Annotated in this window: 49 protein-coding genes, 1 tRNA gene and 1 rRNA gene (1 of these 51 running past the window's edge); 31 read left to right on the top strand and 20 right to left on the bottom strand. The window is 71.1% G+C overall.

Features of this window, described 5'->3' with window-relative positions; all coding sequences use genetic code 11:
- Window positions 1–479: the beginning of a CRISPR-associated helicase/endonuclease Cas3 gene (locus G448_RS0108855; protein WP_026407690.1), read on the bottom strand. The gene continues 2,473 nt to the left of window position 1, outside the view; 479 of the gene's 2,952 nt are visible here — the first part of the coding sequence; it begins with the start codon at window positions 477–479; its stop codon lies off the left edge, out of view.
- A 684-nt stretch (window positions 480–1,163) separates the two neighbouring features.
- Complete coding sequence (locus tag G448_RS0108850; RefSeq protein WP_026407689.1) at window positions 1,164–2,390, bottom strand: cysteine desulfurase family protein; 1,227 nt, start codon at window positions 2,388–2,390, stop codon at window positions 1,164–1,166.
- A gap of 143 nt (window positions 2,391–2,533) precedes the next feature.
- Here G448_RS0108850 and nudC point away from each other — a divergent pair, with 143 nt between their 5' ends.
- Together nudC and G448_RS15935 are read left to right on the top strand one after the other, a co-directional pair.
- Window positions 2,534–3,772 (top strand): NAD(+) diphosphatase, encoded by a 1,239-nt coding sequence (nudC, locus tag G448_RS0108845; RefSeq protein WP_084436575.1) that lies wholly within the window; start codon window positions 2,534–2,536, stop codon window positions 3,770–3,772.
- 140 nt (window positions 3,773–3,912) lie between these two features.
- A complete protein-coding gene (locus tag G448_RS15935; RefSeq protein ID WP_051268825.1) occupies window positions 3,913–6,087 on the top strand; it encodes an ATP-dependent helicase in 2,175 nt (724 codons plus the stop codon).
- 75 nt (window positions 6,088–6,162) lie between these two features.
- On the opposite strand, the gene G448_RS15930 is transcribed toward G448_RS15935, so the two are convergent.
- Complete coding sequence (locus tag G448_RS15930; RefSeq protein ID WP_051268823.1) at window positions 6,163–7,149, bottom strand: hypothetical protein; 987 nt, start codon at window positions 7,147–7,149, stop codon at window positions 6,163–6,165.
- Between the two features lie 294 nt (window positions 7,150–7,443).
- On the bottom strand, window positions 7,444–8,694 hold the full coding sequence (locus G448_RS0108830) for a YlbL family protein (RefSeq protein ID WP_026407687.1): 1,251 nt from the start codon (window positions 8,692–8,694) through the stop codon (window positions 7,444–7,446).
- A gap of 241 nt (window positions 8,695–8,935) precedes the next feature.
- On the opposite strand from G448_RS0108830, the gene G448_RS0108825 reads away from it, so the two are divergent.
- On the top strand, window positions 8,936–10,384 hold the full coding sequence (locus G448_RS0108825) for a zinc-dependent metalloprotease (RefSeq protein ID WP_026407686.1): 1,449 nt from the start codon (window positions 8,936–8,938) through the stop codon (window positions 10,382–10,384).
- 48 nt (window positions 10,385–10,432) lie between these two features.
- On the opposite strand, the gene G448_RS0108820 is transcribed toward G448_RS0108825, so the two are convergent.
- On the bottom strand, window positions 10,433–11,035 hold the full coding sequence (locus G448_RS0108820; RefSeq protein ID WP_026407685.1) for a PPA1309 family protein: 603 nt from the start codon (window positions 11,033–11,035) through the stop codon (window positions 10,433–10,435).
- Window positions 11,036–11,263: 228 nt separating this feature from the next.
- On the opposite strand from G448_RS0108820, the gene G448_RS0108810 reads away from it, so the two are divergent.
- Entirely contained in the window at window positions 11,264–14,683 is a 3,420-nt protein-coding gene (locus G448_RS0108810) for a UPF0182 family membrane protein (RefSeq protein WP_026407684.1), read from the top strand.
- Between the two features lie 79 nt (window positions 14,684–14,762).
- Window positions 14,763–14,839 (top strand) — tRNA-Met (locus G448_RS0108805).
- On the opposite strand, the gene G448_RS19000 is transcribed toward G448_RS0108805, so the two are convergent.
- A complete protein-coding gene (locus G448_RS19000; RefSeq protein WP_281170947.1) occupies window positions 14,796–15,089 on the bottom strand; it encodes a helix-turn-helix domain-containing protein in 294 nt (97 codons plus the stop codon). The genes G448_RS0108805 and G448_RS19000 overlap by 44 nt on opposite strands.
- A gap of 50 nt (window positions 15,090–15,139) precedes the next feature.
- Between G448_RS19000 and G448_RS19235 the strand changes: the two genes are divergently transcribed.
- A complete protein-coding gene (locus G448_RS19235) occupies window positions 15,140–15,514 on the top strand; it encodes a helix-turn-helix domain-containing protein (RefSeq protein WP_084436571.1) in 375 nt (124 codons plus the stop codon).
- Window positions 15,515–15,551: 37 nt separating this feature from the next.
- On the top strand, window positions 15,552–15,986 hold the full coding sequence (locus G448_RS15920; protein WP_169720843.1) for a helix-turn-helix domain-containing protein: 435 nt from the start codon (window positions 15,552–15,554) through the stop codon (window positions 15,984–15,986).
- Between the two features lie 323 nt (window positions 15,987–16,309).
- Here the strand turns inward: G448_RS15920 and G448_RS0108790 are convergent, their stop codons facing one another.
- The gene (locus tag G448_RS0108790) at window positions 16,310–16,891 is read right to left on the bottom strand and encodes a GNAT family N-acetyltransferase (RefSeq protein WP_026407682.1); all 582 of its coding nucleotides are present in this window, start codon (window positions 16,889–16,891) and stop codon (window positions 16,310–16,312) included.
- A gap of 81 nt (window positions 16,892–16,972) precedes the next feature.
- Here G448_RS0108790 and G448_RS15915 point away from each other — a divergent pair, with 81 nt between their 5' ends.
- The 3 genes from G448_RS15915 to G448_RS19230 all read left to right on the top strand — a co-directional run bounded on the left by G448_RS15915 (window position 16,973) and on the right by G448_RS19230 (window position 19,812).
- Window positions 16,973–18,487: an MFS transporter gene (locus tag G448_RS15915; protein WP_034494890.1), complete on the top strand. Its 1,515-nt coding sequence runs from the start codon at window positions 16,973–16,975 to the stop codon at window positions 18,485–18,487.
- Between the two features lie 10 nt (window positions 18,488–18,497).
- Window positions 18,498–19,103, top strand: a complete 606-nt coding sequence (locus G448_RS18130; protein ID WP_051268819.1) for a TetR/AcrR family transcriptional regulator — start codon at window positions 18,498–18,500, stop codon at window positions 19,101–19,103.
- Window positions 19,104–19,656: 553 nt separating this feature from the next.
- Window positions 19,657–19,812 carry an IS3 family transposase gene (locus tag G448_RS19230; RefSeq protein WP_084436567.1) on the top strand — a complete coding sequence of 52 codons (156 nt, stop codon included), beginning with the start codon at window positions 19,657–19,659 and terminating at the stop codon, window positions 19,810–19,812.
- Here G448_RS19230 and G448_RS15910 read toward each other — a convergent pair.
- On the bottom strand, window positions 19,757–20,413 hold the full coding sequence (locus tag G448_RS15910) for a ParA family protein (RefSeq protein WP_051268818.1): 657 nt from the start codon (window positions 20,411–20,413) through the stop codon (window positions 19,757–19,759). The genes G448_RS19230 and G448_RS15910 overlap by 56 nt on opposite strands.
- A 422-nt stretch (window positions 20,414–20,835) precedes the next feature.
- On the opposite strand from G448_RS15910, the gene G448_RS0108765 reads away from it, so the two are divergent.
- On the top strand, window positions 20,836–22,563 hold the full coding sequence (locus G448_RS0108765) for an alpha/beta hydrolase (protein ID WP_245572263.1): 1,728 nt from the start codon (window positions 20,836–20,838) through the stop codon (window positions 22,561–22,563).
- Between the two features lie 131 nt (window positions 22,564–22,694).
- Here the strand turns inward: G448_RS0108765 and G448_RS15905 are convergent, their stop codons facing one another.
- Window positions 22,695–23,705, bottom strand: a complete 1,011-nt coding sequence (locus tag G448_RS15905; protein ID WP_084436564.1) for a CPBP family intramembrane glutamic endopeptidase — start codon at window positions 23,703–23,705, stop codon at window positions 22,695–22,697.
- 118 nt (window positions 23,706–23,823) lie between these two features.
- Between G448_RS15905 and G448_RS0108755 the strand changes: the two genes are divergently transcribed.
- From G448_RS0108755 to G448_RS0108745, 3 genes are all read left to right on the top strand, one after another.
- Window positions 23,824–25,089: a sensor histidine kinase gene (locus G448_RS0108755; protein ID WP_026407678.1), complete on the top strand. Its 1,266-nt coding sequence runs from the start codon at window positions 23,824–23,826 to the stop codon at window positions 25,087–25,089.
- Entirely contained in the window at window positions 25,086–25,748 is a 663-nt protein-coding gene (locus G448_RS0108750; RefSeq protein ID WP_026407677.1) for a response regulator, read from the top strand. Before G448_RS0108755 ends, G448_RS0108750 begins: the two co-directional genes overlap by 4 nt.
- 194 nt (window positions 25,749–25,942) lie before the next feature.
- Window positions 25,943–27,412, top strand: a complete 1,470-nt coding sequence (locus tag G448_RS0108745; protein ID WP_026407676.1) for a purine-cytosine permease family protein — start codon at window positions 25,943–25,945, stop codon at window positions 27,410–27,412.
- Between the two features lie 45 nt (window positions 27,413–27,457).
- Here the strand turns inward: G448_RS0108745 and G448_RS15900 are convergent, their stop codons facing one another.
- The gene (locus G448_RS15900; protein WP_034494885.1) at window positions 27,458–27,682 is read right to left on the bottom strand and encodes a CsbD family protein; all 225 of its coding nucleotides are present in this window, start codon (window positions 27,680–27,682) and stop codon (window positions 27,458–27,460) included.
- A gap of 217 nt (window positions 27,683–27,899) precedes the next feature.
- On the opposite strand from G448_RS15900, the gene G448_RS18540 reads away from it, so the two are divergent.
- From G448_RS18540 to G448_RS15890, 5 genes are all read left to right on the top strand, one after another.
- A complete protein-coding gene (locus G448_RS18540; protein WP_026407675.1) occupies window positions 27,900–28,295 on the top strand; it encodes an MmcQ/YjbR family DNA-binding protein in 396 nt (131 codons plus the stop codon).
- Between the two features lie 41 nt (window positions 28,296–28,336).
- Window positions 28,337–29,761, top strand: coding sequence for a class II fumarate hydratase (gene fumC / locus G448_RS0108730; protein WP_026407674.1), 1,425 nt, complete (start codon window positions 28,337–28,339; stop codon window positions 29,759–29,761).
- Window positions 29,762–30,032: 271 nt separating this feature from the next.
- Window positions 30,033–30,473, top strand: coding sequence for a VOC family protein (locus G448_RS0108725; protein ID WP_026407673.1), 441 nt, complete (start codon window positions 30,033–30,035; stop codon window positions 30,471–30,473).
- A gap of 110 nt (window positions 30,474–30,583) precedes the next feature.
- Complete coding sequence (locus tag G448_RS15895) at window positions 30,584–31,429, top strand: GDSL-type esterase/lipase family protein (protein ID WP_051268816.1); 846 nt, start codon at window positions 30,584–30,586, stop codon at window positions 31,427–31,429.
- Between the two features lie 70 nt (window positions 31,430–31,499).
- Entirely contained in the window at window positions 31,500–31,796 is a 297-nt protein-coding gene (locus tag G448_RS15890; protein WP_245572262.1) for a DUF1304 domain-containing protein, read from the top strand.
- 30 nt (window positions 31,797–31,826) lie between these two features.
- Here G448_RS15890 and G448_RS0108710 read toward each other — a convergent pair whose 3' ends face one another.
- Together G448_RS0108710 and G448_RS0108705 are read right to left on the bottom strand one after the other, a co-directional pair.
- Window positions 31,827–32,810: a zinc-binding dehydrogenase gene (locus tag G448_RS0108710; protein ID WP_156910985.1), complete on the bottom strand. Its 984-nt coding sequence runs from the start codon at window positions 32,808–32,810 to the stop codon at window positions 31,827–31,829.
- Between the two features lie 86 nt (window positions 32,811–32,896).
- Window positions 32,897–33,421, bottom strand: coding sequence for a PadR family transcriptional regulator (locus G448_RS0108705; protein WP_026407671.1), 525 nt, complete (start codon window positions 33,419–33,421; stop codon window positions 32,897–32,899).
- A gap of 100 nt (window positions 33,422–33,521) precedes the next feature.
- Between G448_RS0108705 and G448_RS0108700 the strand changes: the two genes are divergently transcribed.
- From G448_RS0108700 to G448_RS0108685, 4 genes are read left to right on the top strand one after another with little or no spacing between them, the layout of a single operon-like run.
- Complete coding sequence (locus G448_RS0108700; RefSeq protein WP_245572261.1) at window positions 33,522–34,445, top strand: ABC transporter ATP-binding protein; 924 nt, start codon at window positions 33,522–33,524, stop codon at window positions 34,443–34,445.
- Entirely contained in the window at window positions 34,442–35,110 is a 669-nt protein-coding gene (locus G448_RS0108695) for an ABC transporter permease (protein ID WP_026407669.1), read from the top strand. Before G448_RS0108700 ends, G448_RS0108695 begins: the two co-directional genes overlap by 4 nt.
- The gene (locus G448_RS0108690) at window positions 35,107–35,781 is read left to right on the top strand and encodes an ABC transporter permease (RefSeq protein WP_026407668.1); all 675 of its coding nucleotides are present in this window, start codon (window positions 35,107–35,109) and stop codon (window positions 35,779–35,781) included. Before G448_RS0108695 ends, G448_RS0108690 begins: the two co-directional genes overlap by 4 nt.
- Window positions 35,781–36,692 carry an ABC transporter substrate-binding protein gene (locus tag G448_RS0108685; RefSeq protein WP_026407667.1) on the top strand — a complete coding sequence of 304 codons (912 nt, stop codon included), beginning with the start codon at window positions 35,781–35,783 and terminating at the stop codon, window positions 36,690–36,692. Before G448_RS0108690 ends, G448_RS0108685 begins: the two co-directional genes overlap by 1 nt.
- 114 nt (window positions 36,693–36,806) lie before the next feature.
- On the opposite strand, the gene G448_RS0108680 is transcribed toward G448_RS0108685, so the two are convergent.
- The 5 genes from G448_RS0108680 to G448_RS0108660 all read right to left on the bottom strand — a co-directional run bounded on the left by G448_RS0108680 (window position 36,807) and on the right by G448_RS0108660 (window position 40,285).
- Entirely contained in the window at window positions 36,807–37,382 is a 576-nt protein-coding gene (locus G448_RS0108680) for a dihydrofolate reductase (protein WP_026407666.1), read from the bottom strand.
- 97 nt (window positions 37,383–37,479) lie between these two features.
- The gene (locus G448_RS0108675; RefSeq protein ID WP_034494900.1) at window positions 37,480–38,340 is read right to left on the bottom strand and encodes a thymidylate synthase; all 861 of its coding nucleotides are present in this window, start codon (window positions 38,338–38,340) and stop codon (window positions 37,480–37,482) included.
- 29 nt (window positions 38,341–38,369) lie between these two features.
- Window positions 38,370–39,059, bottom strand: a complete 690-nt coding sequence (locus G448_RS0108670; protein ID WP_026407664.1) for a hypothetical protein — start codon at window positions 39,057–39,059, stop codon at window positions 38,370–38,372.
- 79 nt (window positions 39,060–39,138) lie between these two features.
- Window positions 39,139–39,582 (bottom strand): OsmC family protein, encoded by a 444-nt coding sequence (locus tag G448_RS0108665; RefSeq protein ID WP_026407663.1) that lies wholly within the window; start codon window positions 39,580–39,582, stop codon window positions 39,139–39,141.
- 205 nt (window positions 39,583–39,787) lie between these two features.
- Window positions 39,788–40,285, bottom strand: a complete 498-nt coding sequence (locus G448_RS0108660) for a DUF2505 domain-containing protein (RefSeq protein ID WP_026407662.1) — start codon at window positions 40,283–40,285, stop codon at window positions 39,788–39,790.
- Between the two features lie 52 nt (window positions 40,286–40,337).
- Here G448_RS0108660 and G448_RS0108655 point away from each other — a divergent pair, with 52 nt between their 5' ends.
- Complete coding sequence (locus G448_RS0108655) at window positions 40,338–41,810, top strand: sensor histidine kinase (protein ID WP_026407661.1); 1,473 nt, start codon at window positions 40,338–40,340, stop codon at window positions 41,808–41,810.
- Between the two features lie 213 nt (window positions 41,811–42,023).
- Here G448_RS0108655 and G448_RS0108650 read toward each other — a convergent pair whose 3' ends face one another.
- On the bottom strand, window positions 42,024–42,272 hold the full coding sequence (locus G448_RS0108650) for a WhiB family transcriptional regulator (RefSeq protein WP_026407660.1): 249 nt from the start codon (window positions 42,270–42,272) through the stop codon (window positions 42,024–42,026).
- Between the two features lie 165 nt (window positions 42,273–42,437).
- The gene (locus G448_RS15885) at window positions 42,438–45,698 is read right to left on the bottom strand and encodes an FtsK/SpoIIIE domain-containing protein (protein ID WP_084436557.1); all 3,261 of its coding nucleotides are present in this window, start codon (window positions 45,696–45,698) and stop codon (window positions 42,438–42,440) included.
- A 307-nt stretch (window positions 45,699–46,005) separates the two neighbouring features.
- On the opposite strand from G448_RS15885, the gene G448_RS15880 reads away from it, so the two are divergent.
- A complete protein-coding gene (locus G448_RS15880; RefSeq protein ID WP_051268814.1) occupies window positions 46,006–46,836 on the top strand; it encodes an SOS response-associated peptidase in 831 nt (276 codons plus the stop codon).
- On the top strand, window positions 46,833–49,271 hold the full coding sequence (ligA, locus tag G448_RS0108635) for an NAD-dependent DNA ligase LigA (RefSeq protein WP_026407659.1): 2,439 nt from the start codon (window positions 46,833–46,835) through the stop codon (window positions 49,269–49,271). The genes G448_RS15880 and ligA overlap by 4 nt, the downstream gene beginning before the upstream one ends.
- A gap of 140 nt (window positions 49,272–49,411) precedes the next feature.
- Here ligA and G448_RS15875 read toward each other — a convergent pair whose 3' ends face one another.
- Window positions 49,412–51,016 (bottom strand): L,D-transpeptidase, encoded by a 1,605-nt coding sequence (locus G448_RS15875; protein WP_245572260.1) that lies wholly within the window; start codon window positions 51,014–51,016, stop codon window positions 49,412–49,414.
- Window positions 51,017–51,756: 740 nt separating this feature from the next.
- Here G448_RS15875 and gatC point away from each other — a divergent pair.
- From gatC to G448_RS0108605, 5 genes are all read left to right on the top strand, one after another.
- Window positions 51,757–52,062: an Asp-tRNA(Asn)/Glu-tRNA(Gln) amidotransferase subunit GatC gene (gene gatC, locus G448_RS0108625; RefSeq protein WP_026407657.1), complete on the top strand. Its 306-nt coding sequence runs from the start codon at window positions 51,757–51,759 to the stop codon at window positions 52,060–52,062.
- Window positions 52,059–53,579, top strand: coding sequence for an Asp-tRNA(Asn)/Glu-tRNA(Gln) amidotransferase subunit GatA (gene gatA / locus G448_RS0108620; RefSeq protein ID WP_026407656.1), 1,521 nt, complete (start codon window positions 52,059–52,061; stop codon window positions 53,577–53,579). The genes gatC and gatA overlap by 4 nt, the downstream gene beginning before the upstream one ends.
- A 16-nt stretch (window positions 53,580–53,595) precedes the next feature.
- The gene (gene gatB / locus G448_RS0108615; RefSeq protein WP_026407655.1) at window positions 53,596–55,089 is read left to right on the top strand and encodes an Asp-tRNA(Asn)/Glu-tRNA(Gln) amidotransferase subunit GatB; all 1,494 of its coding nucleotides are present in this window, start codon (window positions 53,596–53,598) and stop codon (window positions 55,087–55,089) included.
- A gap of 268 nt (window positions 55,090–55,357) precedes the next feature.
- On the top strand, window positions 55,358–56,743 hold the full coding sequence (locus G448_RS0108610; RefSeq protein ID WP_026407654.1) for an NAD-dependent malic enzyme: 1,386 nt from the start codon (window positions 55,358–55,360) through the stop codon (window positions 56,741–56,743).
- Window positions 56,744–57,421: 678 nt separating this feature from the next.
- Window positions 57,422–57,671: ribosomal RNA gene (locus G448_RS0108605) — 16S ribosomal RNA — on the top strand; the annotation flags it as partial.

Genomic DNA, 57,671 nt, shown 5'->3' with positions numbered 1-57,671 from the left:
GTGGGTGGGATGCCGTGATGGGCGCCGACGACGGAGGCGAGGGCCTCGGCGGGTTCGAAGTCCCAGTCGTGCTCGTCCATGAGCCAGTTCTCCAGGATCAGGTGCCCAGCCAGGGCGTGCGGTACTTTGCGTCGCTCGAGAAGATCGATCGGCCCATGGGCCAGTCCCGCCTCCTTCATGCGATCGTCGAGGCCCTTGGCCTGGACGGAGAAGGCCGGGGTGCACTTGCCGATGTCGTGAACGCCGGCGATCCAGGAGGCGAGCAGGCAGAGCTCCTCCACCGGGGTCAGTTCTGAGGCGGAGTCCGCGAACTCGCGCTCAATGAGATCGCGGGTGGTGGGGGCCAGCCAATGTCGGGCAAGGTGCTCGGCCACCGCGGCGGCGTCGAGCAGGTGCAGCCAGAGCGGCAGCCAGTGATCGCTCTCCGGGTCGTAGCCGAACTTCGCCCACACGGAGCGTGCGCGGGTTGAGAGCTCCATCGGGACTTCTTCCTTGGAGATTCCTGGAGACCGGGATAGATTATTGCCTCCGTCACACCGGCATGCTCGCTGTGTCCGAATCGTTACGCTAAAGATTTGGAGAGACCGGCTGATTGGCGGGATGTTCAAGTCGACTCGGCGAGCCGGAGACTCGGGCCGGGTCGCCGACTTGACTTGGAGGTGGACTGTCGTGCTGGGTAGTCTGGCTGTGGCCGCAGTTGCCGCTGCGGCCACAGCCAGACGCCAGCGGCCTCATCGCTGCAATAGGAGGATGAGAATGGAGCAAACGAGGTTCACGTAGGCAGTCATGTACTGCACCCGTGCGGCGCGGAAGCGGAGTTCTTCTGGGCTCGGTGGCCTTCGGTCCGCGTTTGAACCGTGTTGAATCGTGGTCATAGGGTTCACCTCCTTTCTGTTTCCATGAGCTAAGGTGTGCTAGTTTGCTGTTCGCACCTCAGCTCGGAAAGCAGAGTAGCACACCGCGCCAGATGTCGTAGACCTCGCGCCTCAGCGGGGATGACCCTGTGTGGTAGTCGGCTGTCGCGTGCACCCCGCGCAAGCGGGGATGGGTTGAGTGTGCTGGTAGGCGCATGCGGGGTCTTCCACCATCGCATGGTGGAAGACCCCGCGTTTCGCGTATACCTTTCAGAGCTCTCGTCTCAACTCGATTCACCCCCGCCCGCATCACCCGCCCACCCCGGCGGCGCGGCGCGCCGTTTCGAGTGCCGCGGGCAGGGCGGCGAGCAGCCGGTCGACGTCCTCGGCGGTGGTGCCCGGCCCCATGGAGCACCTCAGCGTCGAGCGCGCGGCGTCGTCGTCCAGGCCCATGGCCAGCAGGACGTGGCTGGGTCCGGTGACCCCGGCATGGCAGGCCGATCCGGCCGAGACGTCGATGCCGGCGAGGTCCAGGCCCATGAGCAGCGCCTCGGCGTCCACGCCCTCGAACCGCAGGTGCGCCGTGCTCGGCACGTGGGCCGTGCCGGGCGGCAGGGTGGCGCGCACCCCCGTCAGCGCGCAGGCGCCCTCCAGTACGCGCGACCTGAGGCCCTCGAGCCGCCGGGACTCCGCTTCCTGCTCGCCCACCGCCAGCTCGGCGGCCAGCGCCAGGGCCCGGGCCGCCACCACGTCCTGCGTCCCCGAGCGCAGTCCGCGCTCCTGGCGCCCGCCCCCGGTCGGCGACACCAGCGTCAGGTCGCGCCGTGCGATGAGGGCCCCGACGCCCACGGGCGCCCCGATCTTGTGACCGCTGACCGTCATGGCGTCCAGCCCCCGGGCGCGCAGGCGCACCGGCACCCTGCCCAGCGCTGCCACGGCGTCGGAGTGCACCGGCACGTAGCCCGGCTCGCCGGGTCCGCGCACCCCGGTGGCCTCCCGCACGATCTCCACGAGCCCGCCGATGTCCTGCACGGCGCCGGTCTCGTTGTTGGCCGTCATGACGCTCACCAGCGCGGCTCGCCGCCCCGAGACGGCCTCGCGTAGGCTCTCCGGATCGACCAGTCCGGCGTCGTCGACCTCGACCTCGACGTGCTCGGCCCCCAGGTGCGCCTCCGCGGTGCGCGCCGAGTCCAGGACCGCGGGGTGCTCGACGGGGGAGGTGATGATCGCGGGAGTTCCCACGCCGTCGGCCCGTGCCGCCAGGACCCTGCCGGTGACGACCAGGGCGTCGGCCTCCGTGCCCCCGCTCGTGAAGATCACCTCGTGCGGGTCGGCGTCCAGCACTGCGGCCAGGCGGGCGCGCGCCTCGGCCAGCAGCGCCCCGACGCGCCGCCCCGAGGCGTGCTGAGCGGCCGGGTTCGCCCACCCGGTCGCCCGGCGGCGCAGGTCCGCGGCCACCTGCTCGGCCACCTGCGGGCGCACGGGGGCGGTTGCGGCGTGGTCGAGATAGGCGCGGGGCGCTGCTGACGTGCTCACGCGTCGACTGTAGGGACGAGCGACGGCCTCGTCCCCGCGCGCTGCACTCGAACCCCATTCGAACCTCGATGCCGAGGATCCGAGCGCCCCGTTCCTCCCGTTCGCCTCGTCCGCCGAGCGCGTGCCGAGCCTAGGCTGGCGCAATGAGCACACCGCGAAGCGCACCGCGAACCCGGCCGGCCGATGCCGTTGCCTCATTCGGGAGGGGCGAGGAGGACGCCTACGGCCGCCGCTCCCTGTCCCGCTCCGCCACCGACCGCAACGCGGCCCGCCGCGCCGACCCCGGCCTGCTCGCCGAGCTCGCGTCCGACCCCGCCACTCGCCTGGTGGTCGTGGACGCGCGCGGACGCGTCGCCCTGGACGTCCCCGCCGTGCACCCGGATCTGCCCGACGACGGCCTGACCCCGCCCACGCCCTCGGATCGGGACCGCGACGTGTGGGAGGCCGACGGCCCCGCCGGGCCCCGCCCCCGCCTCGCCCCGCTGACCATCGCCGACCTCGGCGGGGCCCCGCTGCCCCCGCCCTCTCCGCCCGCCCCGACCGCACGGGGGACCGGAGAGGCCCCGCCGGCTACGACGGCCCCCACGGCTCTCGCCGCCCTGACCGGCCTGATGACCATCTACCTCGGCCGCGAGACCGGCACCGGCACCGGTGACGCCGCCGGCGCTCCCTGGCTGGGCGTCGTCATCCCCGATGCGTCCACGGATCCGACCGACGCCGAGGGGGCCGACCTCGTCCACAAGGAGGTGGCCGACATCCTGGAGCGCTATCCGCTGTCCGCACTGCGCGCTGTCGGCCATGGCCTGAGCGCCCACGACGCGGGACTGGCCGCACCCGCGGTGGCCCTGGCCGCCTGGCACGCTCGGGCGCGCTTCTGCACCGCGTGCGGCGGGCGCACCCGGGCCGAGCAGGCCGGATGGACGCGCCGCTGCACCGCCTGCGGCGCCACCGACTTCCCCCGCGCGGACCCGGCGGTCATCATGGCCGTCACCGACGACGCCGACCGCATCGTCCTGGTCCACGGCGCCCGGTGGGACGCGGGGCGCTACTCCACGGTCGCCGGCTTCGTGGAGGCGGGGGAGTCCGGCGAGGCCGCCGTCGTGCGCGAGGTCGCCGAGGAGACCGGGCTGCGCGTGGAGACGGTCGAGTTCGTCGCCTCCCAGCCCTGGCCCTTCCCCCGCTCCCTCATGCTCGGATACCGCGCCCGCCTCGCCCCGGGCGAGCACCTGGCGCACCCCGACGGGGAGGAGGTCACCGACGCCCTGGTGCTCTCCCGCGCCGAGCTCGACGATGCCCTGGGAACCGGTGCCGTCGTCCTGCCCGGACCCACGTCGATCGCCCGCATGCTCATCGAGGACTGGTACGGCGGGCCGATCCGATGAGCCTCGGCGGGACGGCCCCGAGGAGGACGGCCGCTCAGCGCGCCCGTGAACGACGTCGTGACCCGGTTCGTCGACGGCCCGCCGGCGGCTCGGTGCGACACACCGATGCTCGTCGGCGGTCCATGGCAGGCTGACCCGTGATGAGCGAGCACGCCCCACGCCCTCCCGCGCGGACCCGGCCGGGCCCCGGCGCCCCCGGGCTCCCCGGTCCCGCTGCGCTGCTCGACGCCCTGGACCCCGATCAGCGCCAGGTCGCCGAGCACCTCGAGGGGGCCCTGTGCGTCCTCGCCGGCGCGGGCACGGGCAAGACCCGGGCCATCACCTACCGCATCGCCTACGGGGTCGCCGTCGGCGCCTACCAGCCCACCCAGGTCCTGGCCGTCACCTTCACGGCCCGCGCCGCCGGCGAGATGCGCTCGCGTCTGGCGGACCTGGGGGTCGTCGGCGCCCAGGCCCGCACCTTCCACTCCGCCGCCCTGCGCCAGCTCACCTACTTCTGGCCCACGGCGATCGGCGGGCGCCGGCCGGAGATCGAGACGTTCAAGGGGCGTCTGGTCGGCATCGCCGCCCACCGCCTCGGCCTGTCCACCGACCGCGCCCTCATCCGCGACCTGTCCGCGGAGGTCGAGTGGGCCAAGGTCACCATGACCCTGCCCGAGGACTACGCCCAGCAGACCGCCGCCCTGCGCCGCGACCCGCCCGGAGGCCTGGAGCCCGCCACCGTCGCCCAGGTGCTGGCCGCCTACGAGGAGGCCAAGACCGAGCGCGGAGTCATCGACTTCGAGGACGTGCTGCTCCTCATGGTCGGCATCCTCCTGGACCGCGAGGACATCGCCGACCAGGTGCGCGGCCAGTACAAGCACTTCGTCGTCGACGAGTACCAGGACGTCTCGCCGCTCCAGCAGCGCCTGCTGGACCTGTGGCTGGGCAGGCGCCGCCAGCTGTGCGTTGTCGGGGACGTCTCCCAGACCATCTACTCCTTCACCGGCGCCACCCCCGACTTCCTGACCGGCTTCGCCTCGCGCTACGCGGGCGCCCGCACGGTCAGACTGAGCCGCGACTACCGCTCCACCCCGCAGGTCGTCTCCCTGGCCAACCGGGTCCTGTCGCGCTCGCGCCGCGGGGGAGGGGCGCTGGTCCTGCCCGCCGGCGCGGTCGAGCTCGTCGCCCAGCGCCCCAGCGGGCCCGCCGTGCGCTTCGAGTCCTACGATGACGACGTCGCCGAGGCCGCGGGCGTGGTCGAGCACGTCGGACGACTGCGCTCGGCCGGTGTCCCGCTCAGCGGGATCGCCGTCCTGTACCGCACCAACTCCCAGTCCGAGGCGATCGAGCAGGCCCTGTCCGACGCCGGCATCGGCTACCTGGTGCGCGGCGGGGAGCGATTCTTCGAGCGAGACGAGGTCAAGCGCGCCGTCGTCATGCTGCGCGCCGCCGCCCGCACCGAGCGCGCCGAGCTCACCGGTGACGTCGGCGCGGACACCCGCATGGTGCTCGGCCGGGAGGGCTGGAGCGAGCGGCCCCCGGCGCCCCGCGGCGCCGTGCGCGAGCGCTGGGACTCCCTGAACGCGATCGTCGAGCTGGCCGACGAGCTCGGCGCCAAGCGCGGTGCTGACCTGGATGGGCTGGTCGCCGAGCTCGGTGAGCGCGCCGCCGCCCAGAACGCCCCGACGGTCGAGGGAGTCACCCTGTCCTCCCTGCACGCCGCCAAGGGCCTGGAGTGGGACGCCGTCCTGCTCGTGGGCGCCAGCGAGGGCCTGCTGCCGATCTCCCTGGCCGAGGGCCCGGCCGCGATCGAGGAGGAGCGGCGACTGCTGTACGTGGGCGTGACCCGCGCCCGCGAGCACCTGGTCGTCTCCTGCGCCCGCGCGCGCAACCCCGGCGGCCGCGCCTCGCGCAGGCCCTCGCGCTTCCTGGACGGCATCTGGCCCACCGACGACCCGGATCGGCGAGGCGGCCGGGGCGCCTCCTCCCGGCCCCCCCGTTCCCCCAGGGAGCGCGCCAAGCAGGCCGCGGCCGAGTTCGAGGCGGACAACGATCCCGCCACCATCGCCCTGTTCGAGGCGCTGCGGGCCTGGCGAGCCGGAGTCGCCAAGGAGCGCTCGAAGCCCGCCTACACGGTCTTCGCCGACACGACCCTGCGCTCCATCGCCGTGGTCAAGCCCGGCAGGCTGCCGCAACTCTCCCTCATCCACGGAGTCGGCGCGGTCAAGCTCAAGGAGTACGGGGCGGATGTGCTCCGCGTGGTGCGGGAGTTCCGGGGCGGGGCGGACGGGCGCGACGGCCCGGGCGAGAGGGGCTCCGCGGGCCGGGGCTGAGCGCGACGGACGGTGCGCGCGGCGCTCCTCCGGAGGCCCGCCCCGGGCCGCTGACTTCTACGGTGCTCCCGGCGCCTACGGTGCTCCCGGCGCGGCGTCATCGACCGCCGCCGCGCCCGCCCCCGGCCCCGAGGAGGCCCCGGGCCCGGGCGCCGTGTCCAGGACGCCGCACAGGCACTCGGGATGAGGGTGCCAGAGCCGCTCCACGCCCATGGCCTCCGCTCCCGAGACCTCGACGCTGCGCCCGGACCACCACCGTTCCCGTCCCGTCAGCGCATCCGTGATCGCGCGCGCCGCCAGCGCCGCCGCCTGGTGCACCAGCAGCGCCTCGCTCCGCGGCGGGTCCAGGAGGCGCAGCTGGGTCGCCACCGCAGGCCACTGCGGGTCCGCGTCGCGCTCCCACAGGTCCAGACAGGTGGCGCAGGGCGGGCGCCCGGGCGCCAGGAGCGGTCCCACCCGCACGCTCACCTCTCTCACGACCACCGGCAGGTGGGCGATCCCGGCCACGGACAGGCCCCGGGCCCGCCGCGGCTCGACGAGGTGGCCCTCGACGGTGACGACCAGGTGAGGACGCGTTCCCAGGGGCATCCGGATGCGCACCGGCGGGTCGAGCGCACCCGCCCAGGCGGTCAGCTCCTCGTCCTCTGGCAGCAGCGTGCCCACGCCCGCCTCGGCGAGCAGGGAGACGAGCTCGCGGGCGAGCCGACCGCCTCCGCTGATGCCCACCACTGCGCGGCGCAGCGCCCGCGCACGCGCACGCGGGTTGTGGGCCAGACGCTCCCAGTACACCTCGTCGTCGCCGCTCGGCGTCGGGACGTCGCGAGTCAGGACGCCGGCCTCGTCGAGAACGGACAGGATCTGGCGGGCCCGGGCGACGGGCACCTCGCTCCACCGCGCCACCCGGTAGACGTCGCCGGGCGACAGGGTCGCCGGCAGACGGTCGAGGAACTGCTGCTCCTGCGGGCTCAGCCCGTCGACGACGACGGCGTGGCCCGCTTCGGCGCCCACCTGCGACTGGCCGGCGCACCGCCACAGGACGGGGGACTGACCTCTGACTCGCATGATCGCTCCAGACGGCGCCCGGTTCGAGGGACGGCGGGACGGGTCGCCACGGGCGCTCGGACGCAGAGTGGCACGACGCCGCCTCGACGCGCCACGGATCGGTCCCCCTGTGGACAAACTGCGGGCGGCAGGGGGCTCCATGCCCCTCCGGAGCGGGTCCCGGCCGGGGCGCCGTCCGTGCTCGAGGCGGCGTCAGTCGGGTGCGCGGCGGCGCCGACCGGGTGGCGGAGCCGTCGGCGTCACGGTTCTCCCTCGGCAGCGCGCCTCGAGCGCGCCTCGAGCGCGCATCGAGGGTCAGCGGGCCAGCACCGTCTCGCAGGTGGACGCCCCCGAGGCGTCCCCGGCGGCGATGGCCTCGACCGTGGTGACGGCCTCATGCAGCGTGGAGACCGCGTAGACCTCCATGCCGTCGGGGACGTGCCCGACAACCTCCCCGCAGTTGGAGGCCGGCGCCAGGAAGTACCCCGAGCCGTCGGCCCTGGCGCCGGCCATCTTCTGAGCGATGCCGCCGATGGGTCCCACGGCTCCGTCGAGGGCGATCGTCCCGGTCCCGGCGATGTCCTTCCCGCCGGTCAGGTCGCCGGGGGTGAGCTCGTCGATGATCCCCAGGGCGAACATGGCGCCGGCGCTGGGGCCTCCGACGTCGGACAGCCCGAAGGTCGCCTGAACGTCGGAGTCCGCCTTGGCCGACAGGTACACGCCCAGCAGCGAGCCGTCGGAGTCCGGGGAGCCATCGGAGTCGGCGTCGGCGGGAGCGATCGTGGTGAGCGTGATGGTCATCGGCTCCCCGTCGCGCTCGACGCCCAGGTCCACGCTCGTGCCCACGGGGATGGTCGTCATCAGCTCGCGCAGCTCGGCGTACGTGGTGACCGGGATCGTCCGCCCTCCGGCCGGGGTGATCGAGGTCAGGACATCGCCCTTCCGGATCGCCTCGTCGGTCTGGGGGGACTCGGCGCCCTCGATGGTGAGAACCATGCGGGTCGCCATCCCGGTCTCCATGAGCGCGGCGACCACCGCGGTGTTCTGCGAGCCGGTCATCTGAGCCTGGTTGACCTGCTCGACGTCCTGCTCGGTCAACGACGACGGGCACACCTGCTCGCGATCCAGGATCGTCTTGTCGGGCGAGAGCCAGGCCCCCACCACGTCGAAGAACGTCACCGGGTAGCCGGGGCACCCCGAGACCGACACGGTCGTCATGCGCAGCGCCCCTCCGGCGGGGTACGTCTGCGCGCCGGTGACGGTGATGACGTCCTGGGCCTGGTCGTCGTCGGAGGCGCCGGCCAGGACGTTCCAGGTCCGGCCCGGCGCCTCGATGACCTTGTTGACCGGCACGACCGCCCCCGCGACGATGATGCCCACCGCGAGCAGCACGGAGCCGATCCCGACCACGAGCCGCCCGGGCCGGAAGCGACGGCCGCCCGCGCCCGGACGGGGAGCGGCGCCGAGGCCGGACTCGACGGTCGGCCCCGGTCCCGGATCGGGCTCCCGGTCCGGCTCGACCGCGTCGGCGGAGGACTGCGTCTCGTGGTGCTCTTCATGCGTCACGCCCCCATCATGCGTCCTGAAAGGCTTCCAGGTCTTCACCGCCGGCTCATGGGGGGCCGGTGTCGCCATCGCCACGTCCTCCCGCACGGGTCCCGCGATCCGTACGGGCCCGTGCGGGCGGGGCCCCGTCGAGACCGCTCACGGCTCGCGCACAGGAATGGGTGGCACGCTGGCGGTGTTGCATCTGCGTGGCCCCTGGCCGTGCAGCCGGCCCAACGTCCGCACCACCGAGAGGAACCCCATGAGTGAGGACCCCTTCGACGACATCGAGCAGATGCTCTCGGCTCTCTTCGGCGCCGACGTCGCCGGCGACGCCGTTGCGGCCCTGCGCTCATCCGGCGTCGATCCCGCCCAGTTCGTCCGGATGAGCGGCGTGGACCCCTCCCGGATCACCCCGGGGCAGATGATGGCCATGCGCGCCCAGATGCAGCAGATGATGGCCAGTGCCCAGGACGGCCCGGTCAACTGGACCATGGGGCGCGGTCTCGCCCTTCAGGAGGCGGGCAAGTCCGGCGACCCGGCCATCACGGCCGGCGAGGCCGAGGCGACCCGCCAGGCGCTGCGGGTGGCCGACCTGTGGCTGGACACCGCTACGGACTTCATGCCGGCGCCCGGGCCGCGCGAGGCCTGGTCCCGTTCGGAGTGGGTCGAGCAGACCCTGCCGGTGTGGAGGGACGTGTGCGCTCCGGTGGCCGACGCCGCCACCGCCGCCCTCGCCTCGGCCCTGGAGAGTCAGACCGAGGCGTTGCAGTCATCCCTGTCGGACTCCGACTCCGAGCCGGGGGACGCCGCTCGCCAGGTCGGCGCCCTGACCCAGATCATGCGATCGATGGCGGGCACCGCGTTCGGCCTCCAGGTCGGGCACGCCGTCGGCGAGCTCGCCGGTCAGGCCGTCGCCGCCACCGACGTCGGGCTGCCGCTGAGGCGGGAGCCCGGCACCGCGCTCGTGCCCGCCAACGTGACGGCCTTCGCCGAGGGCCTGGACGTCGATGCCGAGCAGGTGCGCATGTTCATGGCGGTGCGAGAGGCCGCCGCCTCACGCCTGTACGCCCGTGTGCCGTGGTTGCGCGGCCAGCTGCTGGGCGCTGTCGAGGCCTACGCGCGCGAGATACGGGTCGACACCGGCGCCATCGAGGATGCCGTGGCGCAGGTCGATCCCTCCGACCCCGAGGCGATCCGCTCGGCCCTGGAGGCGGGGGTGTTCGCCCCGCAGGAGACCCCCGCCCAGGTCGAGGCGCTGGAGACGCTGGAGACGCTGCTGGCGCTCGTCGAGGGCTGGGTCGAGGTCGTCACGGCGCAGGCCACCGCGCCCCATCTGCCGCACGCGATACCGCTGCGCGAGATGGTGCGCCGCCGTCGGATTCAGGGCGGCCCCGCTGAGAAGGTCTTCGCCCAGCTCATCGGCCTGGAGTTCCGCCCCCGCCGCGTGCGGGAGGCCGCGCGCCTGTGGGAGCTGCTGGGCGCCGAGGTCGGCGACGGCGAGCGCGACGCGTTCTGGGAGCACCCCGATGTCATGCCGACGGCCTCCGAGCTGGCCAGTCCCGAGGACTTCCTGACCATGCGTCGGGCGGCGCAGGACATGGACGCCGAGGTGGACGCGGATCTCGCCTCGCTCCTGGACGGCACGCTGGGCTACGCCGACGGCGCTCGCGACGCCGACGAGAACCGGCCCGACGGCCTCGACGGCTGACCCCGCCCCCTTTCGCCGAGATCGGTCCGGTTCCGCGCCGAGATCGGTTCAGACGAGAGTCGAGCTCAGGGCCTCGACCAGCCCCGGCACGAGCGTCTCGCCGTTCATCACCTGGTCGGACGAGTCCCGCGACCGGGACCGGACCGCGCACCAGGACTCGCCGGTGCGCAGTACCCCGACCACCATCCGCACGTCCTCGCGGTCGGGCCTCTCGCTCAGGAAGCCCAGGCGCTCCTGCGGGTCCTGGATCGCGGCCGCCTCCTGCTCCGCCTCGGCCGGCAGCACCACGCGCTCCACGACGAGCGCCGTGCCGTCGACGGTGGACGGCCAGGCGATCTGCGCCAGCAGATCCTCCAGATCCGCGGCGGCGGGCAGGTTCTCCTGCTCGATCATGGTCAGGGCCTGCGGGTCGTGCCGCGCCTCGGCCAGCGCCGCGTCGTCGAGCACCTCGGCCAGCGCGGGATCCTGCTCCAGGGCGGCAGCGGTGCGCACCAGAGCGAAGATCCCGACGGGAGCGTCCCAGCCGCGCTGGGCGGCGTGCTCCTCGAGCTCGATGACGGCGCGGGCCAGGGCCGTCCGGCGCGGAGAGCCGAGCCCCGAGCCTGGTCGGTGGTCGGGCGAGCTCCCGGTCGTATCAGTCGTATCAGTCATACCCGTGACACTAGGCACTCCGCTCCGCGGCGTCGACGCCGTCGTCGGACTCGGCTCGGGCCGCCCGCGCCCCCGCGCGCAGCGGGTCATGACGGCTCATGAGGCGAGTCCGGAACGGGTTTTGTGGGCTCGGCGCGACCTGTGGGACGATGGTCGTGTCCGGCGCCCGCGGCGTCGGAGTCCATCTGCGCGCGTGCGCGCGCACCTCGAACGACACGGAGCGTGACCGTGAGCACCAGGCCCGACGACGATTCCGACGACAAGCCCGAGCGCCCTGCGCCCGACGAGTCCTCCCCGTCCAGCCGGGAGGATCGCGTCAGTGGCGGCTTCTTCCAGTCGGATGAGGCCAGTGCCTCCGGCAGGGACTCCCGCGGCGGAGCCACGGGAGCCTCGTCCGGGCACTCCCCCGCGGACGCGGCGCCCGACGAGACCCCCGATCAGGATGGCGGGGGCCCGTCGAGCGGCTTCGATCCGGCGTCCATCCTCTTCGGCGGATCCGCCCCCTTCGGCGCACGACGCCCGGGACGCGATGGAAGCGGCGGACGCGGTCCCGATCGAAGGGGCTCGGCCGGTTCGGGACGGCCCCGGCGCCCCTCTCGACCCGCTGCCGGAGACTCGGGAGGCTCGCGTCGCCCGGGCCCACTGGCCTGGACGCTGGGGATTCTCGCCGTGCTGGCGGCGATCATCATCTTCCTGTCGCGCACCTGGACCGAGGTGCTCTGGTTCAACCAGCTCGGCTTCGCACGCGTGGTGTGGACCCAGTGGATCGCCTCCGGCATCATGTTCGTCGTCGGCTTCCTCATCATGTTCGGCGCCGTGTTCGCCGCCATGACCAGGGCCTACCGCTCGCGCGAGATCAGCCTTCCGCACGACGAGGCGGCCCGCAATCTCGAGGCCTACCGCACCGCGGTGGAGCCCATGCGCCGCTCGCTGACCTGGATCGTGCCCGCGGTACTGGCGCTGCTGAGCTCGGCATGGGAGTTCGCGCCTCACTGGAAGGAGGCGCTGCTGGCCATCCACTCCCACTCCTTCGGCACCACCGACCCGCAGTTCGGCCTGGACATGTCCTTCTACGTGTTCATCCTGCCGGTGCTGGAGACCGTGATGTCCTTCCTGTCGCGCGTCGTGGTCTTCGCGGGGATCGCCAGCGTCGTCGTCCACTACCTGTACGGCGGGATCTCGATCGCGCGCACGCCTCACTTCACGCGGTCCGCGCGACTCCACCTGACCGTCCTCCTCGCCCTGTTCTCATTGCTCCACGGCGCGGGCTACTGGCTGAGCCGCTACTCCTCCCTGTACGCCTCGAACGCGAAGTTCGACGGCGCCGGCTACACCGACGTCCACGCCTCCATCCCGGCCCAGGCGATCCTGGCCGCGATCAGCGTGGTCGTGGCCGTCATGTTCATCGCCTCGGCGCGCACCAGTTCCTGGCGACTCCCCGTCACGGGCGTGGTGGTCATGGTCATCTCGGCTCTGCTCGTGGGCGTCGCCTACCCGGTGGTCATCCAGAAGTTCGTCGTGGACCCCAACGCGCAGCGCGAGGAGGCCCAGTACATCGACCGCAACATCAGGGCCACGCTGAGCGCCTACGGCCTGGGCGATGTCGACGCCCAGGCCTACGACGCCAAGACCACCGCCGAGGCGGGGCAGCTCATGGACGACGCCGAGGCGACGACCTCGATCCGCCTGCTGGACCCGAACCTCGTCTCCCCGGCGTTCAAGCAGCGTCAGCAGAACAAGCAGTACTACTCCTTCGACTCCCAGCTCAACGTCGACCGGTACGGGGTCTCGGGCGAGTCCCGCGACACGGTCATCGCGGTGCGCGAGATGAGCCAGGAGGGCTTGGACGCCGGGCAGCGCACATGGATCAACGACCACACCGTCTACACCCACGGCTACGGCGTGGTCACCGCCTACGGCAACACGGCCAGCTCCGACGGCTCGCCCGCCTTCTGGGAGGGCGGCATCCCCTCGGAGGGCGAGCTGGGCGACTACGAGCCCCGCATCTACTTCGGCAAGTCCACGCCGTCCTACTCGATCGTGGGCGGCGACGACGGCGGCAACCCGCGCGAGCTCGACTACCCCGACGACACGGCCGCCTCCGGCCAGGTCAACACGACCTTCACGGGCAGCGGGGGCCCGAGCGTCTCCAACCCGTTCAACAGGCTCCTGTACGCCACGAAGTTCGCCGAGATGAATATCCTGTTCTCCCAGGAGGTCCGCCCCGGCTCGCAGATCCTCTACGACCGCGACCCGGCCAAGCGCGTCGCCAAGGTCGCTCCGTGGCTGACCCTGGACGGCAACCCCTACCCGGCGGTGGTCGATGACGACGACGACCCGAGCACGCCCAAGCGGGTCGTGTGGATCCTCGACGGCTACACCACGACCAACAACTACCCCTACTCCCAGCACGAGTCCCTGGAGGACTCCATGAGCGACGCGACGACGGGGCAGGCCTCCCTGCTCGGCGCGCCGAAGGAGTCCAACTACGTGCGCAACTCCGTCAAGGCGGTCGTCGATGCCTACGACGGCAGCGTCAAGCTCTACGAGTGGGACGAGCAGGACCCGCTCCTCGACGCCTGGCAGTCAGTCTTCCCGGGCACCGTCAAGCCCATGAGCGATATGAGTGCCGACCTCATGGCCCACATGCGCTACCCGGAGGACCTGTTCAAGGTCCAGCGCACGGTGATGTCCAAGTACCACGTCACGGATCCCGAGGACTTCTACTCGGGCGGTGACTTCTGGAAGGTCCCCGACGACCCCACGAAGGAGGGCGACTCGGCGCAGGCCCCCTACTACCTGACCCTCAAGATGCCGGACCAGGAGCAGGCGTCCTTCTCCCTGTCCAGCGTCTACATCATCGGCGGCAACACCGATCGCAATGTGCTCACCGGATTCCTGGCCGTGGACTCCGAGACGGCCAGTGGCGAGCCGGGGGTGAGGAACCCCGACTACGGCAAGCTGCGGCTCCTGGAGCTGCCGCGGTCCTCCAACGTGTCCGGCCCGGGGCAGGTGCAGAACAACTTCAACTCCGACGGAACCGCCAGCCAGGTCCTCAACCTGCTGAGCCAGCAGGGCTCGCAGGTCATCAAGGGCAACCTGCTGACATTGCCGGTGGGCGGTGGTCTGCTCTACGTCCAACCCGTCTACGTCCAGTCCTCCTCCGGGACGCAGTACCCGCTGCTGCGCAAGGTGCTGGTCTCCTTCGGCGACAAGATCGGCTTCGCCGACACGCTGCAGGAGGCTCTCGATCAGGTCTTCGGAGGGGACTCGGGGGCGACGACGGGTCAGGAGGTCGTCGACGGCGACTCCGCCGCGGCCAATGACACGTCCTCGTCCACGGACGCCTCCGGTCAGCCGTCGGCGGCGCCCTCGGCGGATCCGACCGCGACCAGGTCTCCCGGTGCGCAGGCGCCGTCGGCGAGTGCGCAGCCCTCGACCTCCGCCTCTGCGAGCGGGAGCGCCCCGGCGTCGTCCAGCGGCGACCCCCAGACGGACCTCAACGCGGCGCTCGCGGACGCGAAGACCGCCATGGACGACTCCAACAAGGCGATGCAGTCCGGGGACTGGACGGCGTACGGCGAGGCTCAGACCAGGCTCAATAACGCCCTCAACCGAGCGGTCGAGGCCCAGAAGAAGCTGGGCTGACCAGGCGGGACGGGTGAGCAAGGGCACGTAGCGGTGGATTGAGTTCCAGGGACGCGGCGACTAGTCTTCTTGGCGTCGCCGCGGGGTGGAGCAGTTCGGTAGCTCGCCGGGCTCATAACCCGGAGGTCGCAGGTTCGAATCCTGCCCCCGCTACCAACCCGGAGTCCCCGGCACCAGCGGGTGCCGGGGATTTCTGCGCTCCCGGCACGTACGCCGCCGGCACCCACGAGCCATCCGCGGCGCGGGTCGGAAGAATCTCGGAGACCTCGAGCCCAAGGGCCGCAGCGGTGTCGAGGATGTCCTCCAGGCTCCAGCCAACCTGGCCTCGCAGTTTCATCGACACCGATGAGCTCGACACGCCGATCCTGCGTGCGAGTGCGGCTCGTGTGACTCCCTGCGTGAACATCACCTGATTGATGGTCATGCCGATGGCTTGGTCTGGACTGAGGCCGATCGATGTCTTGCGCTTCGTCATGGCTCAACTCAATCATGAAGCATCAAGATTGTCAACGGATGATGCTGGACATGACGAACTCCAAGATATACGTTTCACTCATGACCGTCAAGAGATTTGTTGATCGCCAGGACTTGCTGAGTGCGTCAGAAGTTGCGTCGATGCTCCCTGACACCAGCGCGCAGACGGTTCTCAGATGGGCGAAGCAAGGACGCTTGCCCTTCGTTGAGATGCCGAGCGGGCGCCGGGGCCGTAAGTACTTTCGTCGGGAGGACATTGAGGCTCTGCTGACGCCCGAGGTGGCGCCTGCTGGGGGTCGGTCGGGAGGCCATGAGCGGGTGGGGGAGCTTCCGGGTCAAGGGGTGTTGTCGTGGTGAGGGGGCTGGTCGTGGCCGCGTCCATGGGGAATGGGTCGTGAGTACGAGGGCGTCGAATTGGGTGTGGGAGCTCGAGGATCTGGGGCCGTCGGAGACGCTGGTGCTGCTGGCTCTAGCGGATCAGGCCGACGATGAGAACTACTGCTGGCCCTCGCAGCAGGTGATCGCTGCCCGCACGAGCATGGGAGAGCGGATGGTGCGCCGTCACATCAACTCCCTATCCGAGCTCGGCCTCCTGACCGTCGAGGTGCGCTCATCGACCTCGGGGCGCCGCTCCAACGTCTACTGGCTCAATGTCGGGTTTTCCTCGGAATCCCGGCAACCGGCCAAATTGGCCGATTGCGGGGAGCCCGTGGACAACGCGCCTGTGGGTAACTCCGATACCCGCCGCCGCTCGACACACCACATAGGGGCACCCCCGGGGGCGGTCATCTCCTGTTCTCCTTGGGTACGGGCTGCCTCTAGCGAGTGATGATGGTCAAGTCTGGCGCGCCGGGGCGACGGCAATGCCTGCGGCCAGACGGTGCGACGGGGTCCGTGGGCTCGCTGACCGCTCACATGCCCTGGCCGCGCTGCCGGGGCTGCCTAGGCGCCGCCCCCTCGTCAGTGCGAGGTGCTGGAGTGTGGTAGCTGCGGCCGGCTATGGCTCACCCAACGCGCCCAGGAGCCCTTATGAGGGTGGAAATGGCCTGGTCGACCACAAGATCAGTTGCATGCGTATGGGCGTGCACGGCCGCGACGTATCCATCCGGGCGAAAGGGATGTCGGGGAGTCTCCCTGAAGTGGCGGGGCACGTTAGGCGGTGCGGGCATTGGCGAGAATGACACCCAGGGCAGCCAGGGGGCCAGAGGTGTCCAGGCGCCAGTAGACGGTGTCGATGCCTGCGCCGCGCTCGTCGCGCACGATCTTATCGACCCTGCCCCAGCGGGCCAGGGCGCCCATGGACGCCTGGTTCGTCGACCAGGTCTTGGCCAGCAGGGGCACGCGGCGGCGAAGGGCGCGAGCCACGACCCGGCGCCCCGTGCGCGTGCTCAGCCCCCTGCCTCGGTGACTGGGGGCGACCACCGCGGTGGAGACGTAGACGTGCTCGGTCCCCCTCCACATCCAGGGCCAGTAGTAGGCGCAGTAGCCCACCAGGCGCTCGTCCTGCACCAGGACGACGAGGTGGGCCAGCTCGAGCAGGGAGTCGACGTAACTTCTCGACGTTCGCCCCGGCCTGAGGGCCGAGGTCGCGGAGCTCCTGACCGAGCCGGTGGCGCCAGGACAGAGCGGGACGAAGTCCCCGTCACACCGCCTGGTCAGCGCCAGCAGTTGGCGGGCCAGGGGCTCGGGAAGGTGTCCGGAACGGAGGACGCGTACCGAGACGGGTCGGCGCATGACGCTCTCCTAGGGACGGTCGTGGCCGGAGGGATACCGCCCACGAAGTGAGCACATATCGCAAGTGATAGTGTCTACCACATGCGAGTCCGCACCATACACCGTCCGTGGTGGGGCCTGGGGGCCCTATGCCTGGGGATGGTCATGCTGTTCATGAACACGACGATGATCAACGTCGCGCTGCCCGACCTGTCGACCTCGTTGGGGGCGGGCACGAGTCAGCTGGAGTGGATCGTGTCGTCCTACAACCTGGCGTTCCTGGCGGTGCTGCTGCCAGGCGGGGCGGTGGGGGACCGTCTGGGGCACCGCAGCACACTAGTGGCCGGGGCGGTCGTGTTCGGGGCCGGAGCCCTGGTCGGGGCGACGTCGGGGTCGGTGGGCTGGTTGATGATGGCCCGGGTCCTCATGGGGGTGGGGGCCAGCGTGTTCACGCCGATGTCGCTGGCGCTGATCCCGCGGATGTTCCCTGCCGAGCAGCGGGGCCTGGCGACGGGGGTGTGGACGGCGGCCGGAGCGCTGGGGGCGCCGTTGGGCCCGCTGGTGGGCGGGATGATGATCGACGCGCACGGTTGGCGATCGATGTTCACCCTGGACGCGGTGGCGGCGTGCGTGGTGCTGGCGTGCTGCCTGACGCTAGTGCCAGCCGGCTCACGCTCGCAGCGCGACGGTCGGGGCCTGCCGTGGGCGCAGGTGGTCACCTCGGCGGCGGGGTTCTCGCTGATCACGTGGGGGCTGATCAACGCCGAGCACTCCTGGACGCGGGTGTCCACGTGGGCGCCGATCGTGGCCGGGGTGGGGGTGCTGGCCATCTACGCGGCGCTGGACCTGCACCGTCTGGACACGCTGACGGACCTGTGGCTGCTGGGCGTGAGGCGTTTCCGGACGCGCTCGGTGGAGTTGATGCTGGTCAACTTCGTGCTCTTCGGGATCCTGTTCGTGGCCCCCAGCTACCTGCAGACGGTGCTGGGCAACTCGGCGGTGCGCGGGGGGATGCTGCTGATGCCCCTGGCGGCCTCCGCGGTGGTGGGCTCGCTAGCCGCGTCGAGCCTGCTTCGTCGTCCGGGGGCTCACGCCTGGGTGATGCCGGTGGCGCTGGGGCTGGTCGCGGCCGGGTTGGCGCTGGCGGCTCGCACGGCTCTGGGCGATGGCGCCCGGGTGCTGGTGCGGGGTCTGGTGATGGCCGGTGTGGGGCTGGGGCTGGCGCAGTCCTTCGGGATCGCCACGGCGATGGACGCGGTGCCGGCCGAGGCGGAGGGCTCGGGAGCCGCGCTGCTGAACACGGTGCGCCAGTTCGGTTCCGTCCTGGGTATCGCGGCGCTGGGCAGCGTGTCGGGGACCGTCTACACGCGGGGTCTGTCCTCGCTGCCCGCGGGCCTGCCCGACCAGGTGGTCCAGGCGGTCTCCGACACGGTCTCATCCGCGCACCTGGTCGCCTCCCGGTTGCCCGCGGGGTGGGCCGTGGCGGTGGCGGACCAGGCCGATCGTGCCTACGTGCACGCCATGGACTGCGTGCTGGCGATCTGCGCTGTGACCAGCGGCGTCGTGGCCGTCATCGCGGCCCTGGCCGCGGTCTCGCGACGCGTGCGCCGGTCCTAGAATCGTGGTCGTGACATCGCGTGCGCCCGGACTGCGTGAACGGAAGAAGCTTGCCACCCGCCGGGCAATTCGCCGGGCGGCGCTGGCGCTGTTCGAGTCGCAGGGCTACGCGGCCACGACCGTCGAGCAGATCGCCCAGGCCGCCGACGTGGCGCCGATGACCGTCTACCGGTACTTCGGGACCAAGGAGGCCACCGTGGTGTCGGTGTCGCTGACACCGGCCCTGCGCGAAGGGCTGGGGCGGATGGCCGACGCCCTGGCCAGTGATGGTGCTCCGACGGTGGCCGAGGTCTCCCGCTTGGTCGCACTGCTCGCGGCCGAGGAGGAGGGCTGGCTGGAGGGCCTTGCTGCCAGGGTCGAGCTGGTGGCCGCCACTCCAGAGCTCGAGCAGGCCCTGTGGGCGCAGTCGTCGACCTGGACTACGACGCTTGCCGAGCAGCTACCCACTGAGGCCCTTAGCGCCCGCGTACAGGCCCGGGCCCTGGTGGGCGCTTGCCTGGAGGGCCTGCTGGCGTGGCGTGACCGCCCCGCCTTCCCTGACGCCGACTCGCTCGTCGATGTCATCCAGGAGGCCCTCGACGCGATCCGAGTCCCGACCTCGATCCCTGTACCCTGAGGGCACTCCGCTCCGCGCTCGGGGTGCCGAGCCGCAGCGCTCGCACCCGCCGACAGCACCCGAATTTGACGCGCCTGACGATTGCGACAGGTCCTGGCGAGTTGTCTGCACCGCCGTTGAAGACCGCTGCTGCGATCCCGGCGAAAGGTTGGTGGCCGCCGCAGCGTGATTAAGCGCGCTCCACAAGACCCGGGACGATCCATTCCCCTGATCAGCGGTCACCACCAGCCACGCGACGGTCGGTGACAACACCCCCCCGGATCATTCGATAGACAGGGGCAAGCCATCATGAGGCGGCCGGGATCGCGGAATTGAAGGCGGAGGTCCGAGAGTTGCGTCAGGAGAACGAGTTCTTGAAAAAAGCAGCGGCCCGGCTTGCGAAGGAACGTCCGTGACCGAGCGCTACGAGGTCGAGGTCGCGAAGAAGGCCATTACCCCGTTTCCCCGATGTGCCGATGGTCGGGGGTGCCGACGTCCGGCTGCTGCTCCCGGCGCGACCGACCGCAGTCGCGTACCGCGATCGGGAGAGAAGAGCTCGGGGTCATGGTTAACGATGCCTTTGAGGGCTCGTGAGGGCACCTACGGATGCCGACGGATTCAGGCGATCCTGGAAAGGTATGGAGTGCGGGTGGGCGGTGGCACGACCCGCTCCATCATGCGCGACCAGGGCCTGCGAGCCGCACAGCCACGAGGGTGCGGCGCCACGTGACTCGATCCGCGTGGTCCGAGCGCCAGCGGTTGATGACGATGCAGGCCAGCGACAGTGCGGGGTTGTAGAGGCGGCGCGCGGTATCGGTGGTGGTAAGGAGCTCGGCGACGCCGTCGACGGAGGAGACGCCAGGCTCGGTGATGATCAGGACCCGGTCGGCGGCGGCGAGTGCGCCGAGCGCGAGCACGCCGAGCGAGGGTGGGCAGTCGATCAGCACGACGTCGTAGCCGTCAGTGGCGCCGTCGGCGGCCACGCGCAGAGCAGCCTCTCGCCCAGGGCGGGTGTCGGCGTCGCGTGCCGCGAGCTGTCTATCCGCTGGGACCACGTCGATGCCCGGCCAAGAACCGCCTGCCGACACGATGGCTGCCGCGAGGTCGCCGGCGCCGGCACGGCCTGAGAGCACGGAGTCCAGGACGTCATTGAGAGTGACCTGGTCGGGTTGGATGTCGATGCCCAGGATGGCGGATGCGTTGCCCTGGGGGTCGGTGTCGATCACGAGGACGCGCTGGCCCTGGCGGCTGAGTAGCGCGGCGAGGCTGATCGTCGTTGACGTCTTGCCGACCCCGCCCTTCTGATTGGCGATGGCGAGTGTGAGTGGCATGCGGTGCTCCTGGTGCTGATCCATGGACTGAACGCTGGCGTTGTTGGCGCTTCGGGCGACTTCTGACTGTCGCCCGTTCTTCGTTGAAGTCAGGCGGCTTGCGAGAGGTCGTGGTGGCGGGTGACGGCGTTGCGGGTAACGCTGGCAAACCTGCGGAACGCCAGCCTTTGGAAGGCACACCACCGGAGAGAGGCGAGCACCTTGGAGTACTCGGCGGCAACGACGAGCCGGCGGACGAAGGACTGGAACCCGGAGCTCGCAGGTTCGAGTCCTGCCCCCGCTACGAAATGCCACTGGGTGGCGCTAAAGACTTCGACCCCTGCTATGATGGAGATCAAATTTTTTTCGCTGTTTCGGAGCCGGTATCTCGGTTCGGTCACCGGTCGGCGTGTTCATGTGCCTCAGGCTTCTTGGATGATTTAGTGCCCTCTCTGTCCTCTCTCTCCGACGTGAGCGTCGTCTCCGCGGGCTTCGTCGCCGGATTCGCCGCCGTGACCGTCGTCGCGCTGGCCGCGACGGTCTTCCTGCTGCTCCGGCTCCCGCGTCGTCGGCGGGTGCATGTGCCCAAACACGCGAAGGGTGCCCCCGCGAATGCCGTGCCGTGGCGTCGCCGGCTCCTGCTGGCCGCGCTGCCGGCGGTTCTGATCTGCCAGCTCCTCGTGACGGGGCTCGCGGCGGCGAGGATCAACACGACGCTGCGGTTCGCCAACACCCTCGGTCAGGTCGTCGAGCTGGCGTCCGGCTCCGGCCGCGTCATGGGACCGACCGAGCTCGCACCGGTGGCCAGCCCGGATCCCGCCGAGGAGGCGGGCGACGAGGCCGACGAGGAGGCGACGCCGCCCGCGCCCGATCCGGCCGACGTCGCCTCTCTGGAGGCGACGTCGGAGGGCGGGAACACCTTCAAGACGACCTTCCGCGGCCCCGCCAGCGGCATCACCGACGACGTGTGGTTCTGGACGCCGCGCGGGTACTCCGCCACGGACGGGAAGTCCTACAACGTCCTGACCCTCCTGCACGGCGTGCCCGGGACCGCCGACGGCCTCGTCTCGGCGCTGGAGCTCGGCCCCCAGCTGCAGGCCGCCATCGACGACGGGCGCCTGCCCCCGACGATCATCGCCGTGCCCTCGCTCAATCCCGACGCTGCTCAGCGCTCCGAGCCCGACTGCGCGGACATCGTCGGGCACGCCAAGGTGGGCACCTGGATTCAGGAGGACGTGCCGAGGATGATCCGGGCCACCTTCCCCGGGACCCGTGCGGATCGCGAGGCCTGGGCGCTGGTCGGGGTGTCCTCGGGCGGCTACTGCGCGGTGTGGACCACCATCATGCGCTCGGACGTCTACACCACGGCGGGCTCCCTGTCGGGGTACGACGTCCCCGGCATCGGGGGGCTGGCCTCGCCCGAGCTCCGCGAGTCCAACACCCTGAGCACCCTGGTGGCCCGCCAGCCGCACCACCCGATCGGCCTGTGGCTCCTGGGGGCATCGGACGACCCGCCGGCCCTCGGGACGGTCACCACCCTGCCGGCCGCCGTCGGGGGCGAGGACGCCGTCGAGGCGGTCCGGCCGCCCGAGGGCGGACACTCCTGGAGCCTGTGGAAGGACCAGGCCTCCATCTTCCTCACCTGGTGGTCGCAGCGCCCGGACGTCAACCCGAACGCCCCCGCGCAGCCCACCCCGACCGCGACCCCGTCACCGACGGACGAGCCGACGCCCGACGGCTCCGACGCCTCCTCCTCCGAGGCGGCTCCCGCAGCTGCGGCGCCCGAGGCGCCCGCGGAGGAGAATCTCGGACTGGCCGATCGCCTGGTGCGCTCCTTCACCCAGATCCGCGGCACCGGCGTCATCACCGCGGTCGGTCTGCTGACGCTCGCGGCGACGCTCGCCTGCCTCATCAGTCCCGCCCCGGCGCCCGCCCGCGACGGCAGGGCCGAGGACGGGGCGACTCGTTCGAGGCGGGGCGCCACGGCGGTCGATGCGACTGGAGAGGCCAGCGTTGCCGGCAGCGCGGCGGGCGTCGCCGTCAGGGCACTGCTCCTGGCGGGCGCATGCGCCCTCGCCGCGATCCTGATCGGTTTGATCGGGAACCGGTTCGGCGGCTTCTACCCGACCTGGGCCCTGGCCTGGGCGGATATCGGCCCCGCCCTGTGGTGACCCGCGAGCGACTCACGGTGAGACGATCCGCTGGCCGCACGCGCCGAGCCCTCCGTCCGGAGGGGGCGGAGGGCTCGGAGGACTCAGCGCCGATGAACGGCGGCGGAACGGTCGGCCGCCGTCAGGGCTGGTCAGGTGTCGTCCGCGGGCGGCGCGAAGGGGCCGCGCGCGGCGATCTCGGCCCAGCGCTCCTGGCTGATCCGGGAGGCGATCAGCAGGCCGACGGCGCTGAAGGCCAGGCCGGTCACGACCCACATGACCGGGGGCGGGGTGCTCGAGTTCATCGGAATGAGAAGATTGTTGCAGAGGTGGAATCCCCCGTGGATGCCGATGCCGGCCCACACGCTGCGCATGGTCAGCGAGAGATAGGCCGCGGTCACGGCGAAGCCGAAGGGGAGGGCCAGGTAGAGCAGGTGGTCCGCCACGCCCTGCTGACCGCCCCGGGAGATCAGGTGCGGAATGGTGAAGACGACCACCGAGATCCACACGGCGCGCTTGGGTCGGTCGGAGAAGCTCTGCAGGAGGTAGCCGCGCATGACCGCCTCCTCCCCGATGGCCTGAGACACGTAGCACAGCCCGAGGGCGTAGACGACCGTGAGCCACAGCGGCACCGCAGCGTTTTGGCCCCCGAATTGATTCACGAACTCTCCGGCCCCGAGGAGGAGGAAGACCGCTTTGATGCAGCAGAGGATGCCCACTGCGATCCCGGTTCCCGTCAGGAGGGAGAGCACCGCGCGACGGTTGAGGGTCAGGCCCGCTGCGCGCAGGGGACGGTGATCGACGTAACGGGTGAGCAGGAGGGCGAACAGGAGATAGGAGGAGAGGAGGAACGGCCACATCGACATCGTCGTCATCATGGCGACCAGGGGGTCGCCCGAGGCGAGTCCCTCCCGCACCGGGGGGATGAGGTATGCCAGGGACGAGAGGAGCACGGCTGCCCCGAAGGCGGTGAGGGCGAGGAGAACGCGCGCCCACCCGGGCGGGCGGCGACGGGTCCGCTGCTCGTGGGGCGGTTCGGCTGCGGCGGCCTGCGGCGCGGGACATCTCGAGTCGAGGTTCTGCGACTGGGGCGGGAAGGGCTCGGTCCGTGAGAGTCGGAGCTGGGATTCTGGAAGCACGGCGGTGTGCGGTTGAGTTGCCATGCCCCGACGCTACGAACGAGGCTGCGGCGGCCGCGCGTGACCGAGGACCGAACTTCCGGTGCGCACCCATGACCGCGGTCATGGGACGCCGGGCCGTGCGCCGGTCTACGGTGACCGGGTGAGCACCCAGCAGCGGAGCACCGGCGGGCGGACGGAGGACGACCCGCCCACGGGCGCCGCGCTCCTGCCCGTCCTGCAGATCCTCTCGCTCGTGTGCCTGGCGTTCTCCGGGCTGCAGCTCCTGCCCCAGTACATGGGCGTCTGGGCGTGCTACTACGTCCTGACTACGGCGGGAGTCGCGGGGATCATGTGGATGGCGCGGCGCAGAGCGGCGCCCGGCCGTGCCCGCGCCGTCTGCTCGGTGACCGTGCTCGTGCTCCTGACCGGTCCCGCACTGCTGGGGACTATCGGCTTCGTCGTGCCGGCCCTCATCGTGGCGGCCGCGCTGCTCGTCATCGACATCGGGGTGCGGGCGAGTCTGGCCGGCGACGTGGTGGCGCCCGCCGCGGGGGCCGCCCTGATCCCGGTCTCGGGAGGAGGACCGGGGGAGATCCTGGTCACCGTCGTCCCCATGGCGGTTCTCATGTCCGTGGGGACCGCCCTCGGCCTGGCGCTGTCCAGGTACGACGCCGCCCTGGTCGCCCAGGGCCGCGCCATCGTCGAGCGCGACGCGGCCCTGGAGGAGGTCCGGCGCAGGGCGGTGCTGGAGAAGGAGCTCATGCTCGCCCGGGAGCGCGCGCGGGCCGCGCACGAGTTGCACGACGGGCTCGGGCACCGGCTCACCCGGATCGGGATGAGCCTGGAGTTCGCGGGCCGCGTGCGCCACTCGGATCCCGTTGCCGCCTGGGAGGAGGTGGCGGTGGCCGAGCGCACGAGCCGGGAGGCGGTGCGCGAGATGCGCACGTGGGTGCGGGCCCTGAGCCCCGTGCGCGCCGAGGGCGACCGCGGCGTCGCGGGCCTGGAGGACGTCGCGGCATCGTTCCGGGGCACCGGGGTGAGGGTGCGCGTGACCGACGAGCTGAGCCCGCGCTCGCTCACCGAGGCGGCCGAGCTCCTCGTGTACCGCACGGTCCAGGAGGGCCTGACCAACGCCCTCAGGCACTCCCGGGCGCGGTCGGTGAGCATCCGCGTGAGCGCCGTCGACCGGGGCGCCCTCGTCACGGTGACCAATGAGATCCCCGCCGAGCGTCTCGAGTCGATCCCGCGGGCGCCGGTGGGGGAGGGAAGCGGGGCCTCCGCCGGCTTCGGCCTCGGAGGGCTGTCCGAGCGCGCCGCCGAGCTGGGCGGTGCGCTCACGGCGGGCCGCGACGGAGACTCCTTCCGGCTGACCCTGACGCTCCCGCCGCGGGAGATCGCCACCGCGATCGATGAGGGGGCGTCATGACCGCCGCGATCCGGGTCCTCGTGGTCGACGACCAGCAGCTCCTGAGACGGGGGCTGGTCATGCTCTTCGGCACCGTCGACGACATCGACGTGGTGGCCCAGGCCGCCCACGGCGCCGAGGCCCTGGCGGTGCTGCGCACCGGTCGGATCGACGTCGTCCTGGCGGACGCGAAGATGCCGGTCATGGACGGGATCGAGCTCGTGCGCCAGTGCGCCCGGGCGCACCCCGACCTGCCGGTCCTCGTGCTGACCACCTTCGACGAGCCCGATGTCGTCCAGGGGGCGGTGGCCGCGGGGGCGGCCGGATTCCTGCTCAAGGACACCTCCATCGAGACCCTGGCCGAGGCGGTCCGCGCCGTCGCGGAGGGCGGCCTGGTCATCGACCCCCGTGTGGCGAGGCTCGCCTTCGCCTCCCCGCGGGACGAGGAGGACGAGTCGGCCGTGCTGGCGGTGCTCACCCCCACCGAGCGCGAGGTGGCCGCCATGGTGGCCGAGGGCCTGACGAACCAGGAGATCGCCGCGCGCATGGTGCTGGCCGAGGGAACGGTGAAGAACCATGTCTCCGCCCTGCTGCGCAAGCTCCAGGCCTCCGACCGCACGGTGCTCGCGCTGACCCTGTACAAGGCGCTCCACTCCGGGCGCGACGGGGCCGGCCCCTGAGGCGCCGTCGCCGGTCCGGTTCGGGGCCGGGGCGCCGGCTCACCGGCGCGGGGAGGGGGGAGGTCCCGTCCAGCGCCGCTGGACGGGACTGTTCTGTGCGGTGCTACAGTGCCGACGCAACGCCAGGTGTCATGACACCTGGCGGCCGTGCCGCGCACCGGCCGCCGCCTCGCCCGAGAAAGGAGGGAACGCCCATGTCCCCCAACCCCGCCGCTCCCGACCCCCGTCCGGCCCCCGACCCCGCCTCCCGTGTTGAGAACGCGGGCCTGGACGTCATCGCCGAGTCCGAGCGCAAGGGCCGGCCCCGCGACCTGTTCATGCCCTGGTTCGCCGCCAACATCTCCGTCCTCGGCCTGTCCTGGGGCGCATGGGTGCTCGGATTCGGCCTCTCCTTCGCCCAGGCGGCGATCGCCGGCACCATCGGCGTCGTCATCTCCTTCCTGGCGTGCGGCGTCGTGGCCGTCCTGGGCAAGCGCGGCAGCGCCCCCACTCTGGCCCTGTCTCGCGCCGCCTTCGGCTACAACGGCAACCGCCTGTCCGCGGCCATCTCCTGGATGCTCACCGTCGGCTGGGAGACCGTCCTGTGCGTGACCGCCACCCTCGCCTCGGCCACCGTCCTGCAGACCCTGGGATGGCACAACCGGGCGGGCGCCCAGATCGTCGGCTTCCTGCTCACCGTGGGCCTGGCCGCCTTCGCCGGCATCCTCGGCTTCGACACCATTATGAGGGTCCAGACTCGGATCACCCTGGCCACCGGCGTCCTCACCGTCGTCTACCTGCTGCTCGTCGCCCCCAGGATCGACCTCCGGGCGCTGGCCGCCCTCCCCGCCGGGGGCGCGGCCGCCTTCATCGGCGCCCTCGTCATGGTCGCCACCGGCTTCGGACTGGGCTGGGTCAACGCCGCCGCAGACTACTCCCGCTACCTGCCGCGCACCGCCTCGACCCCCGGCGTCATCGGCTGGACGGCCTTCGGCTCCTCCCTGCCCTGCGTCGTCCTCGTCATCGCCGGCACCATGCTCGTGGGGTCCGACGCCGCTCTCGGCACCGCCATCGACTCCGACCCCATCGGCGCGCTCGCCACCATCCTGCCCACCTGGTTCCTCATCCCCTTCGCGCTCGTGGCGATCCTGGGGCTCGCGGGCGGCATCATTCTGAACCTGTACTCCTCGGGCCTGTCCCTGCTGGCCGCTGGCCTGCCCGTCCGACGGCACGTCGCCACCGCCGTCGACGCCACGATCATGACGGTCGGCACCATCGCCGTTCTCCTGGGCGCCGAGGACTTCCTCGGCCCCTTCCAGGGGTTCCTGACCACTCTCGGCGTCGTCATCGCCGCCTGGGCCGGCGTCATGATCGCCGAGGTCCTCCTGCGCCGCCGCGACTACGACGAGGCCGCCCTGTTCAGCCCCGACGGCGTCTACGGCTCGGTCAACTGGGAGGCGATCGTCCTCGTGGCGACCGGCACGGCGATCGGCTGGGGGCTCGTGGTCAACACCGCCGCCTCCTGGCTGGGCTGGCAGGGCTACCTGCTCGGCCCCCTGGGCGGGCGCGAGGGCGCCTGGGCGGGCGCGAATCTGGGCGTGCTCGCCGCGCTGCTCATCGGTTTGGCCGGGCACCTGGTGCTCGGGCGCGGCCGCGTGCGAACCCAGGAGACCGACGGCGCGTGACCGCCGCCCCGGCGCGGGCGCCTCAGCGCGGCGCTGGCCCGAACCTCACTCGTCCCTCCTGAGGCGGGCGGCCACGCCTTTGACGGCGCCCTTGACGTCGTCGGCCTTCTCGACGACCTCGTCCTTGACGTCGTCGGCCTTCTCCGCGATCTTGCCCTCGATGTTCTGGAGCTTGCCCTCGGTCTTGGTCTCCTTGTCCCCGGTGACCTTCCCGGCGGTCTCCTTGACCTTGCCGGCGATCCGGTCGTAGGCGGCGTCCCTGTCGGCCATGAGCGGCTCCTTCCGTTGCGTCGGTGATGACGGGGGCAGACTGCCAAGACGCCCTGAACTTTTCCTGGGAGCGGGGGTCGTTCGGAGTGTTCCGGCCACGGCGGAGCCCGGTCCCGGACGACGATGGCGCCGTGCCCGGTTCCGGCGCTGCCGGACACGAGCGCCGCGTCAGGTTCCGCCGACGCCGGCGCCGTCGTCGGGGGGGCATGATGGGGCGGTGAACGCCGACGAGCTGCGCGCCAGAGCCCACGAGGTCGCCCGGACCCTGCCCGGTTCCCAGCTCGACCGGCCCTTCGGCCCCGACTGGGACGTCTACAAGGTCCGCGGCAGGATCTTCGCGCTGCTGACCGAGACGACGGGCCCGCAGATGCTCACGCTCAAGACCGACCCGGAGGACGGCGCGGCGCTGCGCCGCCAGTACGCGGGCATCGCCCCCGGCTATCACATGAACAAGCGGCACTGGATCACGTTGACGCCGGGGGAGACCCTCGATGCCGACCTCGTGCGCGAGCTGGTCGTCGTCTCCTACCTGCTCGTCGTCGAGGGGCTGGCGCGCCGCGCGCGCCCCGTGGACCCGGCCGCCTACGCCCGGGCCGCGGGCCTGACGGGGTGAGCGGCGCCCCCGGGGCGGCGGTCGCCGTATAGCCTTGGCACATGACATCTGAGAAGTCCAGCGCGACGACGCGCACCGAGTCCGACTCCATGGGCACCATCGAGGTCGCCTCCGACCGCTACTGGGGGGCCCAGACCGAGCGGAGCCTGCACAACTTCGACATCGGCCGCGAGACCTTCGTGTGGGGCCGCCCCATGGTCAAGGCCCTGGGAATCCTCAAGAAGTCCGCCGCCCTGGCCAACGCCGAGCTCGGCGAGCTGCCCACCGACATCGCCGAGCTCATCGCAAAGGCCGGCGACGAGGTCATCGCCGGCAAGCTCGACGACGAGTTCCCCCTCGTGGTCTTCCAGACCGGCTCGGGCACTCAGTCCAACATGAACGCCAACGAGGTCATCTCCAACCGGGCCATCGAGCTGGCCGGCGGCGAGCTCGGCTCCAAGACTCCGGTCCACCCCAACGATCACGTCAACCGCGGGCAGTCCTCCAACGACACCTTCCCCACGGCCATGCACATCGCCGTCGTCAGCGAGCTCGCCGCCATGTACCCGCGCGTCGAGCGGCTGCGGAACACGCTCGACAAGAAGGCCGAGGAGTACGACGACGTCGTCATGGTCGGTCGCACCCACCTGCAGGACGCCACCCCCATCCGCCTGGGCCAGGTCATCAGCGGCTGGGTCGCCCAGATCGACCTCGCCCTCGACGGCATCCGCTACGCCGACTCCCGCGCCCGCGAGCTCGCCATCGGGGGGACCGCCGTGGGCACCGGCCTCAACGCGCACCCGAGGTTCGGGGCCCTGTGCGCCGCCAGGATCAGCGAGGAGACCGGTATCGAGTTCACTCAGGCGGACAACCTCTTCGCCGCCCTGGGCGCCCACGACGCCCTGGTTCAGGTCTCCGGCTCGCTGCGCGTCCTGGGGGACGCCCTGATGAAGATCGCCAACGACGTGCGCTGGTACGCCTCCGGCCCCCGCAACGGCATCGGCGAGCTCATCATCCCGGAGAACGAGCCCGGCAGCTCGATCATGCCCGGCAAGGTCAACCCCACCCAGTGCGAGGCCATGACCATGGTGGCCACGAAGGTCTTCGGCAACGACGCCACCGTCGGCTTCGCCGGCTCCCAGGGCAACTTCCAGCTCAACGTCTTCAAGCCCGTCATGGCCTGGTGCGTCCTGGAGTCCATCCAGCTGCTGGGCGACACGTGCGTGTCCTTCGACGAGCACTGCGCCTACGGCATCGAGCCCAACCGCGAGCGCATCGAGCACAACCTCGAGACGAACCTCATGCAGGTCACGGCTCTCAATCGCCATATCGGCTACGACAAGGCCTCCAGGATCGCCAAGAACGCGCACCACAAGGGCCTGTCCCTGCGCGAGTCCGCCCTCGAGCTCGGCTTCGTCACCTCCGAGGAGTTCGACGCCTGGGTGGTGCCGGCCGACATGACCCATCCGTCCGCCGCCGACGAGTGAGCGGCTGAGGAACGGGCCTGAATCGTATTCATTCGGCGCCACGGCGGCACCGCTCGTCCCGGGCGGACGGCCGACTACGGGCCGACCCGGAGGTACCTCTCAGCCCGGGCACCACTCGCCCCGGGCGGACGGCCGACGCCGATGATGAGCGCCTGCGCGAGGGGCTCGACGACGCGGAGCGGCGAGAAAGGACGCTGGAATGACGTGTTGACACAGCACTGACCGTTCTGCCGCCGTTGACCGTCCGGGCCGTCCCGGGCAGGATACGAGCATGCCCCGCATCGATCACGCGGCCGTATGGGTGGCCGATCTCATCGGCGTGCGCGACTTCTACCTCCGTTGGTTCTCCGGTCGCTCGAACGGCGAGTACCACAACCCGAGGACGGGGCTGCGCACGTTCATCATCAGCTTCGATCCCGACGCCGCTGGTGGGCGCGGAGCCCGGCTCGAGCTCATGAGCCGCCCCGACATCGGTGCCCATCCGGAGTCGGAGGCGCTTGGCTGGGCCCATGTCTCCTTCGCTCTGCCCGGAGGCACCGATGTCGATGAGCTGGCCGCCCGGGCGCGTGCGGCCGGCGTGCCCGTGGTCGATGGGCCCCGGCGCACCGGCGACGGCTATTACGAGGCGGTCCTGCTCGATCCCGAGGGCAACCGCGTCGAGGTCGTCGCCGGCGACTACACCGACGAGGTGGCCGAGCGCCGCAGCCCGTGAGCCGCACTCATGGTGATCGCTCTCGGGCTCATCGCCGATGAGGGCGGGTGCGGCCGGTGTGCCCGATCCCGCAGGCCGTTGACGATCGCGCGACCGTAGACTCGTGCCATGTGAGCACCTTCTCTGCGCCCGGGCGCAGCATCCGCCGTGGGCTGCGTCGTCCCCTGGCCATCGCTGAGGCGGTCATAGCCCGCCGCACCGTGCACCTCGCCCCGGAGCCGCCCGGGGACCGCGAGGGCGTCGTGACTCCCGACGGGGCCATGGCGCCCGTCGGTTCGGGAGTCGTTCGCCATGGGGGCGCGCCTCTGAGAATGGCCGCCATCGGCGACTCGCTCATCGCCGGCTCGGGCGTGCCCGCCCAGGACCAGTCCCTGGTGCCGCGCATCTCCCGTCTCGTCTCCGCCGGGACCGGGCGCGACGTCGAGTGGGCGACGCACGCCAGGCTGGGGGCGACCATGCGTCGCGTGCGCTACCGCTTCCTGCCCGAGGTGAGCGGTGCCGACGTGCTCGTCGTGTGCGCCGGCTCCAATGACCTCATGGCGCGTCGCGGTCTTGATGAGTGGACCGATGACCTCGCGGCCGTCCTCGACGGAGCCGCGCGGCGCGGCCGGCACGTGGTGGTCTGCAGCTCGGGCCAGCTCTACCGCAGCCCCGTCCTCATGCCGACCCTGCGCTCCGTCCTGCGCGAGTGGACGGACGCCCAGACCGACGTCTCCGCCGCCATCTGCGCGGAGCGGGGCATTCCCTTCATCGATGTCGCCCACTGCGATCTCAACGACGACTTCTGGGCCGATGACGGCTTCCACCCGTCCGCCGCCGGCTACGAGATGGCCGCGGGCATGATCGCGCGGGTCGTGCTCGCCCGGCTCGAGGATGACGACGCGCGCCGGGAGGCCGCCGACGGTCCGGACGGCCTTCTCACCGCCGTCTGCGCGACCGAGGAGAAGGCGTCGTGATGCGCGCCGTGATCCTCGTCGGCCTTGCCGCGGCCCTTTCGCCGCAGCCATCCACGTCCTCATCTTCTGGATGGAGTCCATCGCCTGGGAGGTGCCGCCGGCGCGCAAGACCTTCGGCGGGACCCCCGAGGAGGCGCGTCCGCACGCCTTCTACGCCTACAACCAGGGCTTCTACAACCTCTTCCTCGCCATCGAGACGATTATCGGTGCGATTCTGATCGGCGCCGGGAGCGGGGCGGCGGTCCCCGTCGGCACGGCGCTCGTCCTCGCCCTGAGGTCTCCCGCTCACCGCGGCGCCGCTCTCGCACAGGGATCACCGCCGGCAGTGGCCGTCGTCCGCCTGGCCCTGGGCATGCTCCTGGGCTGATCGTCGCCGCGACGCCAGCGGCCCGGGGCCTCAGTCCCAGGGCAGGCCGACGAGCTTGCCGACGCGCCCGCCCGCGGCCATGTCCCGCTGCGCGTCCACGATGCCCTCCAGCGGGTAGGAGTGCACCGGCACCAGGTCCAGCGCTCCGGCCGCGATCCTGTCCAGGACCCGCTGGAGCTTGGCCGCGGGCAGATCCCGTGCCTCACCCGCGTAGGTGGTCAGTCCCACTCCGTTGGGGATCCAGTCCATCGGGTAGAAGTCGGGGATCGTCCAGGAGTCCGACAGCATGCCTGTGAAGCACACCGTGCCGTGCACGGCCGTCGCCGCCAGCGAGTCGCGCAGCGTGGGGACGCCGACGAGCTCCAGGACCGCGTCCACGCCGTCGGGGAGACGGTCTCGGACCCGGGCGGCGACCTCGCCGTCGTCGAGCAGGGCCTCCGCTCCACGCGAGGCGAGGAGATCGACCCCCGCCTGGCGTCGCGAGGTGGCCAGGACCCGGCAGCCCCGGTCCGCCGCGAGCGCCGCGGTCGCCAGGCCGAGCGCGGAGGTCCCGCCGCGCACGAGCAGGGACTGCCCCGGCCTCAGGCCCAGGCCGGTCGTCAGCGAGCCGTGCGCCGTCTGCACGGTCTCGGGGACCGCGCCGATGATCTCCCACGGCAGTTCCGAGGAGAAGGGGATCACCTGCTCCCGCGGCACCACGACGTACTGCGCGTAGCCGCCGTCGAAGGCCCGCCCCATCCCTCCCATCATGGTGGCGACCTGCGTGCCCGCTGCGAGCACGTCCTCGGGATCGAGATCGATCACGCCGACGGCCTCGATCCCCAGCACTCGTGGATAGGTCATGCCCCCGGCCTGGCCGGTCACCGAGTGGTACTCGCTGCGGTTCAGGCCGAAGGCCATGACCCTGATCCGCACCTGACCCGGTTCGGGGAAGGGGACGGGCAGATCGGTGACATGCAGGTTCTCGATACCGGGCGCGGTCAGGACGGCGGCGCGCATGGTGGCGGACGGCATATGAGACTCCTTCATCGTGCTCGGCCTCGCACCCGGTTCGGGAGCGGGGACGACGGCGCGCGGACGGGGCGCACGCGGGGCGGCGCTCAGCGCTCGGCGAGCATCGTACGCAGCCAGTTGATCTCCGCGCGGCGCGCGGCGCCCGCCACCCGGACCATTCCCTGGCGGTAGGGATCGGGTTCGCGAGCGGCGCGGAGGGGCCCGCCGTCGGTGGTGTAGAAGAAGGCCGGTGACGGTGCCTGGAGGATCATGAGGCGACGGCGGAGCACCGCCGCGCGGTCGGCGGCCGCGGGCAGGTGCGACAGGAAGGCGAGCACCGTCAGGAAGCGGGGCATGGAGCTCATCTCCGCCTCGCTCGGGTGGCGCAGCAGCGCGTGCAGGCGCTCGCGACCCGCCGCGGTGATCTCGATGCGGCGGCGCCTGCGGCCCCGAGCCCCGGGCTCCTCCGTGCGCACCAGGTAGCCGGCCGTCTCCAGCCGGGACAGGGCCGGGTAGAGGGCTCCGTCGGACAGCTGGTTTCCGGGACCGTCGAGTTCGTTGATGCGGCGGCGCAGCTCGTAGCCGTGCAGAGGGCCGTCGTCGAGGAACCCGAGGATCTTGAGGGTGAGCATGAGACTCAGAATACATCGAATCGACATAAACGGATCGGGGCTGCTACGGTGGTCGCACGCGCCGGACCGGTGCGCTTGCGCGCGGAAGGGAGACCAAAGCGTGAGTTCCGCTCCTGGAGTGGCCCACACGGCCAGCACCATCGAGTTCGAAGCCGTCACCAAGCGATATCCCGCGCTCGCGGGCGCGCGTTCGGGCGCCCCGCCCGCCGTCGAGTCGTTCTCCGCCCGCCTGCCCGCGGGCACGATCACCGTGCTGCTCGGCTCCTCCGGCTGCGGCAAGACCACGCTGCTGCGCATGGTCAATCGCATGGTCGATCCCACCGAGGGGCGGGTCCTGCTCGACGGCGAGGACGTGTGCGAGCGCAACCCCGTCTCGCTGAGGCGCTCCATCGGCTATGTCATGCAGAACGCGGGTCTGCTGCCGCACCGTCGCGTCATCGACAACATCACCCTCGTGCCCCGTCTGGGCGGAGTCGGTCGTCCGGCCGCCCGGGAGCGCGCTCTGGAGCTGATGGACATGTTGGACCTCGATTCCGGGCTCGCCCAGCGATACCCCCATCAGCTCTCCGGCGGACAGGCTCAGCGCGTCGGCGTGGCTCGGGCGCTGGCCGCCGATCCCGGCGTCCTGCTCATGGACGAGCCCTTCGGCGCAGTCGACCCGCTGGTGCGCCGCGAGCTCCAGCGCGAGCTCATCCGCATTCAGGCGGACCTGGCCAAGACCATCGTCTTCGTCACCCACGATGTCGATGAGGCTCTGGTGCTCGGCGATGAGATCATCCTCCTGAGCGAAGGCGCCCATATCGCCCAGCGGGGCACCGGTGCCGAGCTCGTGGCGGACCCCGCCGATGACTTCGTCGCCCGATTCCTCGGCCTGGACGACTCCGAGCGCGCGCTGCGCCTGCGGGAGGTCGCGGGGCGCCGCGTCGTGCAGGACTCGGCCGGGCGGACGCTGGGCGTCCTGGACGCCGAACACGATTCACCGGTCCCCGTGGGGGCCGGCGCGCACGAGGCGGCGGCCACGTGAACTGGGTGCTCACCAATATCCCGCTGGTGGAGGTCTACCTGAGCGCCCATCTCCTGCAGGTGGTCCCGGCGGTCCTGGCCACTCTTGCGCTGTCCCTGCCCCTGGCGCGCCTGGCGCAGCGGGTGAGGCCCCTGCGAGCGCTCATCGTCTCGGGCGCCTCCCTGATGTACGCCATCCCCTCCCTGGCCCTGTTCGTCATCCTCCCCCTCGTGCTGGGGACCGGGATCCGCGACGCCGCCAACGTCGTGGTGGCCCTGACCCTCTACGGGCTGGCGCTGCTCGTGCCGACCACCGTCGAGGCCCTCGAGGCGGTCGATCAGCGAGTGCGCGACGCCGCCACCGCCATGGGCATGGGGACGGTGCGCCGCTTTCTCACCGTCGAGCTGCCGCTGGCCGGCCCCGCCGTCCTCGCCGGGCTGCGGGTCGTGACCGTCTCCACGGTCTCCTTGACCACGGTCGGGGCGGTCCTGGGCGTGCGCAGCCTGGGCTGGCTCTTCACCAACGGCTTCCAGCGCGGTCTGACCGCGGAGATCCTCACGGGCCTCGTCGTCACGGTGCTGCTGGCTGTCGTTCTCGACGGCGCGGTCGTCCTGGGCGGGAGGGCGCTCATGCCCTGGACGCGACGCCAGCGCGCCGCGAGCCGGGCCCACCGGGAGGACGGATGAATTACTTCGAGACCACCATCGAGTACATCCTGGACGCCGATCACTGGACCGGTGCGATGGGCCTCGGCACCCTCACGGCCCAGCACGTGGGCTACTCCCTGCTGGGCGTGGGCCTCTCCGCGCTCATCGGAGTGCCGCTGGGATGGTGGGTGGGCCACACCGGCAAGGGCCGGGGCCTGGCCGTGGTCGTCTCCGGAGCCGTGCGGGCGCTGCCGACGCTGGGCCTGATCACCCTGTTCGGCCTGGCCCTGGGCATCGGCCTGCGCGCGCCGCTGCTGGCGCTCGTCATCCTGGCCCTGCCCAGCGTCCTGGCCGGCGCCTACACCGGTATCGAGGCCGCCGACCGCGTGGCCGTCGATGGCGCCCGCGCCAGCGGCATGAGCGAGGCCCAGGTGCTCGCCCGTGTCGAGATCCCCCTCGGGGCGCCTCAGCTCGTCGGCGGGCTGCGGTCGGCCGGACTCCAGGTCATCGCCACGGCGACCCTGGCCGCCTACACCGGTGCGGGCGGGCTGGGCAGACTCATGTTCCTCGGTCTCAAGACCCAGGACTACACCAGCATGCTCGTGGCGTCCTTCCTGGTCGTCGTCCTCGCCCTCGTCTCCGAAGCCGTTTTCAGCCTTGTTCAGCGCGCCGTCGCACCGGCCGGCACGCGTCACAGGAAGGATTCCTGATGCCTCCCACCACTCGCCGCCGCATTCTCGCGGTCGCCGGCCTGACCGCTGTGACCGGCGCGCTCGGCGCCTGCGGACTCGGCAGAGATCCTTTCGCCTCGGAGGACTCCGAGGGCTCGGGAGCCGGGCCCATTGTCGTGGGCAGCCAGCAGTACTATTCCAATGAGATCATCGCCGAGATCTACGCCCAGGTGCTGGAGACGGCGGGCTATACGGTCACGCGCGAGTACCAGATCGGACAGCGCGAGGTCTACCTGCCCCAGATCGAGTCCGGCGACATCAGTGTCATCCCCGAGTACGGGGGCAACCTCCTCCAGTACTACGCCAAGGATCCGGAGGCCACCGACGCCGACTCCGTCCGCGAGGAGCTGTTCACGGTCCTGCCCCGGGATCTGACGATCCTGGGCTCGGCCGAGGCCACCGACCAGGACTCCTACACCGTGACCCGTGCGACGGCCGACGCGTACGGGCTGACCTCCATCGCGGACCTCGCCGAGCTCGGCGGCACCGTGACGATCGCCGCGAACTCCGAGCTGGCCACGCGGCCCTACGGCCCGAGCGGGTTGATGTCCGTCTACGGCGTGGACGCCACGATCGATCCCGTGGAGGACACGGGGGGCCCGCTCACCGTCAACGCGCTGACCGACGGGACCGTGAACGTGGCCAACATCCCCACCTCCAGCCCCGCCATCACGGACAACGACCTCGTCGTGCTGGAGGACCCGAAGAACCTCATTCTTCCGGAGAACGTCACTCCGTTGGTGCGCAAGAGCCTCCCTGTTGGCGCCACCCAGGCCATCGACGCAGTGGCGGCCCGTCTGACCGCCGACGAGCTGCGCACCCTCAATGCCCGCTCCACCAAGGAGCAGCTCGAGTCGGCCGTCATCGCCTCCGACTGGCTCGCCAAGTAGGCAGCAGCGGGCTCCTGCCCCGGTGGTCCGCTCGAACAAGCCGATCCGCGGCGCTTGCCGGCGGTAGGGGAGGAGGGGCCGAGCCGGCGGCTGCGCGCTCCGGAACCGTCGCCGTCACAGGCGATACCAGGTCTCCACGCGCCAGCGGGCGTCCCCGGACACGGGGCGCCAGGTACCGGGGGCGTCGGATCGGGCCGGGTCGAGGCGCCACTGGTGGACCGGGATCGCCGGTGCTCGTACCAGGACGGATTCCGGCAGGCCGCGCTCGCGGGCCCGAACCGAGGCGTCCGAGTCCAGGACGCTGACCACCAGCACATCGGGCAGCCCCGCGGCCAGGGCCTGGTCGTAGACGCTGCCGCCGCCGATCACCCACAGCCTGGGCAGTCCCGCGGCTCCGCCCGTGCGAGGATCCTCTCCGAGCTCGGCGGTCAGCCCCCGAGCGGCCAGGGACAGTCCTTCGCGCAGGCTGGAGGCGCGCAGCGCACCGGGAGCCCGCCAACCACCGTCACGGGTGAGGACCACGTTGCGTCGCCCGGGCAGGGCGCCTCCCAGGGAGTCCCAGGTCGTGCGCCCCATGACGAGGCCGCATCCCATGGTGGCGGCCTTGAAGTGCGTGAAGTCCGCGGGCACGCGCCAGAGCATCTCGCCCTGCGCGCCGAGAAGACCGGTGCGGTCCTGGGCCCAGATCATGCCCAGGCCGCCGAGGGGCGACGCCGGCGGCGCTCCGGATCCCGTCTGCTCTCCGCTCACGGGTGCGCCCCCGGTCTTGCCGGTGCTCTCGGAGCACTCACACCGCCACCGGAGCCTTGATCGCGGGGTGGTGGAGATAGCCCTGCGAGGCGTCGATGTCCTCCATGGTGTAGGCGTCGATCGACGTCGCCCGCCTCAGCCGGAGCGTGGGGAAGGGATGGGCGGCGGGTACGCGGGACAATTGCTCGCGCACCTGGGCGACGTGGTTGTCGTAGATGTGACAGTCGCCCCCGGTCCAGACGAGCTCACCGACCTCCAGATCGGCCTGCTGGGCGAGCATGTGGGTGAGCAGGGCGTAGGAGGCGATATTGAAGGGCACGCCCAGGAACAGGTCGGCGCTGCGCTGATAGACCTGCAGACTCAGACGGCCGCGGGCCGCGTAGCACTGGAAGAAGGCATGACAGGGAGCCAGCGCCATGGCGTCCAGCTCTCCCACGTTCCAGGCCGACACGAGCATGCGCCGTGAGTCCGGGTCTCGACGCAGCGTCTCGATGAGACGCGCGATCTGGTCGATCGCCTGGCCGTCGCGGGCGGGCCAGCTGCGCCACTGCGAGCCGTAGACGGGCCCGAGCTCGCCGTCGGCGTCGGCCCACGCGTCCCAGATGGTGATCCCGCGCTCCTGGAGCCAGCGCACGTTGGTGGCGCCGCGCAGGAACCACAGCAACTCGCCCTTGACGGCCTTCATGGCCACGAACTTGGTGGTGATGCGCGGGAATCCTGCTCTCAAGTCGTAGCGCAGCTGGCGTGCGAAGGCGGAGCGCGTGCCCGTTCCGGTGCGATCCCCCTTGGGGACGCCATTGGCCAGGACGTCGGCCAGGAGCTCCTCGTAGGCGGCATCGACGCCGTCGGGCGCCGTCAGCCCCAGACCGGACAGAGCAGGGTAGGGCTGGCGCTGAATACCCGGGATGCCTCCGATGTCCCGGCTGCTCACGCGTCGATCACCGTCTCTGCGCGGTCGGCGATCCGCGAGGCCGGACCGAGGGCGGAGGCGGCGCCCTCGATGACCTGGTTGGCCAGGGCCCTGCCGCCCGTCCAGCCGATGGCGGCGCCGATCCCGAAGGGAATGAGACGCCCTAGTGCCAGGGCGCCGCTCCTGGCGGCCATCCGTCTGGCCATCCGTCGTGTGAGCCTCCTGTTGATGGTCTTGACGGTGGGCAGCGGCATCTGCGCCAGGTACTGGGCGGCCCAGAACAGGGTGGTCACGCCCAGCGATCCCTGAACCGCCTCGGAGCCCTCGCGCCCGAGCAGGGCGGAGATCACCAGTGCGCGACGTTTGTCGGTATCGACGACGCGCAGCCCCTGCAGCTCGGCGACGGTCAGCACGTAGGTGACCGCCGAGGCCAGGAACACCGCGGTCTGACCGATGGTCAGCGCCGTCGCCGTACCCGTGCCCACCGCCGGCAGTGCGGCTGAGGCCCCGACGGCGCCCGACGACAGAGCGGCCTCGGTGCGGAACCGCGAGGCCGCCAGCTCGACGAGTTCGGCGGCGTCGGCGCCGGGCCGGTCGCGGCGCATGCGCGCGATCCGCTCCTCGATGCGGGACGCCGGGACGGCCAGCGCCTTATCGAGTGCGCGCTCGAGGGCGGAGCGTCCGGTGACGTGATCGGATGCGGCCATGGGATACCTCCTGGAATGAGGCCGGGCGGGGCGGCGGGCGTCCGGCACCGGAGTCGGGCCGGTGCGCGTCGGCGGTCCGTCAGTCCTGGTCGTCGAGCAGATGCAGACGCACCCCGGCGCCCTTCTCGATGGTGTGGCCGACGGTGCAGGCGCGCTCGATGGCGGCCTCGACCCGTGCGGCGAGGGTGCTGCGCTGCTCGGCGGACAGGGAGGAGAGCTCGGCGATGATCTGGACATCGAAGTCGGTGTAGCGCTCCTCCTCCTCATTCTTCAGGGTCGCCACGATGACATTGGCCTCGAAGTCGTCGCCCAGCGCCTTGGCCAGGCGGTGGTCGGCCGACAGCGTGTTGCAGGTGCCCAGGGCGAGCTTGATGAGTTCGCCGGGGGTGAATTCACCGGGGCCCGTGCCCACGCGCACCTGCGCACCGCGGGCGTTGCGCCCCAGGTACTGGCGGGTGCCCGTGCGCTCGGCCCACACGGAGTTGGTCTCGGTCGGCGTGATGACCTCGGGGTGCTCGCTCATGGCGCGATCGTGCCACGACGGCGGCGTTGCGGGTCGGAGGCTCGCGCACGGCGGAATAACAGGAAGGAATGCACCGAGTGCTCGGCCGGGGTGGCGATACCGGACCCCTCCGGGTTGAGACCGAGGCTTCCGCTCGGCCTCAACCCGGAGGGGTCCGGCGGCGAACCCGATGGGCGGGCGGAGGGCCGCCTGCGCGGCCCGGGGGTCAGTGCTCGGCCAGCCAGGCGGTGGCCCGCGCCTCCTCATCGGCGATGGCGCGATCGGTCATGGACATCGCCTTCTCCTCGATCTTGTGGCCCACCAGCGGAACACTGACGCTCAGGTCCACCTCGAAGGTGACCTCGGTGGCATCCTCGCCGGCGGGGCTCATGGCGGTGGTCGCCCCGGCTTTGACCGGCGCGCCCTTGACGGTGATGTCGACGTCGCCGGTGCGGGCGCCGTCGTCGGCGGGCTCGCCCCAGGACTCCGCCAGGGTGAAGGAGAGGGTGGAGCGCACGAAGCGCTTGGCGGCGGCGGGCAGAAGGCTGGGCGGGACGGAGCCGGAGATGGTGGACACGAAGCCCTCCCCGCGCGCGGCCACGTCCACGCCGGCGTCCTCGAGTCCGAAGCGGTCGATACGACCCTGCTGGTAGGCGGGGTCGGAGAGCATCGCGGCAACGCGCTGGGGGTCGGCCGGGTAGGTCATGGAGATGGTTTTCCTCATGGGGCGATCCTGCCATGAGGACCGGGCGCCGCGCCGCCGGTAACATCGGGTTGTGCCCAACCTCCTGTCTCCCTCGACCCGCGGCGCCATCGGCCTCCCTGCCGCAGACCTCGACTGGCTCCACCAGCTCATCGCCGATTGGCAGGTGATCGCCGATCTGTCGGTGTCCGACCTGATGCTGTGGATCCGCACCGACACCGGCCGTTTCGTCGCCGTGGCCCACTGCCGCCCCGCCACCGGGGCCACGGTCCACCTCGAGGACGTCATCGGGCGGCGCATGCCCGCTGCCCGCGAGGCCGTGGCCCTGGAGACGCTGGCGAGCGAGCAGGTGGTCGTCGCCGCCGACCCGGAGTGGACGGGCACGACCGCCGTGCGCGAGGAGTACGTGCCGGTGGTGCGCGACAGTGAGCCGATCGCCGTCGTCACACGCGAGACCTCAGTGGGGGTCATACGCGCTGGGCGCATCGTCCAGCAGGCTCAGGAGGAGCTGGCCGACGCCCTGTGCCTCATGATCGCCCAGGGCACCTTCCCGATCCGCGGTGCCGCCACCGCGATGCGTCACGGCACTCCGCGCGTGGGCGACGGCGTCGTTCGCCTGGATGATGATGGCGCCGTGATATACGCCTCGCCGAATGCCCGCTCGTGCTTCCATCGCCTGGGGTTGAGCGACGAGGTCGACGGGCGCGTGCTCGCTGAGGAGGTCACGGCGATCATTCCCGACCGCACGCCCGTCGAGGAGACGATGGCGGTTGTCCTCATGGGACGCCAGGCCTGGCTGGCCGAGGTCGAGGCCAGCGGTGTGTTCCTATCGATCCGCTCCATACCCCTGCGCCGCGATGGGCGTCGCACAGGGGCGCTGCTGCTGGTGCGAGACGTCTCGGAGATACGGCGCCGCGAGCAGGCGCTGCTCAACAAGGACGCCACCATCCGCGAGATCCACCATCGCGTCAAGAACAACCTGCAGACGGTCTCCGCACTCCTTCGCCTTCAGGGGCGCCGGGCCACCAACGATGAGACGCGGGAGGCGCTGGCCGAGGCCGAGCGGCGTGTGGCCACCATCGCCACGGTGCACGCGGCTCTGAGTCAGAACGTGGACGAGACCGTCGACTTCGACGAGGTCTTCGTCTCGGTGCTGCGCGGCGCCGCGGCCGTGGCGACCGCGGGCGGGCGCGTGACCACGCACATCGAGGGCACGTTCGGTGTGGTGGAGGCCGAGGCCGCTCAGGCGCTGGCCACCGTGCTCGCCGAGCTGGTCACCAACGCCGTCGAGCACGGACTCGAGGACCGAGACGGCACGGTGACCGTGACCGCGGAGCGCGACGGCGACGACCTGACCGTCCACGTCATCGACGACGGCGTCGGCCTCGAGCCGGGCACGCAGATGACGGGACTGGGCACCCGGATCGTGAGCACGCTGGTGCACGGCGAGCTGCGCGGCGCCATCGACTGGCGGCCCGTGACCGACCCGTCGTGCGGCGCTCAGGGCACGGATGTCGTCGTGCGCGCCCGGCTCGGCCCGTCCTGACCCGATCGACCTCACCGCTCCAGTGCGGGGTCGGCCGATTCGACGCATTCCGGACCGTTCAGACCGTTCACCGTCCTTCGCCCGTCATCGACACGGGGACCACGGGGGCGAGCGGGCCGCTCCGGACGGGGCCGTTCGACGAACCGCGTCCCGAATACGAAATGCCCGCCGGATCAGGAGATACGGCGGGCGATAATGGATAATCGGCAGATGTCAGGAGGAGCGGCGAGCGCGAGCCGCCCGGCGCTTGAGAGAGCGGCGCTCGTCCTCGCTCATACCGCCCCATACACCGGCGTCCTGGCCGTTCTCCAGCGCCCACTTCAGGCACGTGTCGACAACCTCGCAGCGGGCGCACACCGCCTTCGCCTCGGCGATCTGCGCGATGGCGGGACCGGTATTGCCGACGGGGAAGAAGAGCTCCGGGTCAACGGTGAGGCACGCTGCTTGACTGCGCCAGTCCATGAGGGCTCCCTTCAATACGAATTGCGACCGTCCTAATACCCGTTCTTCCGAGCCGCGTCCGGAGATGAGCAACAGGTCGTCGCTTCCCGGGAAAACTTTCACACGCGTGCGAGGACCTGGCAAGGGTTCGGCGGTGAGATGTGCGTCGACGGACTGTCATTATGCTCACAGACGTGAATCATTGATTCCAGGCGGTTCAGGCGCTTGAGGCACGTGAGTTTCCGGTCGCGTCGTTCCGGTCTCGTCGGCGACCTGAAGAGGAAGCGCGCTGGCCCTGGAGACCAGGGCCCCCCGGCCCGGGAGCGTCAGTGCGCGCGGGTCGGTCACCGGCCGCAGGGAGCGCCCCGCCACCTGCGAGGAGGGCCCCACTCCGGGCCACAGCACGACCAGATCGCCGCGCTCGCGCAGGGTCGCCAGGGGTCCCCGGTAGGTCCCCGCGGTGCGATCGGTGCTCGCCGATGCGAGAACCACGCGTCCGACCCGCAGGGCCTCCTCCACCTGGGCGTGCACGCCGGCCTCGGCCATATCGAGATCGTCGACCACGAGAGGAACCTCCTCCCGGGTCTCGTGCAGGCAGCGCCGGAGCGCGCTCAGCGTCTTTGTGCGGCCCGAGCCCGGCGGTCCCACCACGAGCACGCTCCCGCGGGGAACCGGGAGAGGCCGGGCGTCGTCCCCTCCCACCGCCCATATCCCGGGCCCGGTCGCGACTGCGCGGGGAATCGCGACCAGTCGGTGCGCCGGGCGCGCCGGAGCCCTGCGAGGGGCCCGCAGGGCGATGACCTGGACGTCCAGGGCGTGCTCCGCCTCGACGGCCCCGTCGATGATGACGCCCCGTCCCGGGCTCGATCCCGTGACCACGCCGCGTGGCAGGCCCGCCACCGCAGCCTGGGCCGGTTGCGGGGCTCCCAGCACCAGACGCAGTCCGATCCGGGCCGCCCACCTCGATCCGGCCATGGCCAGCGGAGCGGTCAGCACCAGTCCCGTGCCCGCCGCGGGGGCCGCGCGCACCAGGAGCTCGAGGATGCTCTGCCCCTCGCCCGGGCCCAGCACCTCGTCGACGGCCGTCATCATCGCGTCCGCGTCATCGATGACGAGCAGTTCCCCGGCCAGCTCCCCGGATGCGGCGAGCGACCACAATCGAGTCAGGCGCCGCGGATCCTCCGGCCCGACGATCGTGCTCAGCCCGGGGCCGACGGTCGCCGGCAGCTCCGGGGGCGCGACTCCCGACAGGCACAGCGACACCGCCACACCCGACTCCAGGGCCGACGCCGTGGCTGCCAGTGCCGCCGTCGAGCGCCCCGAGCCCGGCGAGCCGAGCACCGCCAGGGGCTGATCCACGGACCATCGCCAGTGCCCCAGCCGCTGTTCCCGGGGGTGGTCGGTGGCGGCCAGGACCAAGCCGTCCGCCGGGCCCGTGGCAGGACCGAGCGCCGCGGCCTCCTCGGCGCTGATAGACGCGGGCAACGGCGGCGCCCAGGGACGCCACGGCGGGGAGGAGATCCGTGCGGCGGCGCGCACCTCGGCCACGAGCGCCTCCAGGTGCGCCGTCGATCCGCACCAGGGGGCTTGAGCCGGTCCTCCTCCGTGGGCGGAGCCCGCGCCCACGACCAGGACTCTACCGGGATGCGGGTCGAGGGCCGCGGCGTCGCCGTGCCCCAGGACGTCTCGGGAGTCTCCGGCGTCGAGGACCCGCAGGCACACGCGCAGTGTCGTGTTGGCGCGGATGGCCGGTGAGACCGCTCCAGCGGGGCGCTGCGTGGCCAGGATCAGATGGATCCCCAGGCTGCGGCCCTGGGCCGCTACCCGCACGAGGCAGTCCAGGACATCGGGATGCTGAGTCGCGAGCGTGGCGAACTCGTCGACCACCACCACGAGTCGGGGCGGTGCCTGGGCGGGATCCATCGACGCCACGTCCTTCGCGTCCGCCCGGGCAAGAAGGCGCTCGCGACGCCGTACCTCGGCCTCCAGGGAGGCCAGCGCCCGTGCGGTCGTCGCCGGATCGAGATCGGTGAGCACCCCGGCGGTGTGGGGCAGACGGGCCAACGGCCCGAATGCGGCTCCGCCCTTGTAATCGACCAGGATCAGAGCCAGGCGCGAGGGCGGCAGGCCGAGAGCGAGTTGGAGCAGCCAGGAGATCAGCAGCTCGGACTTGCCCGAACCGGTCGTCCCCGCCATGAGAGCGTGAGGGCCATCGCCGACCAGGTCGGCGATCACCATCCGCCCGTCGCTCACCCCGATCACCGCGGGCAGTGCATCGGGTCCGCCTCGGGAGGACCGCAGGCGCCAGCGCGTCCCGACGCCGTCGCGATCCACCTGCCCGGTGATCTCCTCCAGGACGACTCGCTCGGGCAGCGCGGTGCCGTCGAGGCCGTGTGACGAGCTGAGTCCGATGAGCTCGCCGGCCGCCTCCCACCACCGATCGCCCGCGAGCGGAGGGTTCGATGGCGCGGCGCGCACGGTGCGGGCCCTTCCCGGTGGTGCCGCGGGGGCGGCCAGCAGCTCGGCGCTGCGCACGGCCGTCTCACGATTCCAGACGAGGCGATAGCCCTGCTCGGCGGTATCGACACGCGCTCGCCCCCGAGCCGCGATCTGAGCGATCCACCATCGCACCGCGGCCCGGGAGCCCGGACCGGTCAGCGCCGTGCGCTCCCCGGGGGCGAGCTCGAGCAGATCGGCGCGCCTGCGGCGGGCGAGCCAGGCGGCGCGCGGCCCGTCGTCCGCGGTGGCGCTCATCTGGTCATCGGCGCGCACGACCAGGGACAGCAGCATGGAGGCCGGGTCCGGATCGCGTCCGCGCCAACCGGCTTGTCCGGAGCCGCGCATGCGTTCACGACCGGGGAAGGACCCCAGCCTCATCACCGTCATGAGCACCATGGGAGACAGCGCCAGCACCCCGTAGGCTCCCCGTCCTGTCGCGCGCGTGGCGATGGCCGCCGAGACGGCGACCATGAGCATCGCCGTCATCAGCGCCGCGCGCATCCAGCGCCGTCGGGAGCGCCTGCCGGGAGCGGGGACGGCGAGATCCCGCGGTCGTCGTCGCAGCTCCAGAATCGTGTCGCCCACCAGGACGAGCGCCCCCTCGCGGCAGCGCGCCCGGCGACGGCCCAGGCGTCGCCACCAGAACCATCGGCGCACGTAGGTGCCGTTGGACGATCCGGCGTCGGCGACGAGAACGGTCCTGGTCGTGGTGACCAGGGTCAGATGGTGGCGCGAGACGGCGGGATCGGTCAGGACCTCGCCGCGACCGAGCGTTCCCTCGGCGGGCACCGGCAGGACCAGTCCGGTGTCCGGTCCCGTGAGCACGGCCAGATGCCAGGGCCGCGACAACGCGTCCGTGGCCGCTCGGACGCCCGCGTGCGGCGGCTCGACGTCCGGATCGTGCGAAGGGACGGGGTCGGTTGCGGTGAAGGGGGTCCTGGTGGTCATGGCACGAGGGTGGCGCGACCGGTACGTCGTGCGCACAGGGCCTGTGGACGAGGCCGGTTCCGCCCCGCAGGAGGGCCACCTGTGGAGCCCGCGCACCTCATCGCATTCTCCCGCTGCTCCCGTCGAGATCGGTCGAGTTCCGCGTCGAGATCGGTCTCAGCCGATGGCCGCCGGCGGAGCACCGTGGTCGTTATCGGGCCTGCGCAATCGGGTCGTCCCGGCCGCGCGGCGCGGGCGTGGAGAGCGCCGGCGCGGCGGCCGCCGGATCGTGTGGTCGGAACCGGTCGTGGCATGTCAGGCTGCTCCCGTGTGCGGGCGCTACGGACTCTTCACTGCCACGACGGCCATCGCCGAGGCCTTCGCGGCCACCGCCGCGCCCGAGACCGCCGTTCTGGAGCCCTCACGCAACATTGCGCCGGGCATGGATGTCGCCGTCGTGGTCCAGCGTCCGGGACCCGCGAGGGGGGCCGGCGATGCCGCTTCCGCGCCTACCGGTTGCACTCGCCGAGTGCATGCGGCGCGCTGGGGACTCCTCCCGTCCTGGGTCACCGATCCCGCTGCCGCCTTCCGCGCCTTCAACGCCCGCTCGGAGACGGCGGCCGTCAAGCCGACCTTCCACGAGGCCATGCGCTCGTTCCGCGTCGTCGTACCCGCCTCATGCTGGTACGAGTGGCTCGCCCCGGATCGCGGGCCCGCATCCGTGGCGTCGCGCACCGCCGGACGGCCCTATGCCGTGCGCCGGGCCGACGGCGATCTGCTCGCGCTCGCGGGCCTGTGCTCGTGGTGGCGTGTGCCCGGGCATCCGTGCGGGTCGGTGCGCGAGGGGCCCGCACGTCACGGCTCGTGGTTGCTGACCCTGACCGTTCTCACCCGTGATGCGGGACCGGATCTGGTCTGGCTGCACTCCCGCGAGCCGGTCGTCCTGCCGGACGACGCCGTTGACGCCTGGCTCGACCCTGCGTTGCGCGATGGCGGGATCGCCGCGGAGCTCCTGCGCCGGCCCCGGCCGGGGCTCGCGTGGGCGCAGGCGGATCGAGCCGTTCCGGGCTTTCCGGGCGACCCCCGGCGCCGCCCCTCGAGACCCGCTGCGGACCTGCGCCCGTGCGCGGCACCGAATGAGGGAGGATATGCCCCATGACTGATGCTCCCACCGGGGCGAGGACCGACGCGGCTGACAACGCCCTCGCCGGGATCCCCGATCTCACCTCGGTCCCCGCCGCCTCCCGCGCCCGCTGGACCGAGCTCGTGCGCGACATCGAGCGCGCCCGCGACGCCTACTACGTCGCCATCGACGCTCAGAGCCCCTGGTCCGATGCCGAGTACGACGCGCTCTACCGTGAGCTGGAGGCGCTCGAGGCCGCCCACCCGACGCTGGCGCTTCCGGGCTCTCCCACCCGGACGGTCGGCGGGCGCGTGGCCACCGATTTCGCCGAGGTCCGCCACCACGAGCACCTCTACTCCCTGCAAGACGCTTTCGACCTCGAGGAGGTCGAGAAATGGGTCGAACGGGTCGTGACCGCGACCGAGGTGCCCGATGACGAGCTGTCCATGACGGCCGAGGTCAAGATCGATGGTCTGGCGGTGGCACTGACATATGAGCACGGCGTGCTGACCCGTGCCGCGACTCGCGGAGACGGTACCGTCGGAGAGGACGTCACCGGGAACGTGCGCACCATCGAATCGGTGCCGCTGGTTCTGGCGGGGGAGGCCCACCCGGCCCTCCTGGAGATCCGCGGTGAGGTCTACTTCCCGGTGGCGGACTTCAACGCCTTCAACGAGGGTCGCCGCAGCGAGAACCTCGAGCGGGAGGCCCGGGGACGTCCCCTGCTGCAGATCTTCGCCAACCCCCGTAACGCCGCGGCGGGCTCGTTGCGTCAGAAGAATCCGGCGGTGACGGCCTCGCGGCCCCTGGCCATGATCGCCCACGGCGTCGGCGCCATCGTGCCCGCTCCTGGGGAGGAGCTGCCCGGTGAGCAGCACGAGTGGTACGACCTGCTCGCCCGCTGGGGCCTGCCCGTCTCCCCCTACAACGCGGTCGTGCGCGGTCGCGCCGAACGGGAGGCCTACATCGCCCGCTACGCCGATCACCGCCACGACCTCATCCACGAGATCGACGGGATCGTCTTCAAGCTCGACTCGCGATCCCTGCAGGCCGAACTCGGGCACACCTCCCGCGTGCCCCGGTGGGCGACCGCCTTCAAGTACCCGCCCGAAGAGGTGCATACGCGTCTGCTCGACATCGACGTCCAGGTCGGGCGCACGGGTCGTGTCACCCCCTTCGGAATCATGGAGCCGGTGATCGTGTCGGGCTCGACCGTCTCACGCGCCACCCTCCACAATGCTGTTGAGGTGGCGCGCAAGGGCGTGCGAATCGGAGACCTCGTCGTCCTGCGCAAGGCCGGAGACGTCATTCCGGAGATCGTCGGTCCCGTGACTGAGGCGCGCGACGGCACCGAGCGCGACTTCGCCATGCCCGAGCGGTGCCCCTCGTGCGACACCCCGCTCGCCCCCGCCAAGGAGGGCGACGTCGACCTGCGCTGCCCCAATACCCGGTCCTGTCCGGCTCAGCTCATCGAGCGTGTGGCTCACATCGGCTCCCGCGGGGCCCTCGATGTCGAGGGCCTGGGCGATGAGGCCGCGGCCGCCCTGACCCACCCGGACGCCGGGCGCGAGGAGGCTCTGGCGGCTCTGGCCGCCGGCCGCACCCTGGAGGTCGAGAGGGGCGCGCTGCGCATCCCCTCCGCCGAGCTCGAGGCACTGCCGCCCTCGGAGAGGATCGACGCCGCGCGTCGTGCCGTGAAGGAGGCCGGCATCATCGAGCAGTCGCCAGCGCTCACCGGGGAGGCCGGCCTGTTCGACGTGACGGTCGATGACCTGCGCGATGTCATGGTCTACCGGCCGATCGTCCGGCGCGGAGCGCCCACCGGCGACTGGCGTCTGACTCGCTTCTTCTGGTCCAAGCAGGGCTACGACAAGGACGGGGGCGTCAGGAAGCCGACTGCACCCGGCAAGAACGCGACCGCGATGCTCTCCCAGCTGGCCTCCGCGAGATCGAGGCCGCTGTGGCGGATCCTGGTGGCGCTGTCGGTGCGGCACGTGGGTCCCACGGCGGCGCGCGCACTGGCAGACCGCTTCGGTTCGCTGAAGGCGCTGCGCGAGGCGACCGTGGAGGAGCTGTCCCAGGTCGACGGCGTCGGGCCGACCATAGCCGCCGCGTGGACCGAGTGGCTCGCCGTCGACTGGCACCGGGAGGTGCTGGATCGTTGGGCGGCCGCGGGCGTGCGCACCGCCGACGAGGGCGCGGTGGGAGCGGGGCCGGCGCGGACTCTGGCGGGTCTGACCGTTGTCGTCACCGGGACCCTGGATCATTTCACGCGAGACAGCGCCAAGGAGGCGATCGTCTCTCGTGGGGGCAGGGCCGCCGGCAGCGTGTCGAAGCGGACGAGCTTCGTCGTGGCCGGTGATAACGCCGGCTCGAAGGAGGCCAAGGCGCGAGAGCTGGGACTGACGATTCTGGACGAGGAGGGCTTCGAGCGACTGCTGGCGGGCGGCCCAGACGTCGTCGTCCCCTAAACCTCTCACCTCAACCGGCTGACCGGCTCGCCGCCCATATGCTCGTGGGCGGCGAGCCGGTCAGCCGGTCGTGTCCCGCATTCCTCGGCCTCGCAGCGGTGCAGCGCTCGTAGGGGACCGCTGCGAGGCCGGCGCGATCGTCAGTAGTGGCTGGTGACCGTTGTGCCGATCGTGGACCAGTCGAAGATCCACTGGGCCTCGCCCACCGGCATGTTGAGACAGCCGTGCGAGCCGGAGTAACCGAAGCTGGAGCGCCATGGCGCGCCGTGGAGCGCATACCCCTGGTAGAAGTAGGAGATCCACGGGACGCCCTCGGTCACGTAGTTCGAGCCATCGGCGTTCTCCCCGCGCATCGTCTGGGTCTCGTTCTGCTGGTAGATGCGGTAGGTGCCGGTGACCGTCGGCGTGGCGTCGGCGCCGTCGACAACGCTGACGGGCCCGTGAACGGCCGTGGCGCCCTCGTAGGCCGTGACGGTCTTGCTCGTCAGGTTGATATCGATCCACTTCTCGCCGTCGGTGGCCTGATAGGGAAGGTTCTCCGCGCCAGCGGCGATCTTGCGCTCCTCCCAGGTCGCCTTGAGCTCTTTTATCTCGAAGGAGCCGGAGTAGGCCTGCCCGCCCGAGATCGCCTGCGTAATGGCGTCGGTGACCGCGTCGGCGTTGGTGACCTCCCGGCCATCGACCGCATCGACGCTGATGGCGACCTCCTTGCCCTGCGAGTTGACGTTGCGCTTGCCGGTGACAGGGTCCTTGTTGACGTCGTTCACCTGGGTCGTGACCCACTCCGAGACCTTATCGCGGTCGACGCTGATCGTCGGCGCGGAGGACTCGCTGCTGGCCACGGTGATCCACGAGGCCTTCGTCTCGTCATCGGCGGTGTAGGACTTGTCATCGGCACCGGAGACCGTGACGTCCTGCGAGATCCACCCGTTGGCCGTGGTCGCCACTTTCTGGGCATCCGCGTCGGAGACGGCGGGGGCCTTCGTCTCGTAGGTGATCGACACATCGGCGGGCGACAGCGAGGCCGCGGCGGTGGCGGCCGCGCTCTTCAGTGCGGAGGTGTCCACGCTGGTGCCCTCGGCGCTCGGCGTGACCACGAACTCGGTGCCGTCGTCGTCGAGCGCGATGCCGGCATTGCGGGCGACGGCCTGATCCTCCGGGATGAGAGAGGTGGCGTAGGCCGCGGCGGTGGAGTCGTCGGTGGTGGTGACGACCGGGATCTTGCCGCTGGACAGGAGCGCTGCGAAGCGGCCCGGGACGCTCGCCCCGCGCGCCATCACGGCATCGGCCGTCGCCTCGGCGTCGATGGTGGTGCCCAGATCGGCCAGGGTCGCGGTGGTGCTCACGTCCCCGCTGATGACGACGTCGGCGTTGACCGCCCTGTCGTTAATGGTGGCGATGATGTCGTCGCGACTCATCCCCGTGACGTCGACTCCCGCGACAGTGGTTCCGGGCACGGCGATGTCCTCGTAGTGGGCGGCGTAGGCGTAGCCGCCCACGCCCGCGGCGCCCACCAGCAGGAAAGCGGCCACGGCGATCCATACGGCCCAGCGACGACGGCGCTCGTCGGAGGGGGAGGCCGGCTCGACGGCGGGGACCATCTCCGCGGGGGTGGGGGCGGAGCCCTCGAAGCCGCTCGGGGAGAAGGCGGCGCTCGCCCCGGCACCGCTCTGGGAGGTCGGGACGGAGAACCCCGACCCGCTCGAAGGCGTTGAGCCGGAGGTCCCGACATCTCCCGGAGACATCGGAGTAGGGGCCTCCTGTGCGGGACCAGGGGACCCGACGCCGTTCGGAGTGGTCGGTCCGAGGGCTTCGATCCCGCGTGGAGGCAATGACCCGGCAAGCTCATCGGGCACGGCGCCCGACACCCCGGGAACCGGTTCCGGATCCTGGGGCGCGTTCGCGCCGGCGGGGTCCGCGGACTTGGTGACGGAGGCTTGACGTGTTCCGGCGGACTCTCCATAGGGGGCCGCTGCAACGAACGTGTTGCCGCTCTCCGACGCGGGCGCGCCGCCTGACGACGGCATCTCCTCGACCAGCGGTCGAGAGCCGGGGGTGAACTCTTCCGTGGGCATTGATCCTCGTCCTGAACAGCGCACGAGCGGCTGCTTCGTCTCGGCTCCCGTACGGTTTACGGAAGCCACCGGACTCCATAACAGCGGTCGATCGTTGGGATGTCAACGGCGCGCACTCCCCATGTCCTGTGACATCACGCATGGGTCTTGGAATGGCGCTGTTTTGCGGCGCTCGACGGGCATGAGGCATCACCCCCGGGACACGCCCCGGCCGATGCGCCGGTGCGGGAGCGGCGCCCCGGTGGCACGCTCGCACGCCCCATCCGGGCGGGGACGGGCGCGCTCGGATGGATTCGGATGGATTCGGATGGATCAGGAGGGACTCCGGGGGATTCGGACGCATGTGGACGAACATGGGTCGATGGAGGACGGATGTGGACGGATGCGGACGCGGACGTAGACTCGGGCTCATGTCTGCCATCTCCTCCGACGAGGTCGCTCGCGTCGCGGCGCTCGCGCGGGTGGCGCTGAGCGAGGAGGAGGTGACGCGCCTGGCCGGGGAGCTGGACGCCGTCGCCTCGTCCTTCGCCCGTGTCACCAGCGTGGTTGCATCCGACCTTCCCGCAACCTCCCACCCGGTGCCTCTGACCAACGTACTGCGCGCCGACGTGCCCGGCCCGACCCTCGATGTCGATGAGCTGCTCGCCGGCGCTCCGCGGGCAGAGGACTCCATGTTCCTCGTGCCTCAGATCCTCGGGGAGGATTCGGCCTCATGACTGCTGACGCCCTTCTGCGCTCCACGGCGGCGGAGCAGGCTGCGGCACTGGCCGCCGGTGAGATCTCCTCCCGTGAGTTGACCCGGGCTCACCTGGATCGCATCGCCGCCATCGACGGTGCTGTGCACGCCTTCCTCGACGTCGATGCCGCCAAGGCCCTGGTCGATGCGGACGCCGCCGATGAGGCGCGCCGCTCCGGCGAGCGGGTGGGCGAGATGACCGGTGTGCCCGTGGCCGTCAAGGACCTCGTCGTCACCCGCGGCCAAGTCACCACCGCAGCCTCGCGCATCCTTGAGGGCTGGGTGCCGCCCTATGACGCGACGCTGGTGTCGAACCTGCGCGCCGCCCGCCTGCCGATCCTCGGCAAGACCAATCTCGACGAGTTCGCCATGGGCGGCTCCACCGAGCACTCCGCCTTCGGTCGCACCGCCAATCCCTGGGATCCTGGTCGTATTCCCGGCGGTTCCTCGGGCGGCTCGGCCGCCGCCGTCGGGGCCTTCGAGGCCCCCGTGGCCGTGGGCACCGACACCGGCGGCTCCATCCGTCAGCCCGCCGCCGTCACCGGCACGGTCGGTGTCAAGCCGACCTACGGGGTCGTCTCGCGCTTCGGCGTCATCGCCATGGCCTCATCCCTGGACACGCCCGGGCCCATGGCGCGCACCGTCCTGGACACGGCTCTGCTCCACGACGTCATCGCCTCGCACGATCCCCTGGACTCCACGAGTCTGACCGACGCGCCGCGCGGCATGGCCGACGTCGTGCGGGCCGCTCAGCAGGAGCGGAGCCTGAGTGGCCTGCGGGTCGGCATCATCTCCGAGCTCGACGGCGGCGAGGGCTACCACGACGGCGTCGTCGCCTCCTTCCACGCCGCCCTGGAGCTGCTCGAGGCGGCCGGCGCGCAGGTGAAAACCGTCTCCCTGCCGCACCTGGAGTACGCGCTGGACGCCTACTACCTCATCATGCCCGCCGAGGCCTCGTCGAACCTGGCCCGATACGACGGCATGCGCTACGGCCTGCGCGTCGAGCCGGCCGAGGGCCCCGTCACCGCCGAGACCGTCATGGCCGCCACTCGCGGGGCCGGCTTCGGTGACGAGGTCAAGCGGCGCATCATCCTGGGCACCCACGTGCTGTCCGCCGGTTACTACGACGCCTACTACGGCTCGGCCCAGAAGGTGCGCACCCTCGTCCAGCGCGATTTCGCCGCCGCCTGGGACGAGGCGGACATCCTCGTCTCGCCGACGGCCCCGGTGACCGCCTATCGTTTCGGGGAGAAGGACGATCCGCTGGCCATGTACAAGCTCGACGTGACCACCATCCCGGCCAATCTCGCCGGTGTGCCCGCCATGAGCCTGCCCTCGGGCCTGAGTGATGACGGCCTGCCCGTCGGCTTCCAGATCCTGGCGCCGCAGCGAGCCGATGATCGTCTCTACCGCGCCGGCGCGGTGCTGGAGGCCGCACTGGAGGAGGGCTGGGGCGGGCGCCTGCTCGACCGGTTCCCCGAGCTGGAGGTGAAGTGACATGAGTGATGTGCTGATGGACCATCTGATGGACTACGACGAGGCCGTGCGCCGCTACGACCCCGTCCTGGGGCTGGAGGTGCATGTCGAGCTCGGCACGGAGACCAAGATGTTCGACGCCGCTCCCAACGTCTTCGGGGCACAACCGAACACGATGGTCACCCCCACGAGCGTCGGTCTGCCCGGCGCCCTGCCCGTGGTGAACCGAACGGGCGTGGAGTACGCGATCCGCATCGGCCTGGCCCTGGGCTGCCGGATCGCCGAGTCCTGCCGCTTCGCCCGGAAGAACTACTTCTACCCGGATCTCGCCAAGGACTTCCAGACGTCCCAGTCCGACGAGCCCATCGCCTTCGACGGCGCCCTGGAGATCGAGATGGAGGACGGCTCTTTCTTCACCGTACCGATCGAGCGCGCTCACATGGAGGAGGACGCGGGCAAGAACACGCACGTCGGCGGGACCGACGGGCGCATCGAGGGCGCCAGACACTCCCTGGTGGACTACAACCGAGCCGGAGTCCCCCTGGTTGAGATCGTGACCCGGCCCATCGAGGGCGCGGGGGAACGAGCCCCGGAAGTGGCGGCCGCCTATGTGCGCACCCTGCGCGACATCTTCCGGGCGCTGGGCGTCTCGGAGGCGCGCATGGAGCGCGGCAATGTGCGCGCCGACGTCAATGTCTCCTTGCGCGAGTCGCCGGACGCGCCGCTCGGCACGCGCACCGAGACGAAGAACGTCAACACCTTCAGGGGCATCGAGGCGGTCGTCCGCTACGAGATCCAGCGCCAGGCCGCGATCCTCGCGGCCGGCGGCACCGTCCAGCAGGAGACTCGACACGGCCAGGCCGACGGCACCACCCGCGCCGGTCGCGTCAAGTCCGACGCCGATGACTACCGCTACTTCCCCGAGCCGGATCTCGTGCCCGTGGCGCCCAGCCGGGAGTGGGTCGAGGAGCTTCGCTCCCGCCTGCCGGAGATGCCGGCCGCCAAGCGGCGTCGGCTCAGGAGGGAATGGCGACTCGCTGAGGACGAGATGCGCGACGTCGTCAACGCCGGTGCGCTCGAGCTCATCGAGGCCACCGCCTCGGCCGGCACGAGCGGGCAGGCCGCGCGCAAATGGTGGATGGGCGAGCTCTCCCGCGCCGCCAAGGAGCGTGAGGTCTCTCTGGAGGAGCTTCCGGTGACTCCGGAGCAGGTCGCCGAGTTGCAGATCCTGGTCGATTCGGGGCGGTTGACCGACAAGCTGGCTCGTCAGGTGCTCGAAGGCGTGCTGGCGGGTGAGGGCGATCCGAGTGCTGTCGTCGAGGCCCGTGGACTGGAGGTCGTCTCCGACGACTCGGCTCTGCTGGCCGCCGTGGATGAGGCTCTGGCCGCTCAGCCCGATATCGCTGAGAAGATCCGGGGAGGTAAGGCCAAGGCCGCCGGTGCGATCGTGGGTGCCGTGATGAAGGCCACTCGCGGCCAGGCCGACGCCAGGCGCGTGCGTGAGCTCGTCATGGAGCGCGTCTCCCGCTAGGTCCATCGGGTCGGGCCGTCTCCGCGGGTCGGGCCGTCTCCGTTCGTCGAGTCGGCCCGATCCGGCGGCGGGACGATCGGTACTGGCGCGAGCTCGGTGCGTCTCCCGGATGGGGACGCGCCGTCTCGCTGCCGTCTCGTGGAGCGACCATCTCCGGCCTCCTCGTGTCCGGCTGCCGACGATGAGATCGCTCTCGTCGAGCGCCACACCTTATGATGACTCGTGCTCGGTCCGCCGGCCGGGCTCCGTCCCTCGAAGGAACGCATACATGGCTCAGCCCAGTCCCAGCTACACCGTCGCCCTCCACCTCGAAGTGCCCGCGTCGCAGAAGGCCGTCACCACTCTCGTTGATACCGCTTCCGCCACGGGCGCTATTGTCAACGGTGTCGACGTCGCCGACACCGACGGCGACACCCTCATCGTCGACTTGACTGCGGACACCCGCGATTCCAAGCATCGTGCTGAACTCGTCAAGGCTCTCGGCGCGATCGACGGCGTCGTGGTCAACAATGTCGGCGACTCCACCTTCCTCGCTCATGTCGGCGGCAAGATCGCGACCGCCTCCAAGTACCCCATTCACAATCGGCGCGACCTGGCTCGCGTGTACACCCCGGGGGTCGCGCGTGTGTGCAAGGCGATCTACGACCACCCCGAGCGCGCTCGCCAGCTCACCATCAAGAAGAACACGGTCGCCGTCGTCACCGACGGCACGGCGGTCCTGGGCATGGGCGACATCGGTCCTTCCGCCGCCATGCCGGTCATGGAGGGCAAGGCCGTGCTCTTCAAGCAGTTCGGTGATGTCGATGCCTGGCCGGTCGCCCTGGACACCAAGGATCCTGAGGAGATCGTCTCGATCGTCAAGGCGATCGCCCCGGCATACGGGGGGATCAACCTGGAGGACATCGCTGCGCCCAAGTGCTTCGATATCGAGGCGCGACTGCGCGAGGAACTCGATATCCCGGTCTTCCATGACGATCAGCACGGCACCGCGATCGTCACCCTGGCCGCGCTCATCAACGCCCTCAAGGTGGTCGGCAAGAGGATCGAGGACGTGCGCATCGTCCTGTCGGGCGTGGGCGCCGCGGGCAGCGCCATCGCGAAGCTGCTCATGGCCCACGGGGCTACGGATATCGTTGGTTACGGGCGCAGCGGCGCGCTCGACGGCGCCAGCACCGAGGGAATGAATGAGCACCGCAAGTGGCTGGCGGAGAACACGAATCCGCGTCATGTCACCGGGTCGCTCAAGGAGGGGCTGGTGGGGGCCGACGTGCTCATCGGGGTCTCCTCCGGGAACCTCCTGGAGCCGGCGGACTTGGAGGTCATGGCCGATGGCGCCATCGTCTTCGCCATGGCCAATCCGACGCCCGAGGTCGACCCGATCGGGGCGGCGAACTACGCCGCCGTCGTGGCCACTGGCCGCAGCGACTTCCCGAACCAGATCAACAATGTGCTGGCCTTCCCCGGCCTGTTCCGCGGCCTGCTCGATACGGGGATCACCAATATCTCGGTTGAACTGCTGCGAGCGGCGGCCACCGGTATCGCCGGCGTCATCGACGATGATGAGATCAAGCCGGTGTACATCATCCCCGGGGCCTTCGACACACGTGTTGCCAGTGCCGTCGCCAAGGCGGTGCGCAGGTTCGCCGAGAGCTGAGACAAGGGGCGTCGACCCGCGTGGGAGCCGTGCGCAAGGCCTTGCGCGGTTCTACTCGCTTGCCGTTCGCGCGGCTGCCGCACGGCGCGCATCCGGTCGTTCCGCCGAGACGTCCGCGCCTTCCCTCGGTGCATGCACGTAGTCGATGGCGCGCGGGGTCCCTGCGCAGGCGCTGAGTGAGCTGAGTGAGGGGTCGGGCCCGGGACGCATCGGTCATCCTCCGGGGGCGGGCACTGGGCGAAGCCGTCCCCGGGTCTCTCCCGCAGTGCGCGGCGTCCCGGCCGAGCGCGTTCCGGCCGGGACGCCGCGCGGACCATGCGTCCCGTACCGGCGCATGGCGCAGGTCACGCAATTGGATGTTGACCGATGGTGCGGGAGTCAATAGGGTTTATTCGCTGTCCGTCGGGCTGTAAAGCCTCGGCAGCCTTCCTGAAGGCATTCGGGATCAGCATGATGAAACGTTGCGCTGGTCGCGGTGGAGAGCTTCTTGAGAGATCGGGATCACTCATTCCGACTTGACTGAGATGGGCGATCCGCCGTAGAGTACTTCAGTCTCCTTGAGTGGCCGGGCCCTGAATCTTGTGTTTCGGGCTTGGTTTCTTGTGGGTGTGTTGTTTGAGATCTCGATAGTGTGTCTTGTTTTTTGTGTTTGTGGTTTGTTTTGTTTGTTTTTGGTTTGTTTTGGAGAGTTTGATCCTGGCTCAGGACGAACGCTGGCGGCGTGCTTAACACATGCAAGTCGAACGGGCTTCTGGGGTTCTGGCTTTTTTGGTTGGGGTTCTGGGGGTTAGTGGCGAACGGGTGAGTAACACGTGAGTAACCTGCCCTTCACTTCTGGATAACCGCTTGAAAGGGTGGCTAATACGGGATGTTTCTGGGTCTGTCGCATGGCGGGTTCGGGAAAGATGGCACTGTTTGGTGTTTTTGG

The organism is Actinomyces gerencseriae DSM 6844 (assembly GCF_000429265.1).
Taxonomy (GTDB): domain Bacteria; phylum Actinomycetota; class Actinomycetes; order Actinomycetales; family Actinomycetaceae; genus Actinomyces; species Actinomyces gerencseriae.
The sequence above is the reverse complement of the archived record's forward strand: the minus strand, read 5'-3'. Positions and strand labels throughout refer to the sequence as shown.

Coding starts and splice junctions, on each gene's coding strand:
- nudC (WP_084436575.1), top strand. CDS start 2,534: ATGAGCACACCGCGAAGCGCACCGCGAACCCGGCCGGCCGATGCCGTT.
- G448_RS15935 (WP_051268825.1), top strand. CDS start 3,913: ATGAGCGAGCACGCCCCACGCCCTCCCGCGCGGACCCGGCCGGGCCCC.
- G448_RS15930 (WP_051268823.1), bottom strand. CDS start 7,149: ATGCGAGTCAGAGGTCAGTCCCCCGTCCTGTGGCGGTGCGCCGGCCAG.
- G448_RS0108825 (WP_026407686.1), top strand. CDS start 8,936: ATGAGTGAGGACCCCTTCGACGACATCGAGCAGATGCTCTCGGCTCTC.
- G448_RS0108820 (WP_026407685.1), bottom strand. CDS start 11,035: ATGACTGATACGACTGATACGACCGGGAGCTCGCCCGACCACCGACCA.
- G448_RS19000 (WP_281170947.1), bottom strand. CDS start 15,089: ATGTTCACGCAGGGAGTCACACGAGCCGCACTCGCACGCAGGATCGGC.
- G448_RS19235 (WP_084436571.1), top strand. CDS start 15,140: ATGTCTTGCGCTTCGTCATGGCTCAACTCAATCATGAAGCATCAAGAT.
- G448_RS0108790 (WP_026407682.1), bottom strand. CDS start 16,891: ATGCGCCGACCCGTCTCGGTACGCGTCCTCCGTTCCGGACACCTTCCC.
- G448_RS15915 (WP_034494890.1), top strand. CDS start 16,973: ATGCGAGTCCGCACCATACACCGTCCGTGGTGGGGCCTGGGGGCCCTA.
- G448_RS19230 (WP_084436567.1), top strand. CDS start 19,657: ATGCCTTTGAGGGCTCGTGAGGGCACCTACGGATGCCGACGGATTCAG.
- G448_RS15910 (WP_051268818.1), bottom strand. CDS start 20,413: ATGCCACTCACACTCGCCATCGCCAATCAGAAGGGCGGGGTCGGCAAG.
- G448_RS15905 (WP_084436564.1), bottom strand. CDS start 23,705: ATGGCAACTCAACCGCACACCGCCGTGCTTCCAGAATCCCAGCTCCGA.
- G448_RS0108750 (WP_026407677.1), top strand. CDS start 25,086: ATGACCGCCGCGATCCGGGTCCTCGTGGTCGACGACCAGCAGCTCCTG.
- G448_RS0108745 (WP_026407676.1), top strand. CDS start 25,943: ATGTCCCCCAACCCCGCCGCTCCCGACCCCCGTCCGGCCCCCGACCCC.
- G448_RS15900 (WP_034494885.1), bottom strand. CDS start 27,682: ATGGCCGACAGGGACGCCGCCTACGACCGGATCGCCGGCAAGGTCAAG.
- fumC (WP_026407674.1), top strand. CDS start 28,337: ATGACATCTGAGAAGTCCAGCGCGACGACGCGCACCGAGTCCGACTCC.
- G448_RS0108725 (WP_026407673.1), top strand. CDS start 30,033: ATGCCCCGCATCGATCACGCGGCCGTATGGGTGGCCGATCTCATCGGC.
- G448_RS15890 (WP_245572262.1), top strand. CDS start 31,500: ATGGAGTCCATCGCCTGGGAGGTGCCGCCGGCGCGCAAGACCTTCGGC.
- G448_RS0108710 (WP_156910985.1), bottom strand. CDS start 32,810: ATGCCGTCCGCCACCATGCGCGCCGCCGTCCTGACCGCGCCCGGTATC.
- G448_RS0108705 (WP_026407671.1), bottom strand. CDS start 33,421: ATGCTCACCCTCAAGATCCTCGGGTTCCTCGACGACGGCCCTCTGCAC.
- G448_RS0108690 (WP_026407668.1), top strand. CDS start 35,107: ATGAATTACTTCGAGACCACCATCGAGTACATCCTGGACGCCGATCAC.
- G448_RS0108685 (WP_026407667.1), top strand. CDS start 35,781: ATGCCTCCCACCACTCGCCGCCGCATTCTCGCGGTCGCCGGCCTGACC.
- G448_RS0108680 (WP_026407666.1), bottom strand. CDS start 37,382: ATGATCTGGGCCCAGGACCGCACCGGTCTTCTCGGCGCGCAGGGCGAG.
- G448_RS0108670 (WP_026407664.1), bottom strand. CDS start 39,059: ATGGCCGCATCCGATCACGTCACCGGACGCTCCGCCCTCGAGCGCGCA.
- G448_RS0108665 (WP_026407663.1), bottom strand. CDS start 39,582: ATGAGCGAGCACCCCGAGGTCATCACGCCGACCGAGACCAACTCCGTG.
- G448_RS0108660 (WP_026407662.1), bottom strand. CDS start 40,285: ATGAGGAAAACCATCTCCATGACCTACCCGGCCGACCCCCAGCGCGTT.
- G448_RS0108650 (WP_026407660.1), bottom strand. CDS start 42,272: ATGGACTGGCGCAGTCAAGCAGCGTGCCTCACCGTTGACCCGGAGCTC.
- G448_RS15885 (WP_084436557.1), bottom strand. CDS start 45,698: ATGACCACCAGGACCCCCTTCACCGCAACCGACCCCGTCCCTTCGCAC.
- ligA (WP_026407659.1), top strand. CDS start 46,833: ATGACTGATGCTCCCACCGGGGCGAGGACCGACGCGGCTGACAACGCC.
- G448_RS15875 (WP_245572260.1), bottom strand. CDS start 51,016: ATGTCTCCGGGAGATGTCGGGACCTCCGGCTCAACGCCTTCGAGCGGG.
- gatC (WP_026407657.1), top strand. CDS start 51,757: ATGTCTGCCATCTCCTCCGACGAGGTCGCTCGCGTCGCGGCGCTCGCG.
- gatA (WP_026407656.1), top strand. CDS start 52,059: ATGACTGCTGACGCCCTTCTGCGCTCCACGGCGGCGGAGCAGGCTGCG.
- gatB (WP_026407655.1), top strand. CDS start 53,596: ATGGACCATCTGATGGACTACGACGAGGCCGTGCGCCGCTACGACCCC.
- G448_RS0108610 (WP_026407654.1), top strand. CDS start 55,358: ATGGCTCAGCCCAGTCCCAGCTACACCGTCGCCCTCCACCTCGAAGTG.